The sequence below is a fragment of the Micromonospora lutea genome (assembly GCF_016863535.1).
Lineage (GTDB): Bacteria > Actinomycetota > Actinomycetes > Mycobacteriales > Micromonosporaceae > Micromonospora > Micromonospora lutea.
In genome coordinates, this window is record NZ_BOPB01000019.1 from 1 (window position 1) to 41,922 (window position 41,922).

A 41,922-nucleotide genomic window follows, 5' to 3' on the forward strand; every position below is an offset into this window, starting at 1 on the left:
ACCACCACCGAGCAACCCGCCCACCTCGACGCCGGTCCCCGCGCGGGGATGGCCCGAGCCCCGTACCGACCGTCGTCCGCGCAGCGCCGACTCTGGCTGGCCCAGCAACTCGCCCCCTCGCGTACCGACTACCACGTGCCGTTGCTCGCCCGCCTGCACGGACCGCTCGACGCCGCCGCCCTGCGCGGTGCCCTCACCGCCCTGGTCGCCCGGCACGACGTGTTGCGCACCCGCTTCACGCTGACCGGCGACGGGTTGTCGCAGGTCGTCGACCAACCCGCTCCGCTCGCCGTGAGCGAGGACGCGATGCCGGACCACGGGGCCGAGTACGACCTGCCGGCCCGGCTCGGCCGACCGTTCGACCTGGGCGACGAGTGGCCGATCCGGGCTCACCTGCGCCGCGAGGGGCCGGATCGACACCTGTTGCTGCTCATGCTGCACCACGTCGCCTCGGACGGCTGGTCAGGCGGGGTGCTGCTGCGTGACCTGGCCGAGCTGTACCGCGCCGCCCGCGACGGCACACCAGCGAGGTTGCCGCAGGTACCGCTCCGCTTCGTCGACTACGCCGCGTGGGAGACCGACCCGGAGCGGATGGCCGGCTGGGAGGGGCAGCTCGGACACTGGCGGGACCACCTCACCGACGTCCCGACCGTGGGGCTGACCCGGACCGGTCCGCCGGCGGCTCCGCCACCGGCGGACCGGTCCGGGTCGAGCGTGCCGATCCCGATCGACGACCGGCTCCGCGCCGGCATCGCCGATCTGGCCCGGCAGGCGTCGGTCACTGTGTTCAACGTGCTACACGCGGCGCTCGCCGTCCTGATCGCCCGTGAATCGGGCACCACTGAGGTCCGGGTCGGCACCGACGTGGCACACCGGGACCGCCCGGAACTGCTCGACCTGGTGGGACCCCTGGTCAACCAGGTCGTCCTGGCCACCGACCTCCGCCCGGGGACAACTCCCCGCGCCGCCGTACGGGCCGCCGCCGACGCCCGATCGACCGCGCTGGCGCACGCCGAGGTGCCGTACGAGCAGGTCGCGCGCAGCGCCGGCCGGCCGGGGGAACCACTGTTCACCACCAAGATCGTGTACGAGGACTCGATCCTGCCCCGCCAACTCGGCGATCTGACCGTCGAGTTCGTCACGGTGCCTCAGCAGCGGGCAAAGTTCGACACCACGCTCTTCTTCTGGGCCGACGACGACACCCTCACCGGCGTGCTCCAGTTCGCCCACGATGTGCTCGACGAGGCCGGCGCGGTACGCATTCGGGATGCCTACCTGGCGACCCTGCGCCGGTTCGTGACCTCACCGGACGGCCCGATCGACGGTTGGGAAGGAAACGACACACCCATGCAGCAGCCCTCGCCACAGCCCACCGGACCGGTCGGTCTGCGCGCCGTACGTCCCCGCCCGATCTCCCTCACCGATGCCACCCCGCCGCCGGAAACCGCACCACCGGTCCCGGTGACGGCGGACGGCGTGCTGCCCCGGCTGGTGACCGCCCCGCCGGGCCGGCCCGGCCTGGCCGCCTTCGTCGAGCGGCACCGCGGCCGGATCGACGAGGTGCTGCCGGTCGCCGGTGCGGTGCTGTTCCGTGGCTTCGCCGTCGACTCGGCCGAGACCTTCGAGGCCGCCGCCGCGCAGCTCTGCACAGACCTGTTCACCGAGAACGGCGAACATGTCCCGGTGCTCGACTCCGGCCACGTGCAGACCCCGGTCTTCTTCCCGCCCGAGCGCAAACTCCTCTGGCACAACGAAAACTCCTTCAACGCGCGGTGGCCGCACCGGCTGGTGTTCTGCTGTCTGCGGCCGGCGGACTCCGGCGGCGAGACGCCCCTGGTCGACGGCCGCAAGCTGTACGCACGCCTCGACCCCGCGCTGCGCCGGCGGTTCAGCGAACGGCAGGTCCGCTACGAGCGCTGCTACCAGCGGGGCGTCGGACTGACCTGGCAGCAGGTCTTCGGCACCGACGACCGGGCCGAGGTGGAGCGGGTCTGCGCCGCGCAGGACATGCGGTACGAGTGGCTTCCGGGTGACCGGTTGCGCACCATCTGCGTCCGCCCCGCCGTGGTGGCTCACCCGGTCACCGGTGAGCCCTGCTGGTTCACCCAGGCCCAGCACTGGCACCCGTACTGTCTCGACGAGGTCACCCGGGCCGGGCTGCGGGCCATGTACGGCGACGACGCACTGCCCCGGGACTGCCGGTACGGCGACGGATCGCCGATTCCCGACGAGGACATGGCCGAGGTACTGGCCGCGTACGCCGACCTGGAGGTCACGTTCGCGTGGCAACCCGGCGACGTGCTGCTTGTCGACAACGTCGCCACCGCGCACGCCCGCAATCCGTTCCACGGCGAACGCACCCTGCTGGTCGCCCTCGGCGATCCCGGATCATTCGCCGACGTTCGACTGTCGAGGGAGACCGGCGGCCTGCCGGAGGAGGCATCATGACCGAGACCCTGCCGGCGTACCGGACGTCGCGTCAGCAACGGGACCGGTTCGCCGCCGGCCCGCCCCGGCCCGTCTCCGCCCGGATCACCATCGACGGGCCGGTCGACGCCGCGCGGTTGCGGGCAGCCGTCGCCGCCGTGGTCGAACGGCACGAGGCGATCCGCGCGGTGCTGCGTTCCGCCGCCGCGCCCGACGGTGTCGTCCAGCAGATCCTGCCGACCGCGCGGGCGTGGGCGTGGGGCGAGGGCCCGCTCGACGCCGAACGGGGGCCGCTGCTGCGGGCGGTCCTCACGTCGGCCGCCACCGGTACGACGGAGTTGGTGCTCACCACGTACGACCGCAACGCCGACCCGGCCAGCTTGGTCACCCTCGCCGGTGAGGTGGCACGCGGTCACGCCGGGCAGGTTCCGACCGACGAGGTGGTGCAGTACCCGCAGTACGCCCAGTGGCAGCACGACCTGGCGCACGAGCCCCTCCCGCCGGCCGAGCCGGTGAGCGGGCCACCGCTGCCGTTCGTCGCCGACGGCGAGGACGACGAGCCGGACCAGGACCACCCGGTCGTGGTCGACGGGATCGGATCCGCGCTGGCCGGTCTGCATCGGGACGACCTCGGGGCCACCGTCCTGGCCGCGTGGGCCGCCCTGCTGACCCGGCTCAGTGACACCACCAGCGTCACGGTGGCGGTGCTCGGCGACGGTCGCGCCGGGACGGAACTCGACGGGGCGGTCGGCCCGTACGCGCACTACCTACCGGTTACCGTGCCGGTACCCGCGCAGGTCAGCGGCGGCGCGCTCGTCGCCGCCGGAAGCGCTGGGATCCGTGCGGCGCGGAGCTGGCAGGACCGCTCGGACGCCCCCGAGCTGCCGCCGGACCTGCCGGCCCTGGCCCTGGTCGACCTGGCCGGGACCCCGCCGGTCGCCGGCCACCGGGTGACCGGGGTGTCCTGCCCGCCGCCGCCCGGTCCGATCGGTCTGATCGTCGAGCGCACCGGCGACGCCGTGGCGCTGCGGGTCCACCTGCGCCCGGGTCGGTTCCTACCGGGGACCGGACCGGTGCTCGCCGACCAGCTCGGGGCGGTGCTGTCCCACCTGCTCTCCGCGCCGGACCGCCCGGTCGGGGCCGCCGACCTGTTCACCCTCCGCACCCGGAACCTGCTCGACACGGTGCGGGCACAGCGTACGGAGTCGCCGGACGGCCCCGCCGACATTCTCGGTCAGATCGCCGAGCAGGTCCGGCGTGATCCACAGCGGCCGGCGGCCGGCGACGCGCAGCGGACGCTCAGCTACGCCGAGCTCGACGACGAGTCGACGCGGCTCGCAGCGCACCTGCGTGGGCGGGGGGTGGGCCCGGGCGAGCTGGTGGCGATCTGCCTCGAACCCGGATGCGACGCACTAGTCGCGATCGTCGCGGTCATGCGCGCCGGCGCCGCCTGGCTCCCCGTCGACCCGGAGTGGCCGGTCGCCCGGACCCGGCGTGTCATCCGCAGCTCCGGCAGCTCGGTGCTGGTCAGCACCAGTCGTCTGCTGACCGCCGGTGCACCGGCCGCCGCGGATGGCACAGTCGTCCGGTTGGACCACGACGACTGGCGTGAGGCGGTGCCGGCGGCGGGAGCCCCGACCGTGCCGGACGGCTGCGACCTGGCGTACGTCATGTACACCTCCGGTTCCACCGGCACGCCGAAGGGCGTCGCGGTCACCCACCGGGGGCTCGGGAACTACCTGCGGTGGGCGCGGCAGGCGTACCGGCTCGGCCCGGACACCGTCTCCCTGGCGCACTCCCCGTTGAGTTTCGACCTGACCGTCACCTCCCTGCTGGCGCCCCTGACGGCCGGCGGCCGGGTGCACGCCGAACCTGGTGGGGTGCGGGGACTGGTGCGCGGACTCGCCGAGCAACCGGTCACGCTGCTCAAGCTCACCCCGGCGCACCTGGGCCTGCTCAGCCGGGCGGTGCCGGCCGAGCACCTTGCCGCCCTGCGCATGGTGGTGGTCGGTGGCGAGGCGCTGACCGAGGCGGCCGTCGCGCCGTGGCGTGTGCTCGCCCCCGACGCGCTGCTGGTCAACGAATACGGCCCGACCGAGACGGTGGTGGGCTGCTGTGTGTACCCGTCCCGCGGGTCGACCGGCCGGACCGCGGTACCGATCGGCCGGCCGATCGCCGGCACCCAGGTGCACCTGCTCGACCCGGCCGGCCGCCGGGTCGGACTGGGCTGCGTGGGTGAGCTGTACGTCGGTGGTGCCGGTGTCGCCCGGGGCTACCACCGGGCACCGGACGCCACCGCGGAACGCTTCGTGCCCGACCCGTTCGACGCCGGCCGGCGGTTGTACCGCACCGGGGACCTGGCCCGCTATCTCCCGTCGGGCGACCTGGAGTACGTCGGGCGCAACGACGACCAGGTGCAGATTCGTGGGTACCGGGTGGAGCCCGGTGAGGTCGAGTCGGTCCTCGGGCGGCATCCGGACGTCGCCGAGGCGGCGGCGACGGTCCGCTCGGACCCACCGACACTGCACGGCTACGTGGTTGCGGCACCGGGTGCCCGTCCCGATCCGGCGGAGCTGCGCAGCTTCCTGGCCAACCGGCTGCCGGCGTACCTGGTCCCCGCCTCGGTCACGGTGGTCGCGTCGCTGCCGACGACCGCCAACGGCAAGGTGGACCGGTCCCGGCTGCCCGACCCCGGCGGCGCCACCGCCGAGGCGCGCGCGGCCGTGCACGACGCGTCGGCCGGCACTCTGGAGCAGCGGATCGCCGGCATCTGGGCGAGCACCCTCGGGGTGACCGAGGTCGGCCTCCACGACAACTTCTTCGACCTCGGTGGGCACTCGTTCCTCCTGGTCGAGCTGGCCGGTCGGCTCCGGGAGGAGTTCGGACCGGCGGTGACCGTGTTGACCGTCGTCGAGCACCCCACCGTCGCGTCGTTGGCCGCCGCCATCGGCACCCCGGGAGACGCACCCGCAGACGGTCCGGGTCGGCAGCCCGAAGCCAACACCGGACCACCCACCGCGGACAGTCGCGCAGACCTTCGTCGCCGCGCCCAGGCCGCGGCCCGTGAACGGCATGGGAGCGCCCGATGAGTACACCGCAGACACCCCCCACCGATTCCGCGGTGCCCGCCGACGCGATCGCGGTGGTCGGCATGGCGGCCAAGCTGCCCGGCGCGCCCGACCTGCCGACCTTCTGGGCGAACCTGCGGCACGGGGTGGAGTCGATCAGCTTCTTCGGCGAGGCGGACCTGCTCGCCGACGGGTACCACCTGGACGACATCCGGCACCCGCAGTTCGTGGCCGCGCACGGCGCGCTCGCCGACAGCGGTCACTTCGACGCGGCCTTCTTCGGTTACGCGGCCCGGGAAGCCGAACTGATCGACCCCCAGCACCGGGTGTTCCTGGAGTGCGCCCACCACGCGCTTGAGGACGCCAACCTCGTGCCGCACCGTTACCCGGGCCGAATCGGGGTCTTCGCCGGCGCGGGCCTGAACACCTACTTCCTGCGCAACGTGCTGAGCCGGCCCGACGTGCTCGACGCCGCCGGTCCGACCCAGGTCGTCCTGGGCAGTGACAAGGACTACCTGGCCACCCGGGTCGCCTACAAGCTTGGCCTGACCGGGCCCGGCATCGCCGTGCAGAGCGCCTGTTCGACGTCACTGACCGCAGTCGCCCTCGGTTGCCAGAGCCTGCTGAGCTACCAGTGCGACGCGGTCCTGGCAGGCGGGGTCCGGATCAGCTCCCCCCGCCGGGTCGGCTACCGCTACCTGCCGGGCGGGGTGGCCTCCGCCGACGGCCACTGCCGCGCGTACGACGTGGCGGCGCAGGGCACGGTGGGCGGCGACGGCGCGGGCGTGGTGGTGCTCAAGCGCCTGGCCGACGCGCTCGCGGCCGGTGATCACGTCCACGGGGTGATCCTCGGTTCGGCGATCAACAACGACGGTTCGGCCAAGGCGGGTTTCACCGCACCGTCGGTGGCCGCGCAGGCCGACGTCATCGGCGAGGCGCTGGAGGTCGCCGGGGTCGACGCGCGGACCGTCTCCTTCGTCGAGGGCCACGGGACCGCAACCGCGCTCGGCGACGTGGTCGAGGTCGCCGCCCTGACCCGGGCGTTCCGCCGGCACACCGACGATGTCGGCTTCTGCGCGCTGGGCTCGGTGAAGACGAACATCGGCCACCTCGACGCGGCGGCCGGCATCGCCGGCCTGCTCAAGGCGTTGCTGGCCCTGCGGCACCGGGAGATCCCGCCCCACCTGCACTTCACCGCGCCCAACCCGGCGTTGGCGCTGGACGACAGCCCGTTCCGGGTGAACCGCACCCTCCTCGACTGGCCGGACGACGGTCGGCCCCGCCGCGCCGGGGTCAGCTCCTTCGGGCTCGGCGGCACCAACGTCCACCTGGTGTTGCAGGAGGCACCGCGGCCCGGTTCGGTCCGGCGGGAACCGGCGCAGCCGGAGCTGATCGTCGTCTCCGCCCGCTCGGCGGCGGCGTTGAACCGGTCGTCGGCGGCCTTGGCCGGGCTGCTGCGCGGTGCCGACGCACCGGCTCTGGCCGGCGTGGCCCGGACCAGCCGGACCGGCCGGCGGGTCCTGCCGTGGCGACGGGTGGTCGTCGCCGACGACCCTGGTGTGGCGGCTGACGCGCTGGCCGCCGAGATCCCGGAGGCGGTCTTCGAGGAGTCCACCGACCGGCCCGTCGCCCTCCTGCTGCCCGGACTCACCGGCTTCGAGCCGGGAACGGGGCGCGACCTGTACGACCACGTTCCCGGCTACCGGGACGACGTGGACCACTGCGCTGGCCTGCTCGCCGATGACCTCGGCCTGGACCTGCGCACGGTGATGTATCCGGCCGACGGGGCCGACGAGCGCGCCCGCGCCGCCTTGACCCGCAACTCTGTCTCGGTGCCGGCCCTGGTGGTCACCCAGTACGCGCTGACCCGTCAGCTCCTGCGGGCCGGGGTGCGACCGGAGGCGGCAGTCGGGTTCTCGCTCGGTGAGTACGTCGCGGCGACCTTGGCCGGTGTCCTCTCCCTCGAGGACTGCATGCGGCTGGTCGCCGTGCGCGGGCGGCTCTACGACACGTTGCCGCCGGGCGGCGCCCTCGCCGTCGGGCTCGCCGCCGAGGTGGTCGCGGCGGAGCTGCCCGGGGCACTGACCGTGGCGGCGTTCACCGGTCCGTCGTCGTGCACCGTCTCCGGACCGCCGGGTGAGCTGGCGGACCTCCGGGCCCGGCTGGACGCGCGGGACGTGCCGACCACGCCGGTGCGAACCACGGTGGCCGTCCACTCACCCGCCCTCGACGGCATCCTGGACGCGTACCGGCAGGTCTGCGCGACGGTCCGGTTCACCGCCCCGGCGAGCCCGTACGTGTCCACACTGACCGGTGACTGGGCGACCGCCGAGCTGGTCACCGACCCCGAGTACTGGGTCCGGCAGCTCCGCGAGCCGGTCCGGTTCAGCGCCGCGCTGCGCCGCCTGCGCGACCGGTTGCCCGAGGCCGTGCTGCTAGAGGTCGGACTGGGACACGGACTCGGTGCGCTCGCCCGCCAGCAGGGCGACACCCCACCGGCCACCGTGTCCACCCTGCACCGGGGGGCCGCGACGGTGACCGACCGCGCCGCCCTGGTCTCCGCTCTCGGGCAGCTCTGGTTGCTCGGTGTCGAGGTGGACCGGCAGCCACCGCCGGCCGGCCCACCGGTGCGGTTGCCCGGCTACCCGTTCGAGCGCGACGAGTTCTGGCTCAGCCCGGGGTCTGTCATTCCGGGGCAGGCCACCCCCGGCGCGGCGCGTCCGGTGCCGGCGGCCCCGCCGGCCCGCGCCGACCCCGCCACCTGGTTCACGATCCCCGTCTGGCGGCAGCGCCCCCGCACGGACGCCGTGGCCGTGCGCCCCGCCGGGGAACGGTGGCTGGTGCTGCGCGGACACCACCCGCTCGGCGACAGCGTCGTGGCGGAGCTGCGTGCCCGGGGTGCCGAGGTGGTGGAGGTCGCGCCCGGTCCGGCCTTCGACGCGGGCGGCCTCGAACCGGGCGGCGACGGGCCGGTGCTGGTGGACCCCGACCGGCCGGCCGACTACCGGACGCTGCTGGAGCGGCTGGCCGGCGCGGGCAGGCAGCCCGACCAGATACTGCACCTGTGGTCGATGGACGTGCCGGCACCGGACCTCCGCGCGGACACCACCACCGAGACCATTGCGGCCGTCGAGACCGGGCAGGTCCTCTCCTTCTACAGTCTGCTCTTCCTCGGACAGGCGATGGAGACCCTGCCGACCGCCGGCACCGTCGCGCTGCGGATCGTCGCCGCCGGCCTGCACTCGATCAGCGGCACCGAACGGCTCAACCCGATCACCCGCACCGTGACCGGGGCCGCCCTGGTCCTGCCCCAGGAGAACGCCGAGTTGCCCTGCCAGGTGTTCGACCTGGACCCGGATCCGGCCACCGAGGACCCCGACCGGGTGGCAGGACGGCTGCTCGACGAGTGCGGCGAACCGTCGCCGGACCCGGTCGCCTGGCGCGGTGGCCGGCGCTGGATACCCGACTGGGACGCCCTCGACCTGCCCGAGCCGGTGATAGACCCGTTCCGGGCCGCCGGCGTCTACCTGATCACGGGTGGTGCCGACGAGTACGCCGACTCCTTCACCCGCGTGCTAATCGACGACTACGCCGCCGACGTCACCATCGTCGAGCGGCCTGGTTTCCCCGCCGAGCAGCAGTGGGACGACTGGCTCGACACCCATCCCCGGCACGACGACACCAGCGAGCGGATCCGCCGCGTCCGCGCCGGGCGGGCCGCCGGTGGCCACGTCTCGGTGGTGACCGCCGACGTCGCCGCCCCGGCGCAGTTGCGCCAGGCCGTCCGATCGGTCATCGAACGGGCCGGCCGCCTCGACGGGGTGTTGCACACCGCCGGGCTGGCCGAAGAACGGGTGCACTACCTGGTCCGGGACACCACGCGGGCGGTGTGCCAGGAGCGCTTCCGCCGCCGGCTGCACGGTACGGTCGCGCTCGGCGCGGCCCTGGCCGGACTACCGGTCGGGTTCTGCCTGGTTCAGTCGACGCTGAGTCCCCAACTGGGTGGGCTGGGCCGGGTGGCGAGCGCGGCGGCGGCAACCTTCGCCCACGGTTGGGTCGATCTGCTTTCCCGTACCGCCCCCACCCGCTGGTTCAGCACCGACTGGGACGACGGTGAGTACGAGGTGGCTGCCGACCGGGAAACCGGTCTCGGCCCGCCGTTCAGCGCCGCCGAGGCGGTCGGGGCGATGCGGCGGATCCTGGCCCTGCCGGACCCGGGCCACCTCGTCGTCCTCGCCGACGACCTGCGGCCCCGCATCGACTACTGGCGGTACGGCCAGCATCGGGGGGTGGGGCCGGTCGGGGGGCCGAGCGCCGCTCATCCCCGGCCACCGCTGGCCACCCCGTACGCGGCGCCGCGCAACGACATCGAGGAACGGATCGCCGCGATCTGGCAGCTCCTGCTGGGCATCGAGAAGGTCGGCGTCGACGACGACTTCTTCGCCCTCGGCGGGCACTCGCTGCTCGGCGTGCAACTCGTCTCGCGGCTCCGGTCCGGATTCGACATCGACTTCCCGCTGCGCATCCTGTTCGAGGCGCCGACGGTGGCGGGTATGGCGCAGCAGGTCGTACAGATCCAGGCCCGGCACACCGACATCGACGACCTGGAAGCCCTCCTCGACGAGTTGGAGAAGATGGACGACGACCACGATGGGAGCGCGCCGTGACGGTGTCGGCCCACAGTGACGCCAGGTCCGGCATCTCCGTGGCCCGGCTCGCCGAGCGGGGAGCGGACCTGTTGCGGCAGGAGGACCCGGACCTGCACGCGATCCTGGACCGGGAGAACCGGCGGCAGGCACGCTCGCTGGTCATGGTCGCCTCGTCAAGCGTGGTCGATCCGTCGGTGCTGGCCTGCCTGGCGTCACCGGTGGTGAACGTGACGGCGGAGGGTTACCCGGGCCGCCGGTACCACGCCGGCTGCGCGCAGGTCGACGAGATCGAACAGCTCGCGATCGACCGGGCCCGCCGCCTCTTCGGAGCCGAGTACGCGAACGTGCAACCGCACTCGGCCTCGGTCGCCAATGAGCTGGCGCTCAGTGCCCTGCTGCGACCGGGGGACGTGATCCTCGGGATGGACCTGCACCAGGGCGGCCACCTCACGCACGGATCGCGGGCGTCCTTCTCGGGGCAGTACTTCCAGGCACACGGGTACGGGCTGGACGAGCACGGTCGCATCGACATCGGCGCAGTCCGCGCGCTGGCGCGCCGGACCCGGCCCCGACTGATCATCTGCGGGGCGACGGCGTACTCCCGCACTGTCGACTTCGCGGCCTTCCGATCGGTGGCCGACGAGGTGGGTGCGCTGCTACTGGCGGACATCTCTCACGTCGCGGGGCTGGTGGTGGCTGGGCTGCACCCCAACCCGGTCGACCACGCGCACATCACCACCACCTGCACCCACAAGCAGCTCTTCGGCCCGCGCGGCGGCTTGGTGCTGCTCGGCCGGGACGCGACGACGCCCGTGCCGGGTGGTCACGGCAGCACCCTGGCCGAGGCGATGCAGCGTTCGGTCTTCCCGTTCTTCCAGGGAGCACCGGCGGTCAACGTGATCGCCGCGAAGGCGCGGGCCTTCGACCGGTGCGCCACCACGGAGTTCCGGGACCTGGCCGCACGCATCGTCGACGACGCCCGGGCGCTGGCCGACGCGTTCGCCCGGTTCGGGTACCGGGTGGTGTCCGGGGGCACGGACAACCACATCGTGCTGCTCGACCTGACCGACACCGGGTTGAGCGGGCTGGTTGCCCAGAACGCCCTGGAATCGGTGGGGATCCTGGTCAACAAGAACCACGTACCCGGCGACCGACGGCCCGCCTCGGTCACCAGCGGGCTCCGGCTGGGCACCAACACCCTCGCCGTACGCGGAGCCGGGCCGGTCGACATGCCGACCTGCGCCCGGCTGGCGGACCGGGTGCTGCGGGCGGTACAGCCTCGCGGGGACCGGGACTTCCACCTCGACGCCGGTACCGCCGAACAGGTGTCGGCCGACGTGGCGGCGCTCTGCGAGCGCTGGCCGTTACCGCGCTACCCGGCCGACGACCTTGCCTGCACCACGCCCGCCTGGCCGAGTTGACCCCGACGAGGAGAACCTCCATGGACCTGGATTCCGAGACGCTGACCAGAATCTCGGCGTTGTCCCCACGCAAGCAGGCGCTGCTGGCCGAGCGGCTCCGGCGACCGGTGGGAACGGAGCACGCACCGATCGGGCGTCGGCCGGACGGCCCCATCCCGCTCTCCTTCGCCCAGCAGCGGCTGTGGTTCCTGGACCAGCTCGACCCGGGCACGGCGCACTACAACATCCCCCTCGCCGCCACCATCCGGGGCCCGATCGACGTACCGGTGCTCGAACGCAGCCTCAACGTGCTCGTCGAGCGGCACGAGAGCCTGCGCACCAGCTTTGTCCTCGGTGACGACGGTCCGGTCCAGGTCGTGCACGAACGGACCTGGGTGCCGCTGGAGGGGCACGACCTGGCTGACCTGCCCGAGCCGGACCGGAGCGCCGCCCTGGACGACCTGGTGGTGAAACACGCCAACCGGCCGTTCGCCCTCGACCGGGCGCCGTTGCTGCGGGTCGGACTGGTGCGTCTGGGACCCGCCGAACACGTGTTGATGGCCTCGATCCACCACATCATCGCCGACACCTGGTCGATGGAGCTGGTGCTGCGGGAGCTGTCGGTGACCTACGAGGCGCTGACCCACGGGCAACGCCCGCCCCTGGACGACCTCGTCGTGCAGTACCCCGACTACGCCCACTGGCAGCGGTCAGCGCTGCAGGGGGAGGCGCTCGACGCGCAGGTCGCGTACTGGCGGGACCAGCTCGCTGGAGAGGTGCCGGTGCTGGACCTGCCCACCGACCGGGCCCGCCCGGCGCAGCAGAGCTACCGGGGCGCGCAGTACGTCGAGTGGCTGCCGGCGGATCTCGCCGAGCGGGCACGGGAACTGGGCCGCGAGGCGCGTACCGGAACGTTCAGCGTCTTCCTCGCCGGCCTCACCGCGCTGCTGGGCCGGTACAGCGGCCAGGACCGGGTCGGCATCGGCACCCCGGTGGCGAACCGGGGCCGGCCGGAGCTCGCCGGCATGGTCGGCTACCTGTCCAACACGGTGCTGCTGCGGACGGACCTGCGTGACGACCCGACCTTCACGGAGCTGTTGGCCCGCGCCCACCGGACGAATCTTGGGGCCCTGGCCAACCAGGACCTTCCCTTCGACCGCATCGTGGAGATCGCCCAGCCCGACCGGGATCTCAGCCGGACGCCGCTGATCCAGGTGATGTTCGTCTTCCGGGCCGGCGGTGGTTCCGAGCCCGGGGCACAAGCCGTCCTTCCCGGGCTCGACGAGGCGCTGGCGATCGACAACCACACCGCCAAGTTCGATCTGACCTTCGGCCTGGAGGAGAACGGCGGCAGCTTCCGGCTCGCCGTTGAGTACAGCACCGACCTGTTCGACGAGGCGACCGTCGTCCGGATGGTCGGGCACCTGACCACCCTGCTCACCGCCGCACTGGCCGACCCGACGCTCAAGCTGGCCGACCTGCCGCTGCTGACGGCGCCGGAGGAGGAACAGATTGTCGTCGAGTGGAACCGCACCGACACCGGGTACCCGTCCGACCGCTGCCTGCACGAGCTGATCGAGGAACAGGTCGACCGCGACCCCGAAGCACTCGCCGTGGTCACCGGCACGGGATGGCTGACGTACGCCGAGCTGGACGTCCGGGCGAACCAGCTCGCCCACCACCTGATCGCCCGCGGCGCCGGGCCGGACGTGCCGGTGGGGATCTGCCTGGAGAAGTCCCTCGACCTGGTCGTCGGTCTGCTGGGCATCGCCAAGGCCGGCTCGGCCTACCTGCCGTTGGACCCGACGTACCCGGCGGAGCGGCTGCGGTACATGCTGGACACCGCCGCCGCACCGCTGGTGGTGGGTACGGCCGCGAGCGCCCCGTGGGCTGCATCGGTCTCCGGCGTCCGGCTGGTCGACGTCGACGCGGACCGGGCGTCCGTCGCGGCGGAGCCGACCCGACGGCCCCGCCCGGCCGTCACCCCGGAGAACCTGGCGTACGTCATCTTCACCTCGGGCAGCACCGGGCGGCCGAAGGGAGTGCTCCTCGACCACCGCGGCCGGGTCAACAACTTCAGCGACTTCAACCGCCGGTTCGGCATCGGACCCGGCGACCGCCTGCTCGGGCTGGCCGCCACCGGGTTCGACATGTCCGCCTACGACGTGTTCGGCACCCTGATGGCCGGGGCCACCCTGGCGCTGCCGGACCCGGGCACTGAACGCGACCCGGAACACTGGCACCGGGTGGTCGCCGAGCACCGGGTGACGGTATGGCACACCGTGCCGGCCCTGCTGGAAATGTTCGTCGAGGCGGGTGAGTCGGTCGGGGCCGGTCCGCTGCCGATCCGGCTCGCGCTGCTCGGCGGGGACTGGATCCCGCTCAGCCTCCCCGACCGACTCCGGGCCCTGGCACCCGGTGCGCGGGTGGTCAGCCTCGGTGGCGCCACCGAGGTGTCGATGGACTCGACGATCTACCTCGTCGACGAGGTGGACCCCACCTGGCGCAGCATCCCGTACGGCCGACCGATGGCCAACCAGCGGTGCTTCGTCCTGGACTCCCGGATGCGACCGGTCCCGGTCGGGGTGCCGGGCGACCTGTACCTGGCCGGCGTCGGAGTCGGCCGCGGCTACCTGGGCGACACCGAGTTGACCCGTGCCAAGTTCCTGGCCAGCCCGCTGCCACAGTGGCCCGACGAGCGGCTCTACCGCACCGGCGACCGGGCCCGGTACCGCGCCGACGGCAACCTGGAACTCCTCGGCCGCAGCGACTTCCAGGTCAAGATCCGGGGCTGGCGGATCGAGCCCGGTGAGGTGGAGAGCGCGCTGCGCGCCCAGGACGGTGTCAAGGAGGCTCTGGTCACCGTCTCACCCGACGACGGTACGCCCCGACGGCTGATCGCCTACCTGGTCGCCGAACCGGGCGGCGCACTGGACCCGGCGGTGGTCCGGGCGGCGGCGCAACAGATCCTTCCCGACTACCTGGTCCCGGCCGTGCTGATGCCACTGGAGTCGTTCCCGCTGACCCCGAACGGCAAGATCGATCGAGGTCGGTTGCCCACCCCCGACGCCGGTGGCGAGGCCGCCGGAACCCCGTACGTCGCCCCCCGGGACCGCACAGAACAGGTTCTCGCCGACATCTGGTCGGAGCTTCTCGGGTTGGACCGGGTGGGGATCGAGGACAACTTCTTCGCCCTCGGTGGCGACTCCATCACCACCATCCAGGTGGTGTCCAGGGCCCGGCGGGTCGGCGTGTCCCTCTCACCCCGGCAGATGTTCCAGCACCAGACGATCGCCGAGTTGGCCCGGGACGCGTCGACCGTCACCGACGAGGAGCCTGGTGCCCCGGACGAACTGCCGCCGCTGACCGCACCGACCCCGGCGGAACTGGCCCGGCTGCGGGCTGAGATTCCCGACCTGGTCGACGTGTACCCGTTGCCGCCGATGCAGCGGCACATGCTGCGCCGGCAGTTGGCCCACCCCCGTCCCGGGCAGTACGTCATCCAGGCCGACTACCTCTTCGTCCGCGACGGGCTCGACCTGGACGCGCTCACCGAGGCGTGGCAGTACGTGGTGCGTCGCCACCCCACTCTGCGTACCTCCTTCCACTGGGCGGGCCTCGCCGAGCCGTTGCAGGTCGTCCACGCCGACGCGACCATCCGGATCAGCCGTCACGACCTGCGGGGTCTCGACACCGCCGGGCAGGTCGCCCGGCAGGACGAGATCGTCGAGGCGGACCGGGCGGTGGGCTTCGACCTGGGCGGCGCGCCGCTGCTGCGCCTGCACCTGTTGCAGATCGACGACGGCACCTACAAGTACGTCTGCACTAACCACCACATCGTGCTCGACGGTTGGTCCCGGGCCATCGTCCAGCAGGAGGTCTTCGCGGTCTACCAGGCGATCCTCGACGGCGAGACGCCACGGCTGCCGACCCTGACCCCGTTCCGGGACTACGTCGCCTGGCTGCGCGGGCGGGACATGGACACGGCGGCCCGGTTCTGGCGTGACCACCTGGCCGGCTTCGACGGGCCCACCCCCGTGGTGGCCGCCGTCGGGCGGCCGGACCCGGTCGTGGGAACCGAATTCGCCAAGCAGCGGATCCCGCTGGACCCGGTGACCCACGAGGCACTGGCCGAGTACTGCCGGGCGCACCGGCTCACCGTCAACACCGTGATCCAGGGAGCGTGGCTGCTGCTCATGGCGGCCTACACCGGGCGCAGGGACGTCGTGCTCGGGGTCACCTCGTCCGGCCGGGCGACGGAGTTCCCGGGGGTGGACACGGTCACCGGGCTGTGCATGAACACGCTTCCGGTACGCGTCACGGTGGACCCGGACCGGCCGGCGAAGGAATGGCTGGCCGACCTCCAGGCGGATCAGGTGGAGCTGCGGCAGTACGAGTACAGCTCGGTGGAGGAGGCACTGGGTGTCGAACTGCTCGACCTCTTCGAGTGCATGATGGTCTTCGAGAACTATCCCTGGGACGGCTCGCTGAACAATCTCGCCTCCCGCGTCGACCTGGAGCACCCTCTCGCCCAGGCCGACTACCAGGTGGCGCAGTTCGAGTTCCCGCTCCGGGTCGAGGTGGTGCCAGGCGCCGACACGCTCCTGATCATGCACTACTACCCGGGGGTGTTCGACCACGACACAGTGACCGCGATGATCGCCGACTGGGACGCCACCATCGCCGGCCTGGCCGCTCGTGGCGACGGGCCGCTCGGCGGCGTCGCCGTCACCACCGTCCGGCTCGGAGCCGGCCGGTGAGCCCGGTGACCTGGCGGCTCTGCCTGGCCGGCGCCGGCAACGTGGGCCGCTCACTGATCGACCTGCTCGACGAGCGTGGCCCGGACCTGGCCGCCCGGTACGGCGTACGCCTGGCGGTGGTCGGCGTCGCCGAACTCGGCGGCGCCGCGCTGCACCGGGACGGGCTGGACCTGTCGACGCTGCGCGCCACCCTGTCCGGCGGGCGGGCGCTGGCCGACCTGCCCGGCGTGGGCAGACCAGGGCTGGAGCCGCTGCCGCTGCTCGCCGAGTGCGGCGCGGACATCCTGGTCGAGGCGACCCCGGTGAACCTGACCGACGGTCAGCCGGCCCTGGACACGGTCCGGTATGCCCTCACCCATGGCGTCCACGCCGTACTCGCCAACAAGGCGCCCCTCGCCCTGCGCTACGCGGAGCTGGCTGCCCTGTCCCATCCGGCCGACCGGTGGCCAGCCGGGCCGGGCGCGATCGCGCCGGCCGCAACCGGTGCGACCTCGTCGTCCGGTCGGCTCCGCTTCAGCGCCACCGTCGCGGGCGCCCTGCCGGTGGTCACCATCGGCCGCCGGGACCTGGCCGGCGCCCGGATCGACCGGGTCGAGGCGATCTTCAACGGCACGTCGCAGAGCGTGCTGCGCGCGATGGAGGCAGGCGTCGACTTCGCGGACGCGGTCTGGGACGCCCAACGACGTGGCATCGCCGAGGCCGACCCGAGCCTCGACGTCGGCGGACACGACGCCGCCTGCAAGCTGGCGATCCTGGCCAACGCGGTCCTCAGCCAGCCGACCACCCTCGCCGACATCGCCGTCACCGGCATCGACGCCTGCAGCCCGGCCGACCTCGCCGCCGCCCGCGACCGGGGGGAGCGGATCGTGCCGCTCTGCCTGGCCGAGCGAACGGGCACCGGCTACCACCTGGCCGTACGACCGGCTCCACTGCCGCAGGACCACCCGCTGGCGATGATCGGTCCGGACGAGATGGCGGTGTCGTTCACCACCGACCGGGTCGACCGGCTGGTGGCGGTCAGCCTGGAGCCGGGCCCCGAGCCGGCGGCGGCAGCGCTGCTCCGGGACATCCTCGACATCGCCGGCGCGCAGCCGACCGGCCCGACATCCGGCGGTACACATGCACGGTGAGCAGCACACGACCGGCGCTCCGGTGCTGGTCGGGCCGGGTCGGCTCGACCTCACCCCCGAGGAGGCCGCTCAGGTCCACGACCTGGTCGACACCCTGCGGACGACGCACGGCGCGGCGGACTCATCGGCCTTCCTGCGGGACGTGGCGGTGGCCGGCGGCCAGCTACCGGCCCGACTACGCCGGTTTCTGACCGAGCTGCGGACCGCAGAGCAGCACGCGACCTGTGTCATCTCCGGTTTCCAGGTCGACGACGCGTCGATCGGGCCGACGCCGGCGGGCTGGTCCCAGCAGCCCGACCGCCGGACCACCCTGGCCGAGGAGATGTGGCTGGTGCTCTGCGCCACGGCACTCGGGGACGTGTTCGGTTGGGCTACCCAGCAGGAGGGTGCCCTGGTCCACGACATCTGCCCCGCACCCGGCTTCGAGCACAGCCAGCTCGGCAGCGGCAGCACCGAACTGCTGTGGTGGCACACGGAGGAGGCCTTCCACCCGTTGAAGTGCGACTACCTGGGGCTGTTCTGCCTGCGCAATGACGCCCGCGTCCCCACCACCTTCGCCACCGTGGAGAACCTCCACCTCGACGAGGCGACCCGCGAGGTGCTCTTCGAACCGCGTTTCGTCATCCGGCCCGACGACTCGCACCTGGAGCAAACCCACGGCTCGTCGACGGCGACCGGACGGACCGCGGTCCTGCTCGACGCGGCCCGCCGGCGGGTCCGGGAGATGAACGAGCGGCCGTTCCCGGTCGCGGTGCTCTCCGGTGACCCGTCGTCGCCGTACCTGTCCATCGACCCGTTCTACATGCGGGTGCCGGAGGACGACCCGGTCGCCGCCGAGGCGCTACGGCGGATTTGCGCGGCCATCGACGGCTCCCTCCAGGAGGTGGCGCTGGCACCGGGGGAGATCCTGTTCATCGACAACTTCCGGGCGGTACATGGACGGCGGCCCTTCCAGGCCCGCTACGACGGCCGGGACCGCTGGCTGAAGCGCGTCAACATCACCCGGGACCTGCGCAAGTCCCGGGCGTTCCGGCACCACTCCGACTCGAGGATCATCTACTGATGGACACCCGCCAGGGCGCCCCGTCGCGCCGCCTGACCCTGCTCGCCGGCGAGTTCGCCGTGCACCGCCTCGCGCCCGACGCGCCCGTACCAGGGTGGGCACTGGCCGGAACCACCCCGTTCACGTCGGTCACTCGCACCCGGCACGAACTGTCCCTCATCCTGCCCGTCGAGGCCGTGCCGCCACCCTCTCGTACTGGCGCGGGGTGGCACTGCCTGCGCGTCGAAGGACCGTTCGGACTGGACGAGCCGGGAGTCCTGCACAGCGTGGTCGCACCGCTGGCCGCCGCCGGCGTGAGTGTGTTCGCCGTCGCCACCTACGACACCGACCACCTGCTCGTCACCGACCTGCCCGGGGCGCTCGCAGCCCTGACCGGCGCCGGGCACCGGGTGGAACGGGAAAAGCCGTGAACGGGCGGCCCGTGCGGACCGGGGCCAACCCGTGGGTGGTGCGGTGGCGGCACGTTCCCCGGCCGCGACTGCGCCTGTTCTGCTTCCCGTACGCCGGTGGCGGCGCGGCGGTGTACCGGGAATGGCCGGCGCTGCTACCTGAGGACATCGAGGTGTGCGCGATCCAGCCGCCGGGGCGCGAGAACCGCTCCGGCGAGCCGCTGCTGGACCGGGTGGAACAGCACCTGCCGCCCCTGATGGAGGTGCTGCGGGCTGCGGGCGACGTCCCCTACGCGACCTTCGGGCACAGCCTCGGCGCGATGGTGAGCTTCGAGGTGGTGCGCCGGCTGCACCGCGAGGGCGGGCGGCTGCCGACCCGGATGTTCGTCTCCGGACGGCCGGCCCCGCAGATCGGGCCCTCCTACACGCCCATCCACGAGCTGCCGGACGACGAGTTCTGCGCCAGCGTCGTCCGGCTCAACGGCACCGACGCCGACCTGTTCACCCATCCGGAACTGGCCGCATACTTCGTCCCGATCCTCCGCGCCGACTTCGCGGTCAGTGAGCGACATCGCCACGCCGCCGGTGCCGCTCTCCCAGTACCGGTCACCGCCTACTGCGGGGCGGAGGATCCCACTGTGTCAGCGGAGGCGATGGCGGGGTGGGCGGAGCAGACGTCAGCCGCCTTCGCGCTGCGGGTCCTTGCCGGTGACCACTTCTTCCTCCGGTCGGCCCGGTCCCAACTGCTGGCCGACGTGGCCCACCACCTGCGTCCCCGGCCGGCTCCCGCCGGCCGGCCCCAACCGGTCCCGACCTCGACCTGCAAGGAGTAGGCCCATGTGGCCCAGCATCATCACCATCGAGAAGTTCCTCGACGACGACGACCTAGACACCATCCAGGAGAGCATCGACGCGGCGGCATTCGTCGACGGCGCGATCTCCGCCGGGGGTGGCAACCTGGACGTGAAGAACAACCGGGAGATGGCCGCCGAACAACCGTACGTCGAGATTGTCAAGCTGGTGGAGCGGGCGATCCGGCGCAGCCCGGAGTTGAACTTCTCCGTCTTCCCCCGCGCCATCACCCGGGCCATCGTCAACCGGTACGACGAAGGCATGTCGTACGGCATGCACATCGACTCTCCGGTCATCGGATTCATGGCGCAGCAGCAGGCGTACGGTTCGTTCGGGCAGAACTACCTGCGGAGCGACTTCTCGATGACCGTCTTCCTGACCGACCCGGCAAGCTACGACGGCGGTGAGCTGACCTTCGCCAGCCCGTGGGGAAGCCAGGTCTACAAGTTGCCGATCGGCTCTGCGGTGATCTATCCGACCGGGATGCCACACGAGGTGACCACGGTGACCCGGGGATCCCGCCTCGCTGCGATCCTGTGGATGCAGAGCATGATCCGCGATCACGAACAGCGCCGACAGGTCAGTGAACTGAATGTCCTCGCGCAGGAACTCCTCGCTCTCGACCGGACCTCCCCGCTGGCGCTCAAGGCCCGCGACCTGGCGGCCAACGCGCTCCGCCTGGCCGCGGACGTCTGACGCCGGGTCTCAACGCAGCCAGTGCTCCAGGGACCGCTGGAGGTTCGCCGGGCAGGACAGGAAGGCCAGGTGCGCTCCCTCCAACTCCTCGTACTCGACCTGCGCACACTCCGTCCATCCCGGCCGGACCTGGTCGGGCGGCACGACGTCGTCGCCGGTCCAGCCCAGCAGGGTCACAGGCACCGGGACCCGCGCCCCGGCCGGGTAGGAGTAGTCGCGTTGGGTCTCCAGGTCGTGCCGGAGCACCTGGGTCAACAGGTCGACGAAGTCCTCCCGGATCGGAACCCCCGCTCGCTCGAACAACGTCCGGGTTTCGGCGTGCAGGTCCGCCGTCGACAGGTCGACGAAGTTGAGGTAGCCGTACAGGCCACGGTGTGGTGCCCCCCAGGACGAGGCCACCAGCCGCCGGGGCAGCGGGCAGCCCCGGCGTTCCAGCTCGAAGATCGTCTCCAGGGCGTACGGGACCGCGCCGCAGTGCCCCACGAAGTAGTAGTCGCGGTCGAGGTACGGCATCAGCGCGTCCGCCAGATCGCCGGCGAACGCCCGATGGGTGCGGTGCGCGGGCTCCCGCGTGCGGTTCTCCCGTCCGGGGGGTTGCACCCCCACCACCGCCACCTCACCGATCCGCGCCGGCCAGGGACGGTACGACGAGGCACCCACCCCGGCGTACGGGAAGGCGAATGCGAGTGGGCCGGCCGGCGGGGCGGGTACGAACCACCGGCCCGGCCGGACGGGGACCGCGGTCCTCGGTTCGGGTGCCATCGCGCGATGGTAGCCCGGATCGGGGCGGGAAACGGTGGCCCCGCTTCGCTTGACCTGTCCTTTCGCATGGACCAGGCTGGCCCGATGGAGGCGGCGACGTACCTGGCGAGCATCCGTGCGGACAGTGACCGGCTGGTCCGGGCCGCGGTCGGTGATCTCCACGCCCCGGCTGCCGGTTGTCCGGGTTGGACCGTCTCGGACGTCGTCGAGCACCTCGCCGTGGTTTACCTGGACAAGATCGCTCAGACCCGGTTGCTGCGGGAGCCGTCGCCGTGGCCACCTCCGGCGCCGCCGGACCCGGTCGGTTGGCTGACCGACGCCCGAGACGAGCTGGTCGACCTGTTCGCCCAGCTCGGGCCGGCCGCGCCGTCGCACACCTGGCACGCGCCGGACCAGACCGTCGGTTTCTGGCTTCGACGGATGGCCTTGGAGACCGCAGTCCACGCCGGTGACGTGACGGCGGCGTTCGGCGAACGTGGCACCGTCGACATGGCGCTGGCGGTCGACGGGATCGACGAGGTGCTCGAAGTGATGCTTGCGGGAGACTGGTCCGACGCGCCGCAACCCGGACCGGATCACCAGGTGAGGCTGCTGGCCGGAGGTCGCTCCTGGCTGATCTCGCTGACCACTGAACTCGTGACCGTCGACCGGGATCCACTGCCACCCGGACCGGCGGAGGGAGTCGTCGAGGCTACCGCTTCCGATGCGTTCCTGTGGTTGTGGCGCCGGCTTCCCGACGAAGCGGTCGGCCGCCGGGGAGACCAGGCTGCGGTGGCCCGGCTGCGGGACTGGATGGGTGTCGTCACCGGTTGACCGGTCCCGCTGTCAGCTTGCGGCTGAGCTGCCTGCCCAACGCCCGCTGCAGGACACCATGTGCCGCCTGCGTAGCAGGATGAGGATCAGACGCTTCCAGTGCCTCTCGGGCATGTCCGGTCCTGGTGCAGCGATCGGCGTTACCAGCAGCGCCACATAGTTGGCCCGGTCCGCCGGGCTGGCCCAGGGACAATCCCGCAAAAACCGGTCGAGTAGGAACGCGCGCGCGTCGGCTACCTGCTCCGGGGTGGGCTGGTTGCGGCCACGCTGCCATCGCTCGCCGACGTGTTGGCCACTGCGGCCCTGAAGGGGCCAGGGAAACCTGTTGGTCCTCGGACCCAAAGAACTCGAACCATTCCCTCGGAACGGGGTGTTCTACGCAGTCGGACGCTGGTGCGTTGCCCGCCCTGACGACGAGCAGATCCAGGGATTGAAAGGGAGGCTCTAGGCGACCAGCGCTCCCGCACTTCGCTCGTCGCACCTTCCACGTGCAGCACCACGCCTGGCGAAGCTGGCCTTCCCGGCGCCGGCACAGCCACCTGAGGTTGTGCGCGTCCGACCGGATCAGCATCCAGGGTGTCAACACCCCGACTCCCAGAACCCTCGCCACCGACATCACAGGTGGGGCTTGCCCGATGAGCACCGCCAGTCGGTCGAGGCACAAGTCGGAATCACCGCCGCTTTGATCGCGTCACTATCCCGCGGGCATGACCGACAATGCGCGCCCGGCCGACGACGACCCAAGGCGGAGCAGCCAATGCCGTTCCTCGCCTTTTCCGGCGATGTCGGCAAGCCAACCAGCTGAGTCCGAGGGCCGCGTGGCATCGCGCATATAAGATTCTCTCAATGTCGTACTCGTCTGGTGGTCGGCCATCTCCGGCTCCTGGTGGCTCCCGATTCAGGGTGGACGGTTCGGTCCTGGCCGCCGTCGTCGCGGTGCTCGGATTACTGGTGGCCTGCGTCGCCATGATTCCGGACTGGGCTGGTCTGATCAGCAGCGATCCTGACCCCGTCGCTTCATCCGATCGCCCCGGCCTGTCGACGACCGCCACCTCGGCCCCGGCGGCGGGCGGCAGCACGCTGCCGTCGATGACCGCCACCTCGACCCCGGCGGAGCCCGCGCCCGCCGCCACCAGTGACTTTCTTCCACCTGAGCAACTCGACCGCTTCAAGATCCCTGGCGGGCACGACTATGCGAAGGTCGACTTCGATAGTCACCCGCCCCGTACCTGGGTCGATGTCTTTCGTTCGAGCGGCATGGACCTGGAGTACAGCACCTTCGGTCTCAAGATCGGCGACAAGGTCCTCATGGGTTCGGGCCCGGCAAAGCGGCCTGCCAGCCCCGAAGAATGCCTCTCGGCCGCCCAGACCCAGTCGCTGGGCACGGAAATCAACCACCAAGACATCGAATCCGGAATGGTTCTCTGCGTGTCGACCACGAAAGACAATGTGGCCTGGCTCAAGCTGCTGCGGACTCGCACCCGATCAGGGGGCGGCAAGCCCGACCTGGAGTTCACCGTGGTGGTCTGGCACCGCCGCTGACCGGCCGACGTCGTCCTACGGTCAGGCCGCCCTGACCCGGCGCCGGTCCGGTCCAGAGCGGTCCGGTTGAGTGGCCACGGTAGACGGGTACATCATCGCAGGTGAGGAAGAGGTCATTGCTTAGCTTGGATGACCGCTGTCGTCGAGCCTGACGGCGCGCCCGGTCAAGTGCCGGGATCAGTGTCGTCCTGTTTCTCTTCCCCGGTGTCGAAGAACCTCGTCAGGTAGGCAGGTGGATCCAGGTCGCTGGCCCGCAGCAGCGAGAAGACCTCCGCCCCGTGCCCGGGCGCATCAAACAGCCGATACGCTTGGGAGAGTCCTACAAAGTCCATGTCGGACTGGTCCGCCGCATGGCCGAGGGCTTCGTCCTCCGCGAACGCGATCGCCTCGTTGAAACCTGCGGCGCGCCACAGCGTCAGCCGTTCCTCGTACAACTGGCTCGCCGAGTCGCCGCCCACGCGGAAGACGCAGCGAACGCAGAACCAGCCAACCTCGCTCTGCGTCTGTTCGTTCGGTCTGGCCATCGGCACATCGTCTCGCGTCGGCTCGCTGGCTGCGAGCCCATCTGCCGAGGCGACGGCTTTCGGTAGAGCCCTCGGCGCGGAGGCGACGTTGGTGCCTGGCCGCTGTGGCGTAAGGGCGTAGTCATGGCCGGGCGGCTTGGGGTATCCCTCAGGGTTAGGCTCGCTGTGTGCCGGCGCTCATCGAGGTCGTGTCCGTCATCAACGCCGCCCCGAGTGTGGTGTTCGACCTGACCCTCGATGTGGACGTTCACACCGCGTCCCTGCCTGCGAGCCGTGAGACAGCCACGACCAGCACTGGACGACGTCAACTCGTTCTCGGCGACGAGGTCACCTTCCACGCTCGTCACTTCGGACTGGCCTGGCGCATGACCAGCCGAATCACCGCCTACGAACGGCCGTACCGCTTCGTTGACGAGCAGACGCGAGGCCCCTTCCGTGCTCTGCGCCACGAGCATCAGTTCCAGGACTTCGACGGCGTACGCACGCAGATGACCGACCGCATGACCATCAGCGCGCCCCTGGGGCCGCTGGGCGTGGTGGTGACCTGGGCGCTCGTCGCGCCGTACCTGCGTCGGCTGTTGATGCAACGGGCAGCCCACATCACGTATCTGGCGCAAGCCCACGAGCCATAATTCCCGCCGGACCCGGGACATGCGATCACCTCGAGTCGGGGCGGACGTCGCGGCAGGGCTGTGTCGGAACATCCGCTGAGGGTGTCCGGCATGTTCTTCGTGTGCCGGTGGCGGGAGGAGTTGCCGTTCAGTAAGCGGGTGGTCACCGTGCCGGACGCGACGGTGCTGGACTGGTTTCGCCGCGGGTGGGAGCACGACGACCCGCACGCATGGATCGACGGCGAGTTGGGCGGTGACGTCTACGGCTTGGAGTCGATCTTCGAGGAGGCCCGGAAGCGGCACCTGCCTCGTCCGGCGTCCGTGGACGATCTGCGTGCGCTTGTTGATCGAGCACCTGTGGGTGGAGGGTGACGACGAGGACACTTTCATCCGGCTCGGTGAGCACGCCCTGCGCGTGCGTACCAATGACGACGAGGTGGATTTGGCCTACTACTTCCTCGACCACGCTGCCGTTGCCGCGTCGCCTGACCGGCTTGCGTTCCTGCTGCACGACACCTGTCCCCTGCCCACCAACGAGGCGGCCTGCGCTGCGGTCTTCAGCCCTGCGGTGCCCATCCGGACCGTCCGGCTGGTTCCGCCCGGCCCCGGATCCGTCTACTCGGTGCGCCTGTGCTGGGCATTACCCGATATCAACCGGAATCTGGACCTGCCGGGTGCCGCCGTGTTCCCCTGCCGGACCTCGCCGGTCACCTGCCCGACGCCGCCGGTAGGCCGCTGCGCGGCTCCCGGCACGCCTACGTTCCCACGGGTCGGGTCGGGTGTGGGCGCGTGGTCGGGGCCGGCGGGCGAGGCTGCGTATCCGGGTAGCCGGGCGTAGCGTCGCAGGGCCGCGCCGACGTCGTTGTCTTCCGGGGCGACGAGGGCCTTCAGGAGCTGGGCGTTGTGGGGCCAGTGGTGGGCGTCGAGGGTCGATCGCTGATCCGGCTCGACCCCCACATCGCACAAGTCGCCCGCTACATCGATGACTTCTTCGGGTTCGACCAATGGTTCCTCTTCGATACCCGGTGGGCAGCGGCAAACCTCGACCTGGCCCGCTCGCTGCTGCGCTACGCGACCCACTGGGACCCATTCGAGGCATGAATCTCCACGGCTGTCCCGAGCCTGCCTAAGCCAGACCACCGCCGCCACATCACCTGCACAGCCCGCGACCACGCGTGCCGGCCTGACTGATCCTCGCAGGGCAAGTCTCTCGGTCGACCAGACGAGCGCGAGCCCGAGCGCAACTGTCCTTCAACCCCTGGCGACCGGATCTGCCGTAGTGCCCGCGCGTCGCCAGCCGGGAGCCGTCACGTCGCACCGTCGGCCGTTACGCCCGGCGGTCGTGCGGCCCGCTGGCGTCCGCAAGCCAGTTGGAGAAATATCACGCAAGATGTCAGGTTTTGGGTGGAGCGTGGGTTCATCGGTCGACGCCGGTGAGAGGCGCGACCATGGCACAGACTAGAGACGGTGGCAGCCAGGTGGCGGCTCAGAGGTCGCGCCGCCCGGCTGCGGTGGTCAGCCCTGGATGGCGAAGCCGCCGGTCCAGGAGATCTTGTCCGCCGCGGCGAGGGTGAGCTGGAGGAAGCCGAGCGCCTCCATCTCGCGGGCGCGGCGCAGGCTGCCGGCGTCGATCGCCTTCAGGCCACCGGCGGTGACGACCTCGGCGAGCCTCGCCTTAGCGTCGGCGTCGTCGCCGGCGATCAGCACGGTGGTGGGCTGCCCGCCGATGGTGCCCGAGGCCAGCGTGCCGGCGAAGGTGGTGTTGAACGCCTTCAGCACCCGCGAGTTCGGCAGCGCCGCGGCGAGTTCGGCGGCCGCGGAGGAGTCGGCCGGCACCACCAGGGAGTCGAAAGTCTCGAAGTTCAGCGGGTTGGTGATGTCGACGACGATCTTCCCGGCGAGCTGGTCGCCGCGCTGGGCGACGATCTCGCGCAGCGCCGGGTAGGGCACCGCGAGGACGACGATGTCGCCGGTGACGGCCTGGTTCGCGGCGTCTTTGCCGATCAGCTGGACGGTGTTTCCGCCCTTCTCAACGACGCCGGCGATCGCCGAGCCCATGTTGCCGGTTCCGAGGATGCTCACTGAGGTCATGACGGTTCTCCTTGTCGATGAACGAACAAACCGAAGTGGTTGTTGCTTCAACTAACCGTAGCAGGGAATTACTTGTACCGACAACTTTTGTCGGGCACGATGGAGCGCATGAACCACCGCCAAGCCCGCACCGACGACACGACCCGCTCGCTCGGCACCGAGCCTACGGCCGTGTCGGCGCCGCAGTGGCTGAGCTCCGAGGAACGCGCCGTCTGGGTACGGCTGAGCGCGGTGCTCGAGCTGCTTCCCGGGGTGCTCGACTCCCAGCTACGCCGCGACGCCGGCCTGACCTACTTCGACTACTACCTGCTCGCGATGCTGTCCGAAGCACCCGAGCGCACGCTGCGCATGACCGCGCTCGCGCAGCGCACCAACGCGACCCTGCCTCGGCTCTCGCACGTGGTACGCCGGCTGGAGGACCGCGGCCTGGTCATCCGATTCCCCTGCCGTGAGGACGGCCGGGCCACGAACGCACAGCTCACCGATGCCGGCTGGGACGTTGTCGTCGACGCTGCCCCGGGGCACGTCACCACCGTCCGCCGCTACGTCGTCGACGCGCTCACCCCCGGACAGCTCCATCAGCTCGGCGACATTGCCGACGCGCTGCTGAGCAGGCTGGACCCAGATGGCCGGATGACCGCGGTACCAGACCCCGCTGCGCCGACAGCCGAGGCCCGTTGAGCGCACGGTTCCCGGGTGCGGGTACTGGCGCACTGACCGCTGGCTAACCGCTGGGTCGGCTTCAATGCCAAGCGTGCGTGACTGCCGCCGACACGCTGCAGAACGACCTCGTCACCATCGAGCGCGCGAGTTCAACCAGAACCGGCGACGGCGGCAGGGCATCCCACCACGTGTGCCCCATGGCGCTGGGACGGCAGACGGTCTGCCCGACCCGTCCGACCTGGCGCATCCAGGGTGCCCGCGCGTGTGGGCACGGCGTGCGAGCTCACCTCACGGCCGGTCCGTGCCGGCGCTGCGTTTCCGGCCCTCGAGGGTGTGGACGAGCCAGGCTGCGACGCGTGCCGCTTGACGCAAGTCGGCCGCTGACCGGTCCGACAACAACTCCATCTGGTCGAGGTCGTAGAGGCGGACCAGCCGGTCGAACGGGAACCGGCCTGCAGGTGTAGGTCGACGAGCTGGGGCACCACGACGTCCGGGACGCTCCGCGGGTAATGTGGCCGGCAGCCCGCAGTCACGCACGCCTCCTGGCACGACTTCCGGATCCTCAAGCAGAACCTCACTGGCGTTGATGCGGTCACCGCCGGACGGGTGATGCCCTACACGGTCTTCGTCACCCCCGAGCTTGGACGCATCGGCCTGACCGAGACCGAGGCCCGGGCACGGGGCCATCGCATCCGGGTAGCGAAGATCCCGGCTGCGGCGATTCCCCGGTCCAAGACCATGCACCAGGCCACCGGCACCTGGAAAGCCGTCGTCGACGAGGACTCCGAGGAAATCCTCGGCGTCGCCCTTCTCGGGCACGGGGCCGGGGAGGTCATCGCTGCCGTGCAGTTGGCCATGCTCGGAGGCCTTCGCTACCAACAGGTCCGCGACGCCCCGATCACGCATCCCACCATGGCTGAGGGCCTGAATCTGCTCCTCGACGCCCTATAAGGGGCATCTAATCCGTGTAGCGGTTGATTCACGTTTGGTCGTGGCGTCGGCCGCTGCGGGTCGTTGATCGCGGCGTGGGTACCGGTCGGATCATGCCCTCCAACTGGCGTCAGGCGGTTCCCGCAGCGGGCGGCAAGAAGAAATACCCGAAAGGGCAGCGCGGCTTCGAGATCTACCGTGACGGCCAACTCGATGGCATCAAGGTGCACGGCGGGCACCCTGCCCTGAGCCCTGGGCTGCCCGGCGCTTGCGGCACCGGGCAGCCCGACCATCGTCGATAGAATGCCGCCGTGATTCGCGAGATGCGTTTCGTCGTCTCGGTGCCGGATGAGATTTCGGCCTACGCCGTCGGCGAGAGGCTGGCCGAGCGCGGCCATTTGCTGGTCGCGGTACGGGAGGTGCCGATCGACCCGCTGGAGGGTCGCTTCGCCGCTGGTGGCGAACCCACTCGCTGGTCGTGGACCCGCCCTACGAGGGTCCGCTGGAGGTCTCACCGGTCGAGAAGAAGGCCGTTGCGGCCATTGCCCGGAAGTACGGCGGGCAGGTCAACTCGGCATGCGGCCAGTTTCCGGACAAGGCGATCGAGCGCTTCTCCCGGGAGGGCCTCGCGCACGAGCTAGACCGGGCCGAGGCCGACCGGATCCGCGTGGAGCTCGTCGGCGGGCAGACAACCGCCGCGCCGTCTCTGCCTGCGCCTCCGGGACTCAAGTGCGGTGGTTTCCGTCGTCCTGCCGCCGATCTTCGCGCGGCCGCCGAGGTGGTGTCCTTCGAGGGCCGCACCTTCGACGGTGTGGGCGACCTGATCGCGGCGATCGCGAACGACGCGTTCCCGCAGGGCTCGGTGGTGCCCGCCGCCCCGGGCGCGGTGCCGCAGCTGGCCGCGCTGGCGGGTGCCGACGGGGTGAGCGACTTCTACCGGGCTATGACGCTCATGGTGCTGTTCCAGATGAGCACTGCGGGTCGGCGGCGGCTGGCGTACCAAGCGGACGCCCCGGAGGACGGCGGCGCCGAGACGCCCGCGGAGACGGCGACCCGGGCCGCAGTCGCGGCGGTGCTGCCCGGGCTCGCCGTGGGCCGCAGCGAACTGGCCGAGCTCCTCCTCGCCGGGCTGTCCGCGGCCACGCGAGAGGCGGGGTCCGGAATGCCAGCCGGCCTGGAGCGGATCGCCGGGCGGTACGCGGGCACCGCCCGTATTCCGGTGGTGAACCTGATCCGGGCCGTCGCGGACGGCGCCGAAGAGCCCATGCGGACTGCCACCGCAGCGGTGGTGGCGGCTCTGCCGGAGGCGGTCGACAACCTGCAGAGCACAAAGGCCACGGCCGAGGGGCGGGCACTCGACACGCTCGACACCGTGCTGCAGTGGGAACTGGACAACGCCCGGCTGTCCAAGCTGGGCATGGTCTTCGGCCCCCGCTGATGACCGCCGGCCCACCGCCGGTAACGGCTACCGCCCGCGCGAGGCCGCAGCTCAGCCGCCCACAACGGGTCCCGCGTCTCCGCCAGCGCCTGACGCTGTCAGCCCACGGCACGACCGAGGAACTGCGCCACAGAACCCACCGCAGTTCCTCCCTACGACGACGCTGCGGCATTCCACTCCTTCGGATGGCTGATGGCGCATTCGACGGTCGCCGCCTGGTCCGCGGGCGGTGTCCGTCAGGCGCCGCACCGGCCGTAGCCGGCCTCGCCGCACCGGTGCGGTCAGGCCGGCATCGTCGGGAGCGTCATGCCAGCCGAGCCCGGACCAGTCGACGTCGACAATGAGCTCATCAGACCACTCGCTACCACTACCTCCTCGCCGCCGCGCAGCTGGGCGGGCATCTGGCAGAACAGTCGCCGGATCCGGCGGCCGGGAACGCGGCCGAGGATCCGTGTGCGGTGACGCGGGCGCATGTGAAGGCGTTCCAGGGTTGGATGCTCGAGAACCTGCGCGACGAGGCGTTGATTCGCGTCCCGAGGGCGAGGTCGTGGCCTGCGCGGGCCACCCGCCGCGCGGTGGCCACGCCGATGCCGCGTCCGCCGCCGGCGACCGTGCCGCCCACCCGGGAACCCGTCACATCACCTGGCGGAGCACCCCCAGGGACGTATGGACCGGCTCCGGTGCCGTCAGCGCCTGTGCGAGATCCGGGTCGCGGCCGGTCAGGCTGTCCAACACCTCGTCGGCCGCCCCGTGCCCCTGCGCGGCGCCTTTCGCACCCGCCGCGACGAACACCTCGTCCTCTGCGACGCCGATCTCGTACCGCGACTCGGTGACGTCCCGCAGTGCGAGCGTGGCGGCCGGCGGGTGGCCGGCCTGCACGCCGACACCCCCGGCGAGCAGCAGAGCGTACATGGTGACCAGGGGGAAGTCCTCGACCCGCGACTCCGGCTCCACACCGAGCGCCAGGGCCACATCCCGTTCGTGGATCCAGGCGTCCCAGAGCATGTGCAGGGACAGGGTCGACCAGTGCAGTTGACGTCCGCTCGGCGCGGGCATCAGCGGGCCTTCGGGCCCGGCGGTCCGGACCTGGAACAGTTCCCGTTCCCGTTCGATCAGCACCGCCAGGGTCTCAAGGGTCTCCTCCGGGCTCTGCGCAGGCGAGTCCGCCAGCCACAGCAGCGGGGTGGTGGCCGGCTGGATGGGGCCGTGACGCAGGAACCGCTCGACCTCCGGGCTGCCGCTGAGCAGAGCGACGTGCAGCTCAGCCACGTTGACCACGTGTCGGACCACGTCGTGCACCGACCAGGCGGTGCAGCGGGACTTCGCCGCCCAGCTCGCCGGATCGAGTTGAGTGACGAGGCGGAGGAAGTTTGACCGCTGGTGCTGGATCGTCGCGCCGATTGCTTCCGGGCCGGCGTTCAGACCGCGCTTCTCGGTGAGTACAAAGTCAGACAACGGACTACCTCTCGGAGAGCGGATGAATGACTGGACTTAACCGCCCGCGGCATCGGGGGCGAAGTATCGGTCTATCGGCGATCCTCGGAGAGGAGTCGGATCAATGGAGTGATCTCAGCAACATAAGGTTTGATTGGTGCGGCACGGGCGAAGGTGGCGGGTCGGGCGGCAGTAGAAACAGGCGTGGAGCCATCGATAGACACGTCCTTGCGACAGAAACACGTCTTCGAGAGGGCTCCACGTGAATGCTTATCGTGCCATGGTTGACGTCCCGAGGGAACCTCGTGCAGCACCTCGCCCGGCTGTTGTACGTACAGCGCCGGGCCTGCGGTACCCGCCGTGGCGCCCGGGGCGTCGACCTGCTTCCAGTGCGGTGGCCAGAAACGTTCACCGGGCCGCACCGGGCCCAGCCGACGACCGGCGTTGGAATCGGGCCTGGATACCACACCGGTGTCCAGGCCCGATTCCGTCTTGCCGGGGCGCCGCCTGGACCTCGCCGCGGCACCGCCAACGTTCCTGGACACCGCACTATCAGGCTTTGATGGTGCTCGTATGGTTCCGCAAGGCCGAGGACATGGCCTTGCCCGCCGTAGGCTTCGGCATCTCCAGGGAGACCGCCTACCGCTACCGTGACGAGGGCATCGCCGTGCTCGCCGCCCAGGCCAGCGACCTGCACACCGCTCTGCGTCGGGCCGCCACCGACAACTGGTCCCACGTGATCCTCGACGGCAAGCTGTTCGACTGCGACCGGCTGACCGAGACGACCCTGTCGGTCAGGGATGAGGTGATCGATGCCTGGTTCTCCGCACAGCACCGTGACTTCGGCGAAAATGTCCACACTGTCATGCGCCCCGACGGGTTGCCGATCTGAACATCGGCGGCGCTGCCCGGGCAGCTACACGACACCAGATGCGCGCGAACTCGCAATCACCGCCGCCCTGAACTGGTCCGCCGCCGAACTCGACCTACCGACCCTGGCCGACTCCGGCTACGACAGCGCAGGCCACGGCACCAAAAAGCCCGGTCACGTAACCCGCAGACGGCTATCGACTCGCACCTGACAACCCCGCCTACAACCAACTTCAACGCGGTCGACGGTGGCCAGGAGAAGTTCTCGACATTCGTCTGCGACGAGTACGTAACGACATCGACAGATAAGCGGCGCGAGTTCTCGCAGACTGCCGAACCCGCCGGGTCGAGCCGCAACGAAACCGGCATACCTCCCAAGTCACCGCATCGCCCGTCCGTCCGTGATGGACGATCGAACGATGACGGGCGTCAGTGACATGTGGGATCAGGCGCGGGACCGGCTGCCGGTGATGACCTCTCGACTTCGCGACCTGGTCGGTTGCGAATCCCCGCCAGGGGCTGCCGGGCAGTTGGCCGCCTGCGCCGATCTCCTGGAGAGTTGGGGAAACGCAGCCCTCGGCAGGGCGGCACGACGGGTGTGGCTCGACGGCCTGCCCCACCTGCTGTGGCCGGCCGTGCACCAGCGAGTCCTGCTGCTGGGGCACTACGACACGGTGTGGCCCGCTGGCACCATCCGGGACTGGCCGTTCGCGGTCACTGGAACCGTGGCCACCGGTCCGGGTGTCTGCGACATGAAGGCCGGAATCGTGCAGATGCTCACCGCGGTGGAGCTGCTTCCCGATCCGTCGCAGGTGGGGCTTCTGCTCACCTGTGACGAGGAGAGCGGATCGCCGGCCTCGCGCCCGCTGATCGAAGAACAAGCGACACGCTCCGGCGCGGTCCTGGTGGGCGAGCCGAGCACCGAGTCGGGCCACGTCAAGATCGCGCGCAAGGGCGGTTCCGTGTACCGGGTGACGGTCCGTGGCCGGGCGGCGCACGCGGGCGTCGAGCCGCACCGCGGCGTCAACGCGGGCGTCGAGCTGGCGCATCAACTACTCGGCGTCGGGACACTGGCCGCCGACGGTACGAGCGTCACACCGACCGTGCTCACCGCTGGCACGATGACAAACGTCATCCCGGAGACGGCGGTGATGCACGTCGACGTACGGGCGTGGAGCCGCGATGAGCTGCACCGGGTGGACGACGCACTGCGCGCCCTCGTGCCGTGGCTGCCCGGTGCTTCGATCGTCGTCGAAGGCGGCGTCAACCGCTACCCGATGCCCGAGGCGGTCGCCCGCCCCCTGCTCCATCAGGCCCAGACGGTCACCGCCGAGTTGGGGCTGCCCGCCATCGACGGCACGTACGCCGCCGGCGCGTCGGACGCCAACTTCACGGCCGCGCTCGGCGTGCCCACCCTCGACGGACTCGGCGGCGTCGGCGGGCACCCGCACGCCCGGGGCGAGTACGTGGATCTGGCCCGCGCACCCGAGCGGGTCGCATTGCTCACCGGTCTGATCGGTCGACTTCTCGCAGCGCGCGACCACCCGCTGACCACCCTCGCCCCGTAGCCTGGCGGCAGGCCGCGTCGACGCGGCGTTGCCAGCTGACCGGAAGGCGGCATCCGGGTGCCTCACCAGCGGATCCACGGCTCACTCGACACATCCGGCACCCGGATCGGGGTGGAGGAGGAGTTCTTCCTGGTGGACGGGGAGAGCCGGGCGGTGGTACCCGCAGCCGCCAGCGTCGTGGAACGGGCACGGGAGCAGCTTGGCGACCGGGTCTGCGGGGAGATCAGCACCGTGCACCTGGAGACCCGGACCCGCCCGGTCACCTCCGTACCCGTCCTGCTGGGCGAACTGACCGAGGCGCGCCGGGTCGTCGCCCGCTGCGCGGTGGACGAAGGACTCCGCCTTGTCGCGTCCGGTACGCCGGTGATCCAGGCCGACGGTCCGGCACCGATCGTCGAGGGCCCGCGGCCGGCCCGGGGCACCGCCATGTTCCGTGGCCTGCACGACGACCTGGCCATCTGCGCGCTGCACGTGCACGTCGAGATGCCCGACCGCGAACACGCGGTGCAGGTCAGCAACCACCTGCGGGCGCACCTTCCGCTGCTGATCGCGTTGAGCGCCAACTCGCCGTACTGGCGCGGGCGGGACACCGGCTACGCCAGTTGGCGCACGGTGATCTGGTCGCGCTGGCCGGTCGCCGGGCCGCCGCCCCGGTTCACCTCCGCCGCGCACTACGAGCAGACCGTGGCTGCCGTCGGCGCAGCCGGTGCCACTGTCGACTCCGGCACGCTGTTCTGGGACGTGCGTCTCTCGGCCACCCACCCGACCCTGGAGATCCGGGTCGCGGACGTGCCGGTGACGGCAGAGGAGTCGGCGTTGTACGCGGCACTGGTCCGGGCGCTCGTGGTACGCGCGCTGGCGGCGGTGGAACACGGCGAGGCCGACCACGACGTGCCGGCGGAGTTGTTGCGCCTGGCGTACTGGCGCGCCGCCCGTGACGGGCTCGACGGTGAGCTGCTCGATCTGTCCACCGGGCAGCTCGTGCCCGCTGCCGCCATGGTGACCAAGCTCGTGGCCTCGCTGCGGCCGGTGCTCGAGCAGCTCGGTGACGGTGAGTTGTTGGCCGGGTGGCTACGCCGGTTGCTGGCCCTCGGCAGCGGCGCCCACCGGCAGCGGACCGCGGGACGCCGCGGGGACCGACCCGCCGACGTGGTCGACTACCTGATCGCCAACACGGTCAGCGGCACCGCCAGCCGGGCGCCGGCCGAAGAGAGCTTTCTGCCGTAAGCCGTGCCGGTCGTGTCGCGGGATGCTGGACCAGTACCCGATGGCAGGAGGCGGTCGATGGAGACGACGGGTGACGGCCACCGGACGGTGGGGCGCGACGAGGCGGAGATGCTGAGTGTGAGCCGGGCGTTCGCTGACCAGATGGCCACCAGGCGGTCGTTGCGGCACTTCTCCTCGCGACCGGTGCCGGTGGCGGTCGTCGAACAGGCGGTCCGCGCGGCGGCCACCGCCCCGAGTGGGGCGAACGTGCAACCGTGGCGGTTCGTCGTGGTCACCGATCCGGAGCGCAAACGACGGTTGCGTGCGGCCGCCGAGGCGGAGGAGCGGGAGTTCTACGAGCGACGGGCCACGGCCGACTGGTTGGCCGCGATCGCGCCACTGGGCACCGACTGGCGCAAACCGTTCCTCACCGACGCCCCGGTGGTGATCGTCGTCTTCGAGGTGCACCAGGGGCCGAACACGCCCAGGCCCTACTACGTCAAGGAGTCCGTCGGGATCGCCGTCGGGGTGCTCATCACCGCCCTGCACCACGCCGGGCTGGCGACGCTGACCCACACGCCCTCGCCGATGCGCTTTCTCAACGAGGTCTGCGAGCGCCCTGCGGAGGAGCGGCCGTACGTGGTGATGCCCGTCGGCTACCCGGCACCGGACGCCACGGTGCCGTGCCTGCGCCGCAAGTCACTTCAGGAGGTCATGGTCCGGCTCTGATCTGCTGCCGCGTCGCACTCGGCCGAGTTCCTGGGCGAAGTACCGGCAAAGCGGTTCGACGTGCCGGTCGGGACGACGCCACTCGGCGAGCAGGTCCTCCAGCAGATGAAGTTCGTCCACCAGCGTCCGCCCGTGGTAGCGGCGGACTACGGGGTGGATGAAGGCGCTCTCGGCCGCGCGTTCCGGCTGCGGGTGGCGTTCGATGGCGAAGACGTCGCGGTAGTCGTCGCGGCCCCACCGCAGTCCGAAGGTGTAGTAGTGCGCCTGGTCGTGGAACCGGGCGCGGACGTAGTCCTCCGGCAGATCGGCATAGTGGCGCACGGTCCCGGTGGAATCGTCGACGACCAGGGCGTCGCAGAGGAACTCGAACTGGGTCCACAGTGCGGAACTCCAGTTCACCCGGTCCAGCACGAGCGAGGTGAGGATGCCGGGGTCCCGGGCGACGTCGCGGTGGGGCAGCGGGACACCCTCGTACCGCTCGCGCAACAGCGCGGTCAGCGTTCGCAGGTTGTAGCGGAAGCCGTCGATGAAGGCGGACGACGCCTTTTTGAAGTCGCGGTCCTGGGCGATGGTCCCGGCGAAGTAGAGCCCGTCGACGTTCGTCGACTGCCAGTCCGGGCGGGTCGCCGGCATCCGGCCGCTGGGCACCATCTCGGGACGGCAACCGGCGGTAAACGGGGAGGTGTCCATGACGAAGCCGGTGCAGCGCAGGACCGACTCGTACGGCAGCACGGCTGTCTCGCCGTCGGCGTGCGTGTAGGTCAGGTGAACCTCATACCGGTGGTCGTCGCGGCGGATTTCGTCGATGACGCAGTCGAGCACCGAGTGCAGCGTCTTGAACTGGTAGCTGTCCAGCACCGCTCCGTGGTGGCCGCGTACGTCTCCCGGATGCTTGGTGTTCCAGGCCAGACGCAGCGGACGCGGGCTGGCCAGGTGCACCATCGCGGCGTGACCGAGGATCGCCGAGGCGGTCTCGAACGCGGAGTTGCCCTTACCGATGATCAGTACCCGTTGACCCGCGTAGTGGCGCGGATCGACCTCCATCTCCTCGTAGCCGACGGCGTGTTCGATGCCGCGGATCGGCGGGACGTGAGGCCGGCCCCAGCCGGTGGCCACCACGACGCAGCGGGCACCGACCGGGCCGGCGGCGGTGTGTACGACGAAGCCGTCGCCGGTGGCCTCGATGCGCTCGACCGCGGCGTCGAACCGGATCCGCAGCTCGTGGTGGCGGTGGAAGTCGTCCAGGTACCGCACCATGTCGTCGGCGTGCGGAAAGTACTCCTGGCTGTACGTCGGGAACGGCAGGTCGGCGGGTTCCTGGAGTAGCGAGTTCCAGTCCCAGCGCAGCCGGATCTCCGGATCGTCGCTCACCGCGTGCACCTTGTTCAGGGAGATCAACCGGCGGTGCCGGGGAAAACGGCGGAAGAATGCCGCCGGCGCCGACTCCCTTTCCAGGGTCAGGTAGTCGCAGCCGGCCTGGTGCAGGTAGTAGCTGAGCTGCAGCCCGGCGGGACCGCCGCCGATGATCACATAGCGGTGCCACTCGGTGAGGCCGGGATCGTGGGTGTCGTCCATCCGCTGCGCCTCCAGGTAGCCGGTTGGTGTGGACAGAGACGTTCCCGACATCGGTGGGTTGCTGTCAACGGGCGCCCTTCGGCTCGTCGCGTCAGCGGGGCCGCTGCCGGGGCAAACGACAGCCGGGTACCGGAAAATTGAGCACGTACGAAGAAATCCGCCCCCGGCGTCTGTGTCACCATCCGGTCAAGCCCGTGCGTCGCCGACGCCGTGGCGACCGGTCATCCATATCGGAGGTGTCATCATCGCGCACATTGATCTGGGCCTCGACGAAGTGCAGAACCCCGGAATCGTCGGCCTGATGCGGTATCGGCCGGAGACCGCCAAGCCCCTCAACGAGCTGGCCGAGGTGCTGCTGCGCGGCCCGAACTCGCTGAGCCGGGGAGAGCGGGAGCTGATCGCGGCGTACGTCTCCGGCCGCAACGAGTGCGAGTTCTGCTGTACCTCGCACTCGCTGTTCGCCGCCGCCCAACTGGACGCGGGCCTGCCGCTGGTGCGGCAGGTGTGCGCCGATCCCGACGCCGCGTCCATCTCGGCCAAGCTGAAGGCCCTGCTGCGGATCGCCGCGGCGGTGCAGCAGTCGGGTCGCGACGTACGTGCCGAGCTGGTGACATCCGCCCGCGATCAGGGCGCGACCGACGTCGAGATCCACGACACCGTGCTCATCGCGGCGGCCTTCTGCATGTTCAACCGCTACGTCGACGGGCTGGGTACGGTGGCGCCGGAGGGGCCCGACGGGTACGGCGAGTCGGTGCGTCGGGTCATCGAGCAGGGCTACGGCGTCTGAGCTGGGGCCGGCCGACGCGGTCTACGCCGCCTTCGTGGCGCGGCGCCGGCGCGACGTGGCCGGCGGCCCCGGCTGGGCTTCAGCCGTGGTCGGCGGTGCCGGCTGGGCTTCAGCCGTGGCCGGCGGTCCCGCCGCTCGGGTGTCCTCGGTCCGTTCCGGCTCCGCCGCGTCGCCCGCGCCGCCCGCGTCGCCCGCGCCGCCCGCGTCGCCCGCGCCGCCGATCTTGGCGGCCACCAGCTCCAGCACCGCGGCGCGGTAGTCGTCCCGCTGACCACCGGGGTCGAAACGCTCGGTCATCGCGTCGACGAGAGAGATCGTCCGGGCGAGTTCCGGGGCCGGCACCGCCACCGGGGCGGCCAGGAAGGGGAACTCCGGCACGCGTAGCTCGTCCGGCCAGATCATGGTGTGCAACATCAGCATGTCCCCGCGTACCCGGATCGCCGCGAGGCGCTCCACCTGGCGGAGCGCCACCCGGGCGAGAGCTGCGCGCCGGCTGTCCCGCAGCGCGTCCCGCAGCAGCGTGTACGGCAGCACGGCGACGTCGTCCGGTTCCAGGAAGTATGTCCGGTCGTAGAGGATGGGGTCGATCTCGTCGGTACGGACGAATTGGCCCACCTCGATGGTGCGCACCATCGCCGGCCGTAGGCCGGCCAACTCCTCGTCGTCGACGACGACCAGTCGCCCGTCGTCGACCTCGTACCCCTTCGCGACGTCCTCGTAGGCCACCTCGCGGTCGCAGTCGTCACAGAACCGGCGGATGCTGATCCGGCCACCGTCGGCACGATGTACCTGCCGGAACCGGATGGTCCTCTCCTCGGTGGCGGCGTGCACCCTGACGGTGATCGACACGAGACCGAAGGAGATTGCGCCCTTCCACATTGCCCGCATTCGCGCTCCCGGCTGGTCGTGTTCCCCTGCCGCCAGCGTGGCACGGTGCCCCGGGCAGTCGCTTCCTTCTCCGTGCGCGACCACCGCCGTTCCGCCCTGCCGCCTCCTCGGCACCGTGGAGGATGCGGCCGGCGTGACGGCGCGGCGACGATCGGGCCAGACAACCGAACCCGGCCGGCGTCGGCGGGACGACCAGGAAGGAGCGACCGCGTGAACGCGTCGCTGGGGGGCGGGAACGCCAAACACGTAGCGGTCAACCAGGTGCTGCGGGAGTACCTGCTCGCCTCGACGTCGGCACCGGACCCGACCGTCCGCGACCTTGCCCGTGCCACAGCGGAGCTCGGTGAGGTGGCGGGGATGATGGTGCCGGAGGAACAGGTGGCGCTGCTGACTCTGCTGACCCGGCTCGTGCGCGCCCGTAAGGTGATCGACGTCGGCACCTTCACCGGGCTGTCGGCCCTCGCCTTCGCGCGCGGTGTCGCTCCCGGCGGCACGGTGGTCACCTGCGACAACAGCGACCGCTGGCTGGAACTCGCCCGGGCGCACTGGCAGCGGGCCGGGGTGGCCGACCGTATCGACTTCCGGCTCGGGCCGGCGGCCCGCACCCTGCGGGCGATGCCCGAGCGGGCGGACGTGGACGTCATCTTCGTCGACGCCGACAAGCTGAACTACCCGACCTACTACGAGCTGGTGGTGCCGCTGTTGCGTCCGGGCGGTCTGCTGTTGCTGGACAACGTGCTGCTCGACGGCTTCGTGACCGCACCTGACCTGGCCGCCGACCAGCTACAGCGGCGGTGCGCCGCCGTGCTGCGTGAGGTCAACGCCGCCGTGGCGGCCGACGACCGGCTGGAGGCGGTGATGTTGCCGATCGCCGACGGACTCACCGTCGCGCGGCGGCGCTGACCGGAGCCCGGGTCGTTGGCGGGCGCCAACCGGAACCGGCCGGCGCCGCCACACCGGTCACAGGTGCTGGGGCAGGCCGAAGGCGGGGAAGACCTCCGGCGGGAACGCGGTGATCTCCGCGATCATGCCGCCCTCCACCCGGAAGACGTTGAGGACCTGCGGGCGGTACAGCGACTCGCCCGGCCGCCGGACGTATCCGGCGACCGCCGGTTGGCGGTTCGCGTGGGTCCCCAGCGCCCGCCACTCACCGAAGTAGGCCGGCGAGGTCGGGTCGAACTGGGCGAGCAGCCCGGCGGTGAACGCCTCCCGACCGACGATCCAGAACGGGTCCGGCGGCATGGTGACACGGACGTCGGTCCTCAGGAGCTTGGCGAAGCTCGCCGCGTCGGCCTTCTCCAGTGCCTCGATGCACCGTTGGACGAGTGCCCGCTCGGCCTCGGCCGGATCCGAGGTCGCGCCCCACTCGATCGGGCGCGGCGGCAGCCGGTCCTTCAGCGTGGCCCGGGCCCGTTGCAGGGCGCTGTTGGCGGAGGCGAGGCTGATGTCGAGCATTGCGGCGGTCTCGTTCGCCGGCCAGGCGAGCACGTCGCGCAGGATCAGCACGGCCCGCTGCTGGGCCGGCAGGTGCTGGACCGCCACGAGGAAGGCGAGCTCGATCGTCTCGCGCGCCACCACCTGCGAGTCGGGTTGGCCCTCCGGCGGTGCGACGACGTCGAGCAACCGGTCCGGGTACGGCTGGAGCCAGGGCACCTCGTCGGTGGGCGGTGGCGGGGTCTCCCGGTCCGCGCCGAGGGCCGGCTGCCGGTGGGGCAATGGTGTGCGCGTGTTGGCCCGTAGGAAGTCCAGGCACACGTTGGTGGCGATGCGGTACAGCCAGGCACGGACGGCTGAGCGCCCCTCGAATGTTTCACGCTTGCGCCACGCCCGCAGGTAGGTCTCCTGGACGAGGTCCTCCGCGTCCTCAAAGGATCCGAGCATCCGGTAGCAGTGCACCTGCAACTCACGTCGGTGCCGGTCGACCAGTGCCGCGAAGCTCGGCTCGTCGATGATGGAGGTCTCCTGCTCGGTGTCGTGCTGGGACGCGTCCGCGCCGAGGTCCGCCATCGAGCTCTCCCCAATCCGTCGTGGATCAAGCATCCACGGGCCACTATACCGACGGTGCCGGGTCGCGGACGTCGCCGTGGGCGGCGATGCCCGGCAAGGCGGGAGGTGAGTGGTGCGGCAGTGGATGTGAGGGTGATGTCACGGCCGACCGGCGATGAGAGCGAAACGAGGGGCGATGGATTCGACGACACCCACCACCGGCGACATCAGCCGGATGTACGACGAGACCGCCGCGTTGTCGCAGGTCTTCATCGATGGTCAGGAGCACCTGTCCTACTGGTACGACGATCGCGACCGCACTCCCGTCATCGAGGCGGCCCGGCGGATCACCCGGAAGGCCGGCACGGCGGTCGACCTGCGTCCCGGCGAACACGTTCTCGACGCCGGCTGCGGCGTCGGGGCCCCGGCCGTGCAACTGGCCGAGGAGTACGGCGTCCGGGTCACCGGGGTGACCCTGAGCGCGGTCCAGGTGCGGGAGGCGCGGAGTCGGGCTGAGCGGGCCGGCGTCTCCGCCCGGGTCGAGTTCGTGTGCGGCGACTACCACCGGCTCGCCCTGGCCGACGAGTCGGTCGACGCCGTGGTGGCCATCGAGGCCCTGGTGCATGCCGTCGACGTGGCGGGGCCACTCACCGAGTTCCACCGGGTCCTGCGTCCCGGCGGTCGGCTGGCCATCACCGACTGCACCCGTGAGCAGCAGATGAGTGCGGCGCAGGCCGCCACCTTCATGGCGGATTTCAAGATCGCCCAGCTGCACTCCGTGCCGGAGTGGATCACGCAGCTCGGCGCGGCGGGTTTCGAGGTCGAGGAGTACACCCAGTGCGGTCCGCGGGTGTACGGCATGGGCCTGCGGTACCTCAGCCGGGTCGAGGAGCTGCGCGACGAACTGACCGCGAGCTTTGGCGCCGAGATGGTGGACACCCTCACGGCGTCGTACCGGAGCTACTTCAGCCAGCAGACCGACATCGGGTACGCGATCATCGCCGCGCGTAAACCGTACCGCTGACCTGCGCGCACCCGGGCGTGCGTGCCCCGGCTGGCCGGGGCACGCAC

At 71.2% G+C, this 41,922-nt stretch carries 34 protein-coding genes; 27 read left to right on the forward strand and 7 right to left on the reverse strand.

The window, feature by feature from the left end; genetic code table 11:
• The 10 genes from Vlu01_RS17575 to Vlu01_RS17620 form a co-directional block, all read left to right on the forward strand.
• On the forward strand, nt 1–2,448 hold a 2,448-nt coding region (locus Vlu01_RS17575), incomplete at its 5' end, for a condensation domain-containing protein (RefSeq protein WP_204000703.1).
• Nucleotides 2,445–5,516 (forward strand): non-ribosomal peptide synthetase, encoded by a 3,072-nt coding sequence (locus Vlu01_RS17580; RefSeq protein ID WP_204000706.1) that lies wholly within the window; start codon nt 2,445–2,447, stop codon nt 5,514–5,516. The genes Vlu01_RS17575 and Vlu01_RS17580, both read left to right, overlap by 4 nt.
• Nucleotides 5,513–10,162 (forward strand): type I polyketide synthase, encoded by a 4,650-nt coding sequence (locus Vlu01_RS17585; RefSeq protein WP_204000709.1) that lies wholly within the window; start codon nt 5,513–5,515, stop codon nt 10,160–10,162. Before Vlu01_RS17580 ends, Vlu01_RS17585 begins: the two co-directional genes overlap by 4 nt.
• A complete protein-coding gene (glyA, locus tag Vlu01_RS17590; RefSeq protein WP_204000715.1) occupies nt 10,159–11,565 on the forward strand; it encodes a serine hydroxymethyltransferase in 1,407 nt (468 codons plus the stop codon). Before Vlu01_RS17585 ends, glyA begins: the two co-directional genes overlap by 4 nt.
• Before the next feature lie 20 nt (nt 11,566–11,585).
• Nucleotides 11,586–16,304 carry a non-ribosomal peptide synthetase gene (locus Vlu01_RS17595; protein ID WP_204000720.1) on the forward strand — a complete coding sequence of 1,573 codons (4,719 nt, stop codon included), beginning with the start codon at nt 11,586–11,588 and terminating at the stop codon, nt 16,302–16,304.
• On the forward strand, nt 16,301–17,434 hold the full coding sequence (locus tag Vlu01_RS17600) for a homoserine dehydrogenase (protein WP_204000724.1): 1,134 nt from the start codon (nt 16,301–16,303) through the stop codon (nt 17,432–17,434). Before Vlu01_RS17595 ends, Vlu01_RS17600 begins: the two co-directional genes overlap by 4 nt.
• Nucleotides 17,424–18,497, forward strand: coding sequence for a guanitoxin biosynthesis L-enduracididine beta-hydroxylase GntD (gene gntD / locus Vlu01_RS17605; RefSeq protein ID WP_204000727.1), 1,074 nt, complete (start codon nt 17,424–17,426; stop codon nt 18,495–18,497). The genes Vlu01_RS17600 and gntD overlap by 11 nt, the downstream gene beginning before the upstream one ends.
• The gene (locus Vlu01_RS17610; protein WP_204000730.1) at nt 18,497–18,907 is read left to right on the forward strand and encodes an ACT domain-containing protein; all 411 of its coding nucleotides are present in this window, start codon (nt 18,497–18,499) and stop codon (nt 18,905–18,907) included. Before gntD ends, Vlu01_RS17610 begins: the two co-directional genes overlap by 1 nt.
• Nucleotides 18,904–19,719, forward strand: a complete 816-nt coding sequence (locus tag Vlu01_RS17615; protein ID WP_204000732.1) for a thioesterase II family protein — start codon at nt 18,904–18,906, stop codon at nt 19,717–19,719. Before Vlu01_RS17610 ends, Vlu01_RS17615 begins: the two co-directional genes overlap by 4 nt.
• A gap of 4 nt (nt 19,720–19,723) precedes the next feature.
• Complete coding sequence (locus Vlu01_RS17620) at nt 19,724–20,434, forward strand: Fe2+-dependent dioxygenase (RefSeq protein WP_204000735.1); 711 nt, start codon at nt 19,724–19,726, stop codon at nt 20,432–20,434.
• Between the two features lie 9 nt (nt 20,435–20,443).
• On the opposite strand, the gene Vlu01_RS17625 is transcribed toward Vlu01_RS17620, so the two are convergent.
• Entirely contained in the window at nt 20,444–21,196 is a 753-nt protein-coding gene (locus tag Vlu01_RS17625) for a thioesterase II family protein (protein WP_204000738.1), read from the reverse strand.
• An 84-nt stretch (nt 21,197–21,280) separates the two neighbouring features.
• On the opposite strand from Vlu01_RS17625, the gene Vlu01_RS17630 reads away from it, so the two are divergent.
• Both Vlu01_RS17630 and Vlu01_RS17635 read left to right on the forward strand, forming a co-directional pair.
• Nucleotides 21,281–22,009, forward strand: a complete 729-nt coding sequence (locus Vlu01_RS17630) for a maleylpyruvate isomerase family mycothiol-dependent enzyme (protein WP_204000743.1) — start codon at nt 21,281–21,283, stop codon at nt 22,007–22,009.
• Between the two features lie 903 nt (nt 22,010–22,912).
• Nucleotides 22,913–23,551 carry a hypothetical protein gene (locus Vlu01_RS17635; protein WP_204000747.1) on the forward strand — a complete coding sequence of 213 codons (639 nt, stop codon included), beginning with the start codon at nt 22,913–22,915 and terminating at the stop codon, nt 23,549–23,551.
• Between the two features lie 164 nt (nt 23,552–23,715).
• Here Vlu01_RS17635 and Vlu01_RS17640 read toward each other — a convergent pair whose 3' ends face one another.
• Nucleotides 23,716–24,075, reverse strand: a complete 360-nt coding sequence (locus tag Vlu01_RS17640) for a hypothetical protein (protein ID WP_204000750.1) — start codon at nt 24,073–24,075, stop codon at nt 23,716–23,718.
• Nucleotides 24,076–24,242: 167 nt separating this feature from the next.
• On the opposite strand from Vlu01_RS17640, the gene Vlu01_RS17645 reads away from it, so the two are divergent.
• The 4 genes from Vlu01_RS17645 (at nt 24,243) to Vlu01_RS17660 (ending at nt 25,787) form a co-directional block, all read left to right on the forward strand.
• A complete protein-coding gene (locus Vlu01_RS17645; protein WP_204000753.1) occupies nt 24,243–24,707 on the forward strand; it encodes an SRPBCC family protein in 465 nt (154 codons plus the stop codon).
• 90 nt (nt 24,708–24,797) lie between these two features.
• Nucleotides 24,798–25,058: a hypothetical protein gene (locus Vlu01_RS17650; RefSeq protein ID WP_239095961.1), complete on the forward strand. Its 261-nt coding sequence runs from the start codon at nt 24,798–24,800 to the stop codon at nt 25,056–25,058.
• Entirely contained in the window at nt 25,021–25,524 is a 504-nt protein-coding gene (locus Vlu01_RS17655) for a hypothetical protein (protein ID WP_204000756.1), read from the forward strand. Before Vlu01_RS17650 ends, Vlu01_RS17655 begins: the two co-directional genes overlap by 38 nt.
• Before the next feature lie 65 nt (nt 25,525–25,589).
• The gene (locus Vlu01_RS17660) at nt 25,590–25,787 is read left to right on the forward strand and encodes a hypothetical protein (protein WP_204000795.1); all 198 of its coding nucleotides are present in this window, start codon (nt 25,590–25,592) and stop codon (nt 25,785–25,787) included.
• 414 nt (nt 25,788–26,201) lie between these two features.
• Here Vlu01_RS17660 and Vlu01_RS17665 read toward each other — a convergent pair whose 3' ends face one another.
• The gene (locus tag Vlu01_RS17665; RefSeq protein WP_204000758.1) at nt 26,202–26,777 is read right to left on the reverse strand and encodes an NADPH-dependent F420 reductase; all 576 of its coding nucleotides are present in this window, start codon (nt 26,775–26,777) and stop codon (nt 26,202–26,204) included.
• 108 nt (nt 26,778–26,885) lie between these two features.
• Here Vlu01_RS17665 and Vlu01_RS17670 point away from each other — a divergent pair, with 108 nt between their 5' ends.
• The 4 genes from Vlu01_RS17670 to Vlu01_RS17685 all read left to right on the forward strand — a co-directional run bounded on the left by Vlu01_RS17670 (nt 26,886) and on the right by Vlu01_RS17685 (nt 29,808).
• On the forward strand, nt 26,886–27,458 hold the full coding sequence (locus tag Vlu01_RS17670; RefSeq protein WP_204000760.1) for a MarR family winged helix-turn-helix transcriptional regulator: 573 nt from the start codon (nt 26,886–26,888) through the stop codon (nt 27,456–27,458).
• 591 nt (nt 27,459–28,049) lie between these two features.
• On the forward strand, nt 28,050–28,391 hold the full coding sequence (locus Vlu01_RS17675; RefSeq protein ID WP_204000762.1) for an oxidoreductase dimerization domain-containing protein: 342 nt from the start codon (nt 28,050–28,052) through the stop codon (nt 28,389–28,391).
• Between the two features lie 92 nt (nt 28,392–28,483).
• Nucleotides 28,484–28,672, forward strand: coding sequence for a hypothetical protein (locus Vlu01_RS17680; RefSeq protein WP_204000764.1), 189 nt, complete (start codon nt 28,484–28,486; stop codon nt 28,670–28,672).
• A gap of 176 nt (nt 28,673–28,848) precedes the next feature.
• On the forward strand, nt 28,849–29,808 hold the full coding sequence (locus tag Vlu01_RS17685; protein ID WP_204000768.1) for a hypothetical protein: 960 nt from the start codon (nt 28,849–28,851) through the stop codon (nt 29,806–29,808).
• Nucleotides 29,809–30,441: 633 nt separating this feature from the next.
• On the opposite strand, the gene Vlu01_RS17690 is transcribed toward Vlu01_RS17685, so the two are convergent.
• Nucleotides 30,442–31,263 (reverse strand): maleylpyruvate isomerase family mycothiol-dependent enzyme, encoded by an 822-nt coding sequence (locus tag Vlu01_RS17690; protein WP_204000771.1) that lies wholly within the window; start codon nt 31,261–31,263, stop codon nt 30,442–30,444.
• Between the two features lie 541 nt (nt 31,264–31,804).
• Between Vlu01_RS17690 and Vlu01_RS17695 the strand changes: the two genes are divergently transcribed.
• From Vlu01_RS17695 to Vlu01_RS17710, 4 genes are all read left to right on the forward strand, one after another.
• The gene (locus tag Vlu01_RS17695) at nt 31,805–32,134 is read left to right on the forward strand and encodes a hypothetical protein (RefSeq protein WP_204000797.1); all 330 of its coding nucleotides are present in this window, start codon (nt 31,805–31,807) and stop codon (nt 32,132–32,134) included.
• A gap of 397 nt (nt 32,135–32,531) precedes the next feature.
• Nucleotides 32,532–33,680: a M20/M25/M40 family metallo-hydrolase gene (locus Vlu01_RS17700; RefSeq protein WP_204000773.1), complete on the forward strand. Its 1,149-nt coding sequence runs from the start codon at nt 32,532–32,534 to the stop codon at nt 33,678–33,680.
• A gap of 57 nt (nt 33,681–33,737) precedes the next feature.
• The gene (locus Vlu01_RS17705; RefSeq protein WP_239095962.1) at nt 33,738–34,907 is read left to right on the forward strand and encodes a carboxylate-amine ligase; all 1,170 of its coding nucleotides are present in this window, start codon (nt 33,738–33,740) and stop codon (nt 34,905–34,907) included.
• 108 nt (nt 34,908–35,015) lie between these two features.
• Nucleotides 35,016–35,615, forward strand: a complete 600-nt coding sequence (locus Vlu01_RS17710) for a nitroreductase family protein (protein ID WP_373307427.1) — start codon at nt 35,016–35,018, stop codon at nt 35,613–35,615.
• Here the strand turns inward: Vlu01_RS17710 and Vlu01_RS17715 are convergent.
• Complete coding sequence (locus tag Vlu01_RS17715) at nt 35,586–37,241, reverse strand: NAD(P)-binding domain-containing protein (protein ID WP_239095963.1); 1,656 nt, start codon at nt 37,239–37,241, stop codon at nt 35,586–35,588. The genes Vlu01_RS17710 and Vlu01_RS17715 overlap by 30 nt on opposite strands.
• Nucleotides 37,242–37,434: 193 nt before the next feature.
• Here Vlu01_RS17715 and Vlu01_RS17720 point away from each other — a divergent pair, with 193 nt between their 5' ends.
• Complete coding sequence (locus Vlu01_RS17720; protein ID WP_204000791.1) at nt 37,435–37,977, forward strand: carboxymuconolactone decarboxylase family protein; 543 nt, start codon at nt 37,435–37,437, stop codon at nt 37,975–37,977.
• Nucleotides 37,978–37,998: 21 nt separating this feature from the next.
• On the opposite strand, the gene ku is transcribed toward Vlu01_RS17720, so the two are convergent.
• Nucleotides 37,999–38,865 carry a non-homologous end joining protein Ku gene (gene ku, locus Vlu01_RS17725; protein WP_204000777.1) on the reverse strand — a complete coding sequence of 289 codons (867 nt, stop codon included), beginning with the start codon at nt 38,863–38,865 and terminating at the stop codon, nt 37,999–38,001.
• Nucleotides 38,866–39,075: 210 nt separating this feature from the next.
• On the opposite strand from ku, the gene Vlu01_RS17730 reads away from it, so the two are divergent.
• A complete protein-coding gene (locus Vlu01_RS17730) occupies nt 39,076–39,768 on the forward strand; it encodes an O-methyltransferase (RefSeq protein ID WP_373307426.1) in 693 nt (230 codons plus the stop codon).
• A 57-nt stretch (nt 39,769–39,825) separates the two neighbouring features.
• Here the strand turns inward: Vlu01_RS17730 and Vlu01_RS17735 are convergent, their stop codons facing one another.
• Complete coding sequence (locus tag Vlu01_RS17735; protein ID WP_204000780.1) at nt 39,826–40,872, reverse strand: sigma-70 family RNA polymerase sigma factor; 1,047 nt, start codon at nt 40,870–40,872, stop codon at nt 39,826–39,828.
• Between the two features lie 175 nt (nt 40,873–41,047).
• Between Vlu01_RS17735 and Vlu01_RS17740 the strand changes: the two genes are divergently transcribed.
• Nucleotides 41,048–41,875: an SAM-dependent methyltransferase gene (locus Vlu01_RS17740; protein WP_204000782.1), complete on the forward strand. Its 828-nt coding sequence runs from the start codon at nt 41,048–41,050 to the stop codon at nt 41,873–41,875.
• Nucleotides 41,876–41,922 lie beyond the last annotated feature (47 nt).

Bases quoted from the DNA above. Each gene is read 5' to 3' on its own strand.
- Vlu01_RS17625 (WP_204000738.1), bottom strand. From the start codon at position 21,196: ATGGCACCCGAACCGAGGACCGCGGTCCCCGTCCGGCCGGGCCGGTGG.
- Vlu01_RS17715 (WP_239095963.1), bottom strand. From the start codon at position 37,241: ATGTCGGGAACGTCTCTGTCCACACCAACCGGCTACCTGGAGGCGCAG.
- Vlu01_RS17630 (WP_204000743.1), top strand. From the start codon at position 21,281: ATGGAGGCGGCGACGTACCTGGCGAGCATCCGTGCGGACAGTGACCGG.
- Vlu01_RS17610 (WP_204000730.1), top strand. From the start codon at position 18,497: ATGGACACCCGCCAGGGCGCCCCGTCGCGCCGCCTGACCCTGCTCGCC.
- Vlu01_RS17650 (WP_239095961.1), top strand. From the start codon at position 24,798: ATGTTCTTCGTGTGCCGGTGGCGGGAGGAGTTGCCGTTCAGTAAGCGG.
- Vlu01_RS17740 (WP_204000782.1), top strand. From the start codon at position 41,048: ATGGATTCGACGACACCCACCACCGGCGACATCAGCCGGATGTACGAC.
- Vlu01_RS17595 (WP_204000720.1), top strand. From the start codon at position 11,586: ATGGACCTGGATTCCGAGACGCTGACCAGAATCTCGGCGTTGTCCCCA.
- Vlu01_RS17710 (WP_373307427.1), top strand. From the start codon at position 35,016: ATGCTGAGTGTGAGCCGGGCGTTCGCTGACCAGATGGCCACCAGGCGG.
- Vlu01_RS17640 (WP_204000750.1), bottom strand. From the start codon at position 24,075: ATGGCCAGACCGAACGAACAGACGCAGAGCGAGGTTGGCTGGTTCTGC.
- Vlu01_RS17580 (WP_204000706.1), top strand. From the start codon at position 2,445: ATGACCGAGACCCTGCCGGCGTACCGGACGTCGCGTCAGCAACGGGAC.
- Vlu01_RS17700 (WP_204000773.1), top strand. From the start codon at position 32,532: ATGACGGGCGTCAGTGACATGTGGGATCAGGCGCGGGACCGGCTGCCG.
- Vlu01_RS17680 (WP_204000764.1), top strand. From the start codon at position 28,484: ATGCCCTCCAACTGGCGTCAGGCGGTTCCCGCAGCGGGCGGCAAGAAG.
- Vlu01_RS17585 (WP_204000709.1), top strand. From the start codon at position 5,513: ATGAGTACACCGCAGACACCCCCCACCGATTCCGCGGTGCCCGCCGAC.
- Vlu01_RS17665 (WP_204000758.1), bottom strand. From the start codon at position 26,777: ATGACCTCAGTGAGCATCCTCGGAACCGGCAACATGGGCTCGGCGATC.
- ku (WP_204000777.1), bottom strand. From the start codon at position 38,865: ATGCGGGCAATGTGGAAGGGCGCAATCTCCTTCGGTCTCGTGTCGATC.
- Vlu01_RS17670 (WP_204000760.1), top strand. From the start codon at position 26,886: ATGAACCACCGCCAAGCCCGCACCGACGACACGACCCGCTCGCTCGGC.
- Vlu01_RS17620 (WP_204000735.1), top strand. From the start codon at position 19,724: ATGTGGCCCAGCATCATCACCATCGAGAAGTTCCTCGACGACGACGAC.
- Vlu01_RS17695 (WP_204000797.1), top strand. From the start codon at position 31,805: ATGGTGCTCGTATGGTTCCGCAAGGCCGAGGACATGGCCTTGCCCGCC.
- gntD (WP_204000727.1), top strand. From the start codon at position 17,424: ATGCACGGTGAGCAGCACACGACCGGCGCTCCGGTGCTGGTCGGGCCG.
- Vlu01_RS17675 (WP_204000762.1), top strand. From the start codon at position 28,050: ATGCCCTACACGGTCTTCGTCACCCCCGAGCTTGGACGCATCGGCCTG.
- Vlu01_RS17735 (WP_204000780.1), bottom strand. From the start codon at position 40,872: ATGGCGGACCTCGGCGCGGACGCGTCCCAGCACGACACCGAGCAGGAG.